This window comes from Vibrio sp. Isolate22 (genome assembly GCF_022398115.1).
Taxonomy (GTDB): domain Bacteria; phylum Pseudomonadota; class Gammaproteobacteria; order Enterobacterales; family Vibrionaceae; genus Vibrio.
In genome coordinates, this window is record NZ_JAKEUW010000036.1 from 1 (window position 1) to 52,489 (window position 52,489).

The following is a 52,489-nucleotide window of genomic DNA, read 5'->3' on the forward strand; positions in this document are numbered from 1 at the left end:
AAGTTGCGCATCGGTGAACGTTAATGTGCCATCTTCATCAATGGTGTAGCTAACATCGCTCACCACTGTTGGGTCGCTCATCGGATTAACCGTTAGGTCTGCCGTTGCGGTCACCGTATCGGTACCGTCCGTTAGGTCGAAGGAGATATCAATGTCACCATTGAAATTCGCATCCGGYGTAATAGTGAAGCTGCCGTCATCGTTTGCCGTCACCGTCGCGTTACCGCCAACAGACAAGTTCGCTGCCGTTAGGTCATCGCCTTCCRCATCGGTCGCTTGTGCCAACAATTGCGCTTGGCTCAAGGTAATCGATGCGTCTTCATTGACCGTGTAAGCCAAATCACCGCTCACTGGCGCATCATTAACGGCCTTCACATCCACTTCGGCCGTCGTCGATACTTTCTCACCATCTTCATCGGCAACCACAACCGTTAAGCTCACACCACCGTTGAAGTTCTCATTCGGTGCAAAGCTGTAGGTGCCGTCGKCATTCGCCGTTAAGATGCCGTCAGTGCCCGTGTACGTTACACTGTCTAGGCTGACATCGCCTTCCACATCACTCGATTGAGCCAGTAACTGCGCTTCAGTGAAGTTAATCACTTCATCTTCATTCACAGAGTAACTGGTTGGACCCGCAACCGGTGGATCGTTCACTTCTGTAACGGTAATATTAACATTAGCAGAAACTGGCTCCGTTCCATCCGTGACCGTAAAGTCGAGGCTTACATCGCCATTGAAGTTCTCATTCGGTGCAAAGGAGTAAGTACCATCACCATTGTTCGTAAATACACCATCCGTTCCCGAGTATGTCACCTCACCGATAGATAGGTCGTCGCCATCAATGTCGGTCGCACCCACTAGTAAATCAGCATTAGTAAATGTTAATGTGCCATCTTCTTCAACATCGAGTTCTAAATTAGCCACTTCGGCTGCATCGTTTTCTGCGTCAATTTTAATTTGGAACGTTTCGGTTACCGTTTCAGAACCAAAGCCGTCTTCTACTTCGCTGATAGTCTCTTCATCAGAAGCTTGAACATCAACCGCAAATGTCTTTTCTACTGTTTGTGAATCGAGATCATCAACGCCTTGTTGCTCCTCTGATTCAGAAGATGTCGCATTTGATACTGTAGACGTAGTCGCGGCCTGCTCCTGCTCTTCATTACCTTCTGCGCTTGCTCCGCCATCTGAAGCTTCTGTGCTTTCACCACCTACCGCTTGGGCACCAACTTCTTCTACACCACTATCAGCTGTGACATCATTTTCGTTTGTATCTGTTACTGCACCATCAACCACGTTAGATTGAGCAACATCAGAATCACTACCGCTTTCTGTCGTTTCTTCTTGAACAGCCGCACCAGAAGCCGATTCATCATCATCAACACCTGCACTAGTCGGGTTATCCTCCAAAGCCTGGTCAAATTCGTCGACTGCATCAGTATCTTCAGCTCCTGTCGCAATTGTCGACGTAATCGTATTCTGTTGATTTTGTTGCTCCTGCTCCTGAGTGGAAGTACCAACATCATTCGTGTCTGTTTGTTCTACTGCATCATTGAGAGTTTCATCTTGATTAACTTGGTCTGCCATTACAGCCTCCGTTGCTACTAGCTAACTGATCGTGTTTACAGTCATTAAAGGACACTATTTTTAGAAAACCAAATTTTTATACAACATTTGTCATGATTTTTTTTTACAAATAAAGTAAAAAAAAATTGAAATCCTCCTTTAAAGATCCTTAATTATTGTCATCAAAGCAATTAAGGCGGTGGAATAATGATAGACATGACAAATTTGTTGCGTTCATTCGACAACAACCACAAACGTCTTCAATTAGTGTTGGAAGATTTTTACAAGGACTTTTATGGCGCAGCGACAAACATCGAGCAGCTTTATCAAGGTAATCGTTTCGATGAGCTTAACCACTACTCGAGAAAGTTGAAGACAATCTTAGCCCTGCTATGCGACCAAGATTTGCCGCCTAAGATGGCGAAGCTGGAACATTTAAGTAAACACGAATTCCCTGCTCCAGAAGATTTTTTAAAGGATGTACAAGCTGAATTGCTAAACGTTAATCGACAAATAAATCATTTATTATCGCTAGAAGCCGTTCCAGATAACAAGGTATCGAGGTAGGTCATGAGCAATAATCAAATTGAGCATCACCTTAGAAAGGCCCTTGTTTCTAATACAGAAGTCACTAAGGTCACAGCAGACGACACAATAGTGCTAGCCAGTGCAATGACTAGTGTTCACAAAACACTGCTTATTATATTCATGCTGGCACTGGTTGCAGTTGCTGTGGCATCGCAAGCACGCATAGACATTGTTGTTTCTGTTCGTGGTGAACTGCTTTTGGAATCTGATGTAGAAAAGGTTCAACACCTAGAAGGTGGGATTCTAGAAGAGTTACTCGTAAGGAAAGGTGAAGTCGTTTATGAAGGGCAACCCATCGCTCGACTACGTTCACTCGACCGCAATACTCAGCTCGATACGGTGAATACAGAGATAATCCAACTTGAACTAGACAAGATTCGCTATAAAAGCTTACGAGATATGGTAGAGCCCGACTTCACCGCTTTCATTGAGCAGTATCCTGAACAAGTGCAAACCAACATGAACACTTGGCGACAAGAGTTCTCTAAAAATCGCTCAAATGAAGAGCTCATCACTCATGATATAAAGCACAAAAACTCCCTTATCAGCTCAATGCTAAAGCGCCGTAAAAGTTCAGAGAATCAGCTTTCTTTGATTCGTAAACAGCTCAATATCAAAAACACCCTCTATAAAGAAGAGATGGCTTCTTACGTAGATGTTCTCAATATGCAGGTTCAAGAGTCCAATATGGTGCGTGAAATTGAGAATCTGGGTGAGTCTGTAATGAACGAGCGATTCCAACTCGACAAATTAGAAAAGCAACATCGTGATTTAGTTGAGAATCGAAATTCAGAGTATCAAGCACAAATCATTCAAGCGAACAAAGATCTCAAACTGAAACGAATCCTACAACCTCAGCACTCAGACAAGGTTGACCGCCTAGTCGTTTATTCACCCGTTGATGGAGTGGTCGACAAATTGCATTTTAACTTCCGCTCGGCGGTTATTCCTCCAGGCGAAAGTATCGCTGATATCGCACCGATCAATAACTCCCTTCACGGCGAAGCCAAAATCCCTCGTAAAGACATGGGGTTTGTGGAGATCGGCCAAGCAGTAAAAGTGAAAATGGATACGTATAACTTTGCCAAGTATGGCTTTGTAGAGGGAACCATAGCCTCTATCAGTCGCTCGTCTTACGAAGAAGAAGACGCGGAGTTCTATTTGGCGGAGATTGAGATAAGTCAAAATTTTCTTGAGCGAGGAGGCACACAATACAAACTATCCCCTTATATGGAATTTACTGCCGATGTCAAAACAGGCTCGCGCCGAGTCATCGAATATGCAGCCAAGCCTGTAATGTCAGCCATCGAAGATGCATTCGATGAGAGGTAGTGAAATGAGCAGAAAGCCGTCATACAATATATCGGTCCCAGCGCTGCGCCTAAGCATACTGTTTAGCCTGGTGTTGGCTTCACTCGCTTTTTATTTGTATTTATCTTGGTCAAAAGTCGACTCTGTTTCGCAAGTGCAAAATGCCCCACTCCTTACTAAGGCCCAAGAGCTAAACCAAGCCATTGAATTAGGCATACAAACCTTACAGCACTGTTTAAAGGCAGACAGTTTTAGCGAGAGTGATCTAAGCCTATCCAACCTGAAGAGCGAGATTGACGAGTTTCGTTCTTTGGCTTCCCTGAATAAAACTGAATTTAGTTTGGTTGGTGCGACCGAATATACACAACTTGAATTGGCGATTAACCGCTTTTCTGACAGCCCAAAAGCTCGTAATGACTTACTCGACTTGTACCTTTCACTGACCAACAACTACCTACAGATGGACGATAACTATCGCACCATGTTTAACAACCATGCAAGTGACCTAATGGCTGAGAAAAATGAGTTTTTCGTATGGCTATTTATGGTGGTGGCTGTGTTGGCTGTAATTAGCGTATTATCCAATTTGGTGGCGATATTTAAGCTTAAGAAGTCCAGCTTAAATGAACGAGTGATCGATTATGAATTTGATGCGTTATACCAAGAGTTAAAGCAGCTTGATTCACAAAGACTTGAAGAGGTTCTCAACGACGTGAGCATCAACGCTAAACAGCGACAAATATACTCTCACCTCAAGTTGATCTTCAGTAAATTAGAAGATCAAAAACGCAATAACGACCTTTATAAACAACTGTATGCGCTCATCGGTTATGAAATTCGGGGGATTACCAACACCATCAACGGCGGCGTCCAGTATCTAGTTCAAGAAACGGATGAAAGTGGCGTGTTAATGGCGAAGGACATTACCTCCGCTTCCAATACCCTTTCAGAGCTGGCTGAAAACTACAACCGTCTGATCTCTCAAGGGACAGAAAGTAAATCGAAAGATTTTTCGCTATTGAATGTACTGTCTGAGTTGATGATACATATCAGCGCAAAAGTTCAGCGTAATGAGGGACAACTCGACTGCTTCATTTCCGACAATTTACCCAATCGCGTTGAAGGACAGTCCACCAGCTTGTTCTGGATTCTGTTTCTACAGCTTTCAAACGCCATTCAACTTAAATCAAACAAGAAGTTATTTGTGACCATTGAATCTGGTGCAGCGTCCGATATGGAAAACACGCGAGTCACGATTAACCTCAACTTCCTTTCTACCCTAGATGTCTCGGTGGCAAAGTTAAACAAACTCCACTGGAGTGCTCATAAAGACCACACAACCAACACCGATGACTTGGCTAAGAGCGTGCTAAAAGACTATGGCTATTACGAAAGCCATTGGTTCCAATCTGGAATACAAGAGCGCTTTCAGATTAAACTCGACATCAAGGCGAAAAGCTTCCATACCGAGAAAACTCGCTTTGATGGCAAGCGCTTATTGTTATGTGCTAACACTCAAGTTCGTATTGATGTAATGAGTAAGATGCTCGTAAATTTAGGGCTGGATATCACCGAAGTTCGCACCGCAAACGAACTGTTCTCAGCAGCTAAAACCTTTGGTGAGTATGACGCAATCATGCTGACTGACACCTTTGAACCTAACAAGCTGCCTTCATTAAGCAAAACGGTGAAATCTCAACTCAAGAACCACCCAAATACTAAACTTCTGCTCTCCGTGACCAGTACGCAACATGCACAAGAGTGTCATAGCTTTGTCGATAAGATCATCAACTCACCAGCAATCCCATATGAGTTTATCCCGAACCTACTTGCCATCATGGAAGCTGAAGCCTCAGAAGAACAGATGGAAAATAGCTCATTCCTAATCGTGGAGGATGATCGAGTTCAGCAAATTCTACTCAAACGAATTCTCACAAAACAAGAGTACGAACCAGATACCGTTGGCGATGGTGCCGATGCAGTTAAGCACTTCATGAACAAGCGTTCTGACATCATTTTCATGGACTGCATTATGCCAGGCATGGGCGGTATTGAAGCAACCAAACGCATTCGTCAATTTGAACAAGAAAACGAGAAAAACCCTTGTACCATCATTGGTGCAACCGCATTGACCAGCAGTAATGAACATCAAGCGTGTATAGAAGCAGGGATGGATTACGTGATCAGCAAACCTTACAAGAGCGATGAAATTATCAAGGTGATCAACAAGTATGTGGCGGTACAAAAACTTAACTAGCGGCATTATTGCTGCACTTGCAATCAGCACGACTCCTTCAGCAATGGCAACTACCCTGCTTGAGGCGGTAGATCTCGGCCTGCAAAACAGTCTTTCCCTAAGAGCCAGTGATAAAGGCGTAGAAGAGAACGAATACAATATTGGTATTAGTCGTTCTAAGTTTCTCCCTTCGTTAAACGGTGCCGCCGATACCACATGGAATGAAAATGAGACCTTGTTATCAGGAGCTCCTGATGAAACCTCTAGCTATAACTCCAACAGTTATAGCCTTTCTCTTTCTCAATCGATATTTAACCTTGGTGACATTTTCAAATACGGCACCGCAAAGCTCGATTTCAATATCGAAGAGATTAAGCATGAAAACAAAATCCAAAGCACCATTTCAGAGATTGGCTCTCAGTATTTTGAATACCTAAAAAACAATGCGCAAATCAAAGCGACCCTAGTTGAACTTAAATCATCTGAGACTCGAGAGCATCAAATGCGACGTAACGTCGAGCTAGGCAACACCGCGGCCAGTGAGCTATATGAGGTTATTGCGCAAAAAGAAGGGGTCGCTAACCGATTAAGAACACTACAAAAAGACCGACGTGTCATTCTTAACGGGTTATCGATTCAAATTCAGTACCCTATTACTCCGTCACAAGACATCTACGAAAGTGTTCCATTAAAAGAGATAAGTGAGACAGAGCAACGCTCAATTATGGACCAAGCGCTGAAGCTCAATAACGATCTGCTGGTCGCTAAGAAAAACGTCGAACGCAGCCGTCGCAGCTTAAAAGAAAGTGGGTCCAACTTTTTACCAACCGTTTCTCTTTCTGCCAGTTACCGCCATGACGATGCCAATAACTACGACAAAACAGACGTAACTGCCACTGGAGAAAGTAACTCAACCAGTGTTGGGCTAAACCTAGCCGTACCTATCCTATCGGGTGGCTCGGACTACTATGGTTATCAAAAATCATCGACGGCCATCGAGCGCACAGAGTTGCTTTACCAAGACTCGCTGTACACCACTCGTAATAGCGTAAACACATCAGTTCTTAACATCAACGACTTTTCTCAGTCGATCAGCAGTTATGAAAACATCATTCGTGCTAACTACGCCTCTTACAAAGGGATTCAACGCGCATACCAACTGGGCACTCGTACTATCACCGATTTACTCGCCGCAGAAAGCAAACTGTTTAGTGCGTTGCGAGACTATGAAAGTGCACGGTACGACTACATCATTGAGACAATCAAGCTTGAGCAAATTAAAGGCGTACTGTCGATTCAGTCTATTGATAGCATTATGCAGTTAATGAGCGACATCGAAGGACGTGACAACCAAGATTTAGTGCCGAAACACCTTCTCTCAACCGAGTCGCTAAAGAAAGGAGGTCGCAATGCAAACTGAGCAATTTTCTCAGAAAATCAACATGGCTGATAAGTGCTACCTCACTTTCTCTACCATTATTTCAACGCTATTTGGTTTAGTACTGCCCTTCTCGATTCTGATCATTTTTGACCGAGTGCTGCCGAACCAAGCGCAAGACACCCTTTTCTTGCTGTTCGCGATTATTTTGATTTCGATATTTCTCGACTACCACCTAAAAAACCAGGAGGAGAAAATTTCCTCCGTGATCATGAGGCAGTTTGAGACAAACCTAACCAACAAGGTATTCCAATCCATCTGTTTGGCTGAGATATCAAAATTTCGTCGCCTTGAGCCAGGGGAATATCTAGAACGCATCGCCACTATCCCCGAACTAAAAACCTTCTTTGGCGGGGAATCGGTTAGAGCGCTTATCAACCTTGCGGTAAGTGTACTGACAATTCTTATCATAGGATTAATCAACATATGGGCAGGTATCACCCTTCTCATTGCCTCGCTGATCTTGGCTATATTCGCCTGGAGTCTTTCTAAACAGAAAATTGGCAGCCTGCAAAACAAGTCGGACATCGAAGGCTTAACCACATCTAAAATCATTGAAATCATATCAAGCCCGCTGGATATCAAAGCGCGAAATATGGAGTATCGAGTAGAGAGCTTAATGACGCAGATGGTCGAAGAACGTGAAGTTGAGAACATCAAATACGAACAGATTGAATCTAACTTCAGTTTGATATTAGCGTTAATTCAACAGCTATCAATCGCGTGTGTGGTGGTCGTTTTGGCGACAGCCGTAATCAACATGGAATCAAGCCAAGGCATCATGGCAGCAATCATCATGCTGACTAACCGTTACTTCGCCCCCTACCAACAGGTGATGCGTACTGCGAGCCGCTGGGAGCTCAACAAGCTCCATATTCAGCGTATTGCAGAACTGCTTGAGCTCGCCGCCTCTGTTGAACAGCAGCATGAGACGACAGAAGTTGAGCGGATATCGGTTAAATACTCAGACAAACAGCGTATCGAGTTTGAGCGCGGTCAAGCGTATTTACTGACAGGGAAAAGTGGCGCCGGTAAAACGCACTTAGCGAACTGTATCACTCGGCAAAACAGTGACAGCAAATTAGAGATAATGATCAACGACACACCGTTAGATGAGTTGAACTACAACGTTTGGCGTAACAGCGTATTGATGGTTGATAAGACCAGCTCCTTCGTAGAAGGCACCATTATCGATAACCTCACCTGTTTCCGCCCAAGCTTGAATAACACAGCCTTTGCTTTGTGTGAAACCATGAATATTAAGTCACAAATCGATGGACTGCCTGCTGGCTTTTATACTGAACTCAAGGGCCACATGAGAAATCCGTTCTCACGCCAAGTAGGATACGCCCTATTGTTGGTTCGTGCGTTATTGGCAAGCAAGCGTGTCTTAATATTTGATGACATCGATTGTGTCTACGACGATGAGTTCGCCCACTTAGTGCTCACCAGCACCGCTTACCGTGCCAACGATAAGATCCTCATTATTGCCAGCAACAAAATGGACAAACTGAATCACCGCCTCAAGCGCGTCAAACTTACAGGAGGTGACCAATGAGTATCCTAGTTGATTTCAACAATGTTCCGCAGCGAGTACTCGATTTTGAAGCCAGTGGTTATGACGAGCGTTATGGTCAATCACCTCTAATTCGGGGCTTGGCCTACACCTTAATAGCCCTCGAATGGGAAGGCACGCCAGCGACACTCAGCGATGCATTCATTCCAAAGCCAAAAGACACCGACAGTTTTACTGCGACTATCGAACGCCTTGGTTACCGCTGCGATGTCACCAAGTTAAAAACACTCGAGAACATCGATAAACACCCACATCCATGTTTTATCGAGATTGAAAACCTTAGCGCGATCTTTCTTGGTACCAAAGATGGCAAGTTAATGCTGTTTGATTACACAAACAACAACACCATCGAATATCCGATGTGTAAAAAACCTTGCTTGCTGATTTCCATCAGTGAGTACTCTCGCCTATTCCGAGAGCCACCACCAGAATCACAAGACAGAAGTAACTGGATCAAATACGCGTTCTATCGATACAACAATGAACTCAAGAGCCTAATCATATTGAGCTTTGTGATCAGTATTTTAGGTGCACTTCAACCCTTCTTCATCATGAGTGTGTATAATTTCGCTTTGACGTCTAGCTCTGAAGCTACCCTCTATTGGTTGACCCTCTTTGCCGTGATTGTTGGATTCTCTGAATACTTCTTCAAGAAGATGCGGGTCAACATCATCGCCACTTCCGGTAAAGATCTCGCGGTTCATATATCGCAAGCCGTGATATCTAAGCTGCTATGGTTGCCCTACGCGATGACCTCAACCGCCGGTGTGTCATCTCAGCTTGCTCGTTTAAAAGATATCGATACGTTTAGACGCTTGGTAACCGCAGAATCCACACTCAGCTACTTTGATATGCCGTTTATCATTGTGTTTATCATTGCTATTGCTCTGATGTCTGGTACTGCTGCACTCGTGGTAATGGGCGGTTTGATCTTGATGTTGGTGTTCTGTGTGTACTCGCGTTATATCTATTCTCAAGCAACGTCCAAAAGCTCTCGGGCTAACGCTATGGTTTCCTATCAATGGAACGAGATACTTCGTGGTATCAAAACCATTCAAGGGTTGCCACTTCTACGTGTGGTTCAATCTCGCTTTAGTGCTTCTCACTTACAAAGTACCAGTGATGCCGAAAACGTCGCGGTAACAAATAGTAAAATTCAAGCCGCTGGCGGTAGCTTGATTCAGGTGATTGGTACAGCCAGTATTGTAACCGCCGTAATAGGTGTGATGGAAGGTACCTCAGATGCCGGAGCAATGCTCGCGACCGTGATTCTGGTTTGGAAAGCCTTAGGTCCAATCATGGGCATCTACAACTCAATTTCTAAGTTTCAATCGATCAAAGCATCATCAGCACAAATCAACAATCTGATGTCGATGAATGATGACAAGTTAACACTAGAAAAAAGCCCGCCGATTCGCCGATTCCAAGGCAGTATTGTGGGAAGTGGCGTGAGTCACCGGTACGTCGGCGCAGCAACAGGGCTAACCAACCTTGGTTTCAAAATCCCACCCGCAGCAAAAGTAGTGATATGTGGGCCTACCGGATGCGGAAAAACGACTTTAATTTCAATCATTGCCGGTTTAGAAGACCGCTATCAAGGTGCTGTATCTGTCGATGGTTATAACATTAAGCAGTTCAACAGCTATCGCTACCGAACCTCGATTAACTACATTCCTTTTAACCTACATATTTTTGAAGGCTCATTAGAGACTAACTTCATTCTGCACAATGGCCTTATTCCTACCGAGAAGATGCAAGAGATGGTTAGCTTTTTCGAGCTAGATGAATGGCTACCAGACGGGTTAGCAACACAGCTCAGTGTAGACAAATGTAAAAGCCTGCCTAATGGGATTCAGCAAAAACTTCGCCTCGCACTTGGCCTCGGCAACTGTGAGCAATCTCTGATAATCATCGATGAACCATTCAATGGCGCTGAGCAAGAAAACGCACAATATTTTAACCGCTTATTTACTGATAAACTTCTGAATAAGAGCGTAATTTTCTCAACCAATGATCCGGGATTAATCGCGACATCGAACATGAGTCTAGTGTTAGAACCAGACGGAAACCTGAAGTATTTTGGTTTAACAGACAAATACTTAAATAGCTTAAGTTAAAAGTTCAACACACATACACAATTCATTTACTCGCTCAATGAATGCCATTGACATAAAGGTGAACCAAAGGGATGATTCGCTGCAAAAACCCATAGAACAAGGAATCAGATGTACACTTTCGTTGCAGACAAGCTTGATGTCACTTACTTATCCGCAATTCCTGAAAACCATCAACTTCAGGAATGTGATGTGCCTGAAGAGGAGCTCGAACTCAGAGAGATCGTTGAGATCTGGTATGAGAGCGCATTCCTGCCCGCGTTCAACCTGCAACACGTAGAAATCGCCCAAAAAGCAGAGCTTACTATCGTACAGACTCACGTATTGAGCAACGACACCCAAACACTCGCATTTCTTCTTAAAAATAGGGTGTATCGTGCCGCACTTAACCGAATCTTAGGTGTTTGGATTTTGGAGCCTTCTGCAAAAACGATTCTAGAGCACCTTCTATTGGCGGCGAATCGAAGCAAATCTCGAACTCACTGATTCATCTTTTGAGTTATTCATCAGTAAGCACAAGAAACAACCTGCTATCAATCGCTAGAAGTTAGTAGGAATTATTCATTCAATCAAAATAAGCATCGGAATCATTAGAAATTATACTCCTCCCACACTTCCGAAAAATTAACTCGTACAAAGTTTCCATATCGCTATTTTTATTCTACTGTTCTTATATAAAAACAGTTGGATGGATCCTTATATGGCGATTACGGTCTGGAATAACCTTTCAGTCAAACATAAACTCTTTGGCTTAGCTCTACTTCCCATTTCACTTTTACTCTTCCTAGCAGGCAGACAAGCGTATATTTTGACGACACAGTTAACTGATTTTGAGCGCACCAATCAGTTATCTGTCTACCTTCAAGATATTTCCGTCTTGTATAGAAGCACCTTAGCATCGAGCCCTGAAGAGTTTACTGCACAAAGTGAACAAGTTAAGTCGGAACTCAAAACCTTATCTCCTATTATCTTTCTAGGGGCTTCTGATGAAATGAATCAGTTAGTCGCGGATTTTAACGAAGCTACCCTATCAACCATGGAAGCAACGGATACTTACGATAAATTGGATGCCCAGGAGTGGCAGAGTGATTTATACAAGCAGTTGTTGCTAGAGATAGAAAAAGTACCGTTCGAAAATACCAAGCGAGAAATCCAACAGCACCTTACCGCCTTACAACAACTCGAATGGTTGATGTTCTGGTCGAACGAAGAATTTAAATTAGGTACCTCACTAATTGAGATATTCCAAAGTAGCCAAGAATACGATCCCGAACTAGCAGAACAAATTGAAACCCTAAGTGAAAGGCAACAACTGTTTTTGGAACGCTTCGTGTCATTGAATGCCAATGAAAACCAGGTTTCACTGATGGTTGAAGTGTTCAGAAATGATGTGTTTGCTCAAAGCCAAGAAATAAGAAACGCTCTACTCGACCTCAACGCACTTAGTCAGCTAACACCTCAAGAGATTTCTGTCGGCTTAGAAGCAATGCGCGCGCGACTAAACCTATTACAGAGTTTAGGGAACGTCATCAAACAAGAGTTCCAAGTTGAAGTTGAACAAGCAATCTCAGCGGCTCAAGTACAAAGAACACTATTTATCTCTTTAGTCGCCCTACTCGCAACGATTGTTATGGGCTTAACGCTGAGCTTAGCGAGACAGGTAACCAATAATCTTAGCTTAATTCTGAAGTTCTTAAAGAGTGAAAATGATGAAACTCGCCCTTCATTAGAAAAACTCATTCAAGGAAAAGATGAACTCAGTTTATTCGCTCAACAAGTCGAGCGTTTAACTATTGAAAGAGAGCACGCTAAAGAAAAGCTTACGCTAGCGAAAGAAGACGCAGAGCGAGCTAAAGAGGACGCGGAAGAAGCGAAAGATCACGCAATACAAGCAAGTAAGGCGAAAAGTAGTTTCCTAGCCAACATGTCACACGAGATCCGTACCCCGTTAAATGGCGTTATCGGTATCTCAGAGATCCTTGCTGATACGCCATTAACCCCGACGCAGCGTGATTATGTAGATACCATAGAAACCTCTTCTCAACTCTTACTCAGCTTAATCAATGACATTTTGGACTTCTCGAAAATCGAATCGGGTATGTTGCTGATCAGCCCACATTCTGCGTCTATCCGCGAATCTATTTATGATATTGCGTCGATTGTTGCGCCAAAAGCCAAAGAGCAAAAAATATCAGTCAACGTTGATATCAGCCCGGATACTCCAGCCCGAGTGATGATCGATGACCACCGTCTAAGACAAGTGCTGATGAACTTTATGTCGAATGCTGTGAAGTTCACAGCTGAAGGCGGCGTGACCCTCTCAATCAACACTCTCCAACAATCCGACGACAAGGTTACAGTTCGCTTTGCAGTGCGAGATACGGGTATTGGTATCGATAAGCAGCAACAAAAACAGATATTCGAACCTTTTGCACAAGAAGACGACTCAACGACTCGTCAGTTTGGGGGTACCGGCCTAGGACTTGCCATCAGTACTCAGCTCGTAGAACTAATGGGCGGACAAATACAGTTAGATTCAGTGAAAGGCGAAGGTAGCTGTTTCTATTTCGACCTAGAATTAGCAGTTGATCTAATGCTACCGAAGCCAAGCTCTGCTTCCGCAGACATTTATATTCTTGGACATGCTAATTTGCTTTCAGAGCGTATCGAAAACGACCTAAAACTCTATGGGTTAGAAGTCGCGCAAACCACCGATAATACGAGCGAGATTAGTGACAAAATTGCCAACAAACAACACACAAAACCGACTACGGTTATCTTTGCAGAAATCGATGAATTCCAAGCCAGTGATTATGCCGTTCAACTAAATACGCTTCATAACAATGGCGCGACTATTTGTTTAATTCGTTCCTTCCTCAGCGACCCTACCGACATCGGAGAATGTATCGCGGCACAAGTCTCACAACCCCTACTCGGCCTTCGCTTAATAAAAGCGGTCGAACTTTGCGATACACAAGGCTTAGCTGATCTATCGAGTGCAAGCCAGTCCGAGCTTCAGGTTCAACATAAGATCTTGATTGTCGAAGATAACAAGATAAATCAAAAAATAGCCGGTCTACAAGTCGGAAAAAGTGGGTTCGAATTTGAGTTCGCTAACAACGGGCAAGAGGCCGTGGATATGTTTACAGCGAACCCTCTTTACGCAGCAATCTTGATGGATTGTATGATGCCTGTCATGGATGGCTTTGAGGCAACGGGTCACATTCGACGTATCGAGAAAGACGCAGAAGCAACCCGCCGCATCCCTATCATTGCGTTGACTGCCAGTGTTATCGATGACGACATACAAAAGTGTTTCGATGTGGGTATGGATGATTACGTAGCTAAGCCGTTCAAGTTCGAGATGTTAAAAGAGAAATTGCTAACGGCTGTCGAAGCAATGCCGCTTCCAGCAACACACAATACAGCGCCAACGCACAACTCAACCGTTACCCCTATTCACAATACCATTCCTACAACTCAAGCAGCGAAAACCACGCTGCCGGACGAGCCTCAAGAAGAATCTGTACCAAGTAAGTCTGAAAAGATTCTGTTGGTCGAAGACAATCGTGTAAACCAAAAAGTGGCGTCGGTCATGCTTAAGAAAGCAGGTTATACCTTTGAAATTGCGGACAACGGACAGATTGCTGTTGATATGTATCTGAACGACAGCAGCTTCGACATTATTTTAATGGACTGCATGATGCCGGTGATGGATGGATTCACCGCAACCAGGGAGATAAGAGAACACGAGAAAAACCTAGGCTTAACAAAGACACCTATCATCGCGTTAACCGCCAGCGTTATCGACGATGATATTCAAAAGTGCTTTGATTCGGGTATGGATGGTTACGTCGCGAAACCCGTAAGAAAAGATAAACTATTCCATCAAATTGAAAGCGCGACTTGCTAGGAGAAACCAATGGATTGGAAGAAAACAATAAAAACATTCCAGTGCAGAGCTGCGTTCATCGCGGTACTAGGGCTATTAGGAAGTCTACTTCTTATTAGCCCAGCTCATGCATCGGAAGACTACGCCATATTCTCTTTAGACACAGAGTTTGAAGCGATTTCTATTAACAAAGCAAGAAAGCTATATCGAGGAAAAACCAAACGTCTTAACGGCAAACGTATAGAACTATCAGATTGGCCTGAAAACAGCGCCGAAAGAGAGGAATTTTATCAACTTTTACTAGGAAAGAACGCCGCTCAAATGAACGCTCACTGGGCCGGATTATCTTTCTCGGGTAAAGCGCGTTATCCAAGAGAAATCAAAGCGGCGTCGACAGACAGCTTAGTGGATTGGCTCAACGAAAAACCTAACCGTATTGGTTATGCCCCACTCTCTTCGATTTCTCAAAATGCCAACGTTCTCTACGTTATAAGCTCGGAGAAATAACATGAAAAAAATAATTACGTCAGTGCTATGTGCTTCAATTGCCTCTCCGGCTTTCGCGATCATCGAGCTCACCGATAACTTGTCTCTGAGCGGCTTTGGTTCAACGTCTTGGGCGACATCAGACAACGACAACCCTTTAATCATCAATCGTGGTTTTACCGATGAGAGTTGTTACGACTGTGATACCACTTTTGGTGTTCAACTCGATTATTTCTACGACTCATTCAAAGCCTCTGTGCAAGTTGTTAAAGCTCCTCAGTACGATTGGAGTGACCCGCAATTAGAATGGGCTTACCTTGGTTATGACTTCAATGATTTTGATGTCAATATCGGGCGATTGAGACTGCCTCTCTTCCTTGCATCTGAGTACTACTATGTTGGGCAAGCCTACATGACAGCAAGGCCACCTACAGAAGTATATAACGCCGTATTAGGTATAACCGCATTTAACGGGATTAAAGTCAGCTGGACTCATGATGTGAGTGATGAGGCAACGCTGTTATTCTCCCCTTTCTTTGGCGTAAAAGACAAAAACGAAGTTGATTTTAATTCTAGTACAGAGCTGGAATTTGAAACCAATCGCATGTTTGGTGTCAACCTTCAGTTAAGCGGAGAGAACTATCGTTGGAATTTGTCATTCCTCGACTCCAACTTTGATCAGACTGTTAAGATTAAAAACGTTGGTGCGTTACCCACTGCAGACAACCAACACATCCAGCTTTGGTCTTTGGGTGCTGAGTATGAATTTGGTCAAGCGGTGCTATCAAGTGAAGGACAAATCAGTGACTTCTCTTCATCGATGTATGCAAGTCTAGGCTACAGATTGAATTCGTTTACGCCTTATGTCGTTTATGGTGCTGAGTTTGACTCCAACGAACACCTCACAGGCAACAGCTATTTGATTGGTATCGATTACGACGTATTGCCGAACGTTTCCCTCAATGGTGAGGTACAATACTTTGAAGCTCGTAAGACAAACGGCGCCTTTGTTGAAGACTTCAATCCACTGACGGGCTTTGATGATAAAGACGCAGTGCTCTATACCATTATGCTGAGTTTCGTGTTCTAAAATCTACCGAGAAAACACATAACCAGTGAAACGAAAAGCCAGCATTCGACTGGCTTTTCAATAACTCACTTTATTTTATCGATCAACGCAACTACTAAGAACTTGGCGCTACTCGCTTCTCTTTCAACTGTTCAATCACATAGTCAGGTGCGACTTTACCAAGCTCAGTCAAACATTCATCCGTTTTTTCATTACCGTAACGAACGTAAATATCACATACAGCATAGAGTTGCTCTGGAGCGCCAGAAATCAAATACGCCTTTTCAAATGATTTTGTCGACTTGTCGATATCGAGATCTTCTTGCAATACACCGTTGAGATACCAGTAATAGCTGTTGTCTTTCGCTAACTCAGCAGCCACTTCGATCTCTTTTGCTGCGGCGCCCTTCTCTTCTAATCGAACTAAGGTCAACGATTTTGAGTAATGCAAAGCCGCATTGTCCGGTACATTCGCTAAACCGCGATCTAACACTTCAACCGCTTGTTGGTCTTTCTTCTGAGCTCGGAAGTTGTCTGCGTAGCTCAACCATACTTGAGGATCATTTTGATGCGTTTTGATCAGCTCTAAATAAACCGCTTCTGCCTTTTCCCACTCATTGTGCCAACGTAGGACATCTGCAAACAGTAACTGAAACTTCTCTGATTCTTGTGTTTCCAAGAAAGTGATCAGCTCTTTTACCGCAGGTTCAATTTCCGCTTTTTGCACTTCATCTAGGGTATTGAAATCACGAACTAAATTCGATGTTGCTGTGTGGCGAACCATGGTATCGCTGTCTTTAAGCAAAGGGGAAACCAATGCCCAGCGATGCTCCAATTGATATGGTTCAGAGCCAATAACCGCAGCTTCGCGCACTTCAGGGTCTTGGTCTTTCAAGCCTCTTGCAACGGCCACCAGCGCGTTTTGGCTTGGGTATGAAGCCAATTCTTGCAAAGCTCCTGTGCGGTTTTCAATAGACTGATTCTTATCTTGTGCCATGTAAGACAACTGCTGAATGCGTGTTTGAGTGTCTGTCATTTCAAGCACTTGATTAATGTTCTGTGCAGGTGCGTCAACTGTGGCTTGGACGCTGTTAGCTGCCATTGCAGATGTTGATAGCAATGCGGACGTTGAAATAACTAAAGCAACCGCTGTCGCTAAACTCTTCTTGATCATAGTGGTACCTTAAACTTGAGAATTTAGCCTGTCCCTAGACTCATATCTGATTGATTGTCGTTAAGATTGATAGACCTTGAATTAGAACTTGGTCTCGAACGTCGCTTGTTTGGCCATCTCGGCACGACGCGCCATCATTACAGAATCGCTGTATTTCCCGTGTGCCACCGGGTGTCTCATAGCACGAGCGATGTACGCCATTGATTTATCAACATGAGAAAAGAACTTGTGCCAACCCGCACATAAGTAATTCAAACCCGGCTCACCTGAACGAGTTTTAATAAAGCGGTTTTTAGGACACTCACCATGACAAGCAAACTTATAATCACATTGCTGACATTGGCTGGTTAATGTGCGTGATTTAGCAAAGCCAAACTTCTGTTGTGAAGCGCTGTACGCCAGATCATCCAACTTCTCGTGATGGATATTCCCGATTTTGTATTCTGGATAAACATAGTGGTCACATGAGAAAACGTCACCATTAGACTCCATAGCAAGGCCTTTTCCGCAAATCTCGTTCAAGGTACAAAGTGGATTAGGACGACCAATCCACGTTTCTAAACTTGCTTCGAAATATTGCACGAACACTTTGCCAATATCGTTTTTCGCCCACTCATCAAACACGGTAATCAGGAAGTTACCCCACGCCAGATCTGATACACACCATGACTCCATAATGGAATCTTTATGACCCGGGATCAGGCGCTTGTCACCCTGCTTCAATTGCTCGCTCACTTGAGAAGTTTGCGGTGCAACCGTTCTAAAGGTTTTTTGCTCAACGATTGGGATAAATTGCATTTGTGGCGACTTCACCACATCACGTAAGAATCGGTACACTTCTAGTGCATTTTGACTGGTCAGGTTGTTCACGCAGGTTAACGTCGCGAATTTCACATGGTGTTTGTGCAACAGTTCAACCGCAGCCATTACTTGATTGAACGTACCACGACCGGCTCGGTTAGTACGGTAGGCGTTATGCAGCATCTCTGGGCCATCAATACTTAAGCCTACCAGGAAGTTATTCTCTGCTAAGAATTGCCCCCAATCGTCATTCAGTAATGTGCCATTGGTTTGTAGGTCATTGGAAATCAATACACCTTCAGGTTGATACTTCTTCTGTAGTTCAACCACACGTTCAAAATAAGCCAAACCAAGCATGGTAGGTTCACCACCTTGCCATGAAAAGATGATCTCAGGTGTATTTTGACCTTCGATGTATTGTCGGATGTAGGTCTCTAATGTTTCATCATCCATTCTTGGAGAACTGCCTTTCTTGTACTCCAACAAATCTTGCTTACTAAGGTAATAACAATATTTACAGTCAATGTTACATGCTGCGCCAATTGGCTTCGCCATAACATGTAAGCGTTTAGACGCTTTGCCATTATATTGAGGACCTTGAGTAATGTGCATGATTTACCTACCTATCTTAGTGTCTTGTTCCCATAATAATTCCGAATGAAGTCAGTGGCATGTTATACCCTTTATAACCAATTGGAATGAACGAAAACGTTAGAATTGACCTCTATTTCGAACATTTGAGGCACGTGATGAAATTTATCAATTACAAACATTTAGCAGCAGTTAGTGGCGTCACCATGACTATTCTTCTTAGCGGCTGTTCAAGCGTGCCAACGCACCCTATCGCCCAACAAATTGATCAAGATATGGTGTTGGTTGAAGGTGGGACATTCACCATGGGCTCAAACAGCCCAGAAGCAAGTAAAGCCGAGCGTCCAGCACGTAGTGTTACTGTAGATAGTTTCTACATCGCGAAGTTTGAGGTGACTCAAGAATTATTCGAATCAGTAATGGGCTCATCTCTCAGTTACTTCCCAAATCCGCAAGTTCCAGTCAATAACCTGAGCTGGCAACAAGCAAACTATTTCGTAGAGCAACTCAATAAGTTAACGGGTGAAGAGTACCGTTTGCCAACAGAAGCCGAATGGGAATTTGCAGCCAAAGGTGGCAACAAGAGCAAAGGCTATACTTACAGTGGTTCCAACAACTTAGATGATGTTGCGTGGTACTCAGCAAATTCGAAAAATAGCGCACACCCAGTCGGGCTAAAGAAGCCAAATGAACTAGGCTTATATGACATGACAGGTAATGTTGGCGAATTCGTTATCGATGCCTTCGATGACACCTTCTACCGATTTGGTCCGACAGACAATCCAAACAACGCTAAACACAGTGACGTAGGCTTATCACATAAGTCTGTTCGCGGTGGCAGTTTTGCTTATGACGAAAATGAATCGGAAAGTTACCGTCGTGATTTCGCAAGCCAATCCATCACCATGTCTGACATGGGACTGCGCCTAGTTAAAGACGCAGACTAAGCGCATCGCGGAATAAGTTTATCGCGTCGTTTATAACGCTAAACAGAACTCATGCGACACAAACGTTTTCACGCTACGGCAATACTGAATAAGGACACTCTATGCAATACACCAAGCTTTCAGGTCTTACACTTGCTCTACTCTGTGCTTTACCCGCAACAGCTGCAGAGAAACCAGATTTGGTTCTTCAAATCACGGTTGATGGTCTGCGTGCCGATCTTATAGAGCGCTATAAGCATAACTTTGGTGAGGGTGGCTTTCGGTATTTGATGGATGATGGCACGTATTACACCAATGCCAATTATCAGCATGGCAACACGGAAACAATTGTAGGACACGTCTCTCTGGCTACGGGTGCTCCACCTAGCGTTCACGGCATGGTGGGTAATGTTTGGTACGACCGTAGTGAAGAGCGTTTAGTGTATAACGTAGAGCATGGCAACTACACCATGCTCACTTCTGGCGCAGGTGTCGACAAAGCGACAGAAATCGATCCGACACAAAAAGCAGCACAAGGCGATGGCCGTTCTCCCGAGCCAATCCTGTCGACCACGTTTGGTGACGAGCTGATGATCTCAAATAGCGGAAAATCTAAGGTTTTTGGTGTTTCAGTTAAAGATCGTGGTGCAATCTCTTTAGCGGGACACAGTGGCAAAGCCTTCTGGTTCTCTAAAGCACAATCTGAATTTGTCACGAGTGATTACTATTATGATGAATACCCAGATTGGGTATCTCGTTGGAATGAAAAGAAAGTTGCAGCGCAATACTCGAAACAGAAATGGGAACTCTCGTTACCACGTGAACAATATACCCTTCAAGAGCACGGTACCGATTACAAGGTTAAGCTAGGTGATTTCCAACGCACCTTCCCTCACCCTTATGGCCCAGCGAGTTATAAATACTACAGCACCACGTTAACCGTGAGCCCTGCTGGTGATGAAATTACTGAAAACTTTGCCAGCACACTATTAATGCAAGAAAAACTTGGGCAAGGCGATGCCACCGACTACCTATCGGTTAGCTTCTCATCGAACGATTATGTGGTTCACCTCTACGGCCCAGAAAGCTTAGAAACGGAAGACAACCTAATTCGACTTGATAAGACCATTGCGAAACTTTTAAAAACCGTCGATGACCAAGTGGGCTTAGAAAACACACTCATTGTTCTGTCCGCCGACCATGGCGTACCTGAAGCGTCGCCTGCGGCAAAAGCGCTTGGTTTTAGTCAGGCACAATACTTCGACAAAGATGCTCTGCTTTCAAGCGGTGTCGAGAAGCGATTGAAAGATGAATTCGGCTTATCTAAAGACGCAATTCGCCTGTATGCACAGCCTTACATTTATCTGAATCATGAACTTATCGCTGAGAAGAAACTTGACCTAGCAAAAGTGCAAGAAGCGATGGCTGATGAGATTGCCAAAATAAAAGGCGTAGCGTTTGCTGTTTCAAGTAGTGACATCGCGAAGAACAGATTACCTGACACACATGTGATGCAGCTCGTCAAAAACAACTATCACCCTGCTCGTTCTGGTGACGTTTATGTTGTATTTGCACCGCGCAGCTACATCAACGACATGGAAGGTCTTCAGATCGCGTCGAAACATGGTTCGCCATGGAAATACGACACTCACGTACCGGTTATCTTCGCAGGTTATGATGTTGAAGCTAAAAAGGTATCACGAGCAGTTACACCTTATGATATAGCACCGACCCTCTCTAATAAGCTAGGCATCACACAGCCAAGTGGTTCGATTGGTGAGGTATTGAAAGAAATCGTCGACTAAACGCATTGACACTAAACCAGGTTAAACCTGTGCATTACGAACGATAATAAAGCCGCTTACCTAATACAGGTAAGGGGCTTTTTCACTGCTGTAGTGCCGGGAACGTTCAGTGCACTAGTTTTTGCCCGAATAACGGAAAGCTTCTCGAGTTAACTGGCTCAACTCTTCATCATCCATCTTGTTGTGCACCACGGTGATTCTGCCTAGATAAATCAACGGCACTTCTGTTTGTCGACCTTCCAAGTGAAACTTGATGGCTTCTGCAGTGGCAACCCCCAGATCGTCACTCATTCGCATTGGTGTTGCATCAAGCTCGTCAGATCGAATTTTCTCTATCTCTTTTGCGGTTCCACCCCAACCTGTCACATATATCTCAGACAGCTTGTCTGCTTCGCCTAGCGCGTCCACAGCACCCATCGTCATTGCCGTGTTCGCATTATGAACCATGGTCACTTCTGGAAAGTTACCCAAAACCAAACGGATCCCATCAGCACCACCAATTTTTTGATACTGCCCAAAATGCTCATAAATCGTTAACCAATCACCCTTCTCTTCAACACAATCAATAAACCCTTGAGAGCGTTGTGTATCTGTAATACCTGGAATACCTCGGTTAGCGGAAAACTCCACGTCGTTACCCAGCTCTTTGACCACGTGGTCACACAACACCTCGGCTCCCATTTCGCTGGAAAAATCAAACCAACTATCAGGTTGGTGAGTCCACTGTTCGTTTGGCGTGTGAAATGCCCAAATGAAGGTTTTAAAGTCAGAGGAAGCCGCCAGTTTTTGGATATTACCGGCTTGTATATCCAACTCTGATGGTCCAAAAATGACAAAGTCGTATGGTTTTTCAAAGCTAAGAACTTGCTCGGTGTATTGAGTTTGAAGTGAGTGTTCGATCTGCCTAGATATAAATTCATCAATCTCAAATTTAAGCTGTAAGGCAATCAATCTTTCCTTCAACGCGATGAAATTACGTATCCAGAAATCAGAAATATCTGCACTTGGATAAATTAAAGCGATCCTTACGGGCTTTTCAGAAGATTTCGTTGCTAAAGAAATGGGCTCTCCGCTTACAGTCTCTTGAAATTTTTCAAGTTTTTCAAAATCACCGTCAGGCCTTTCCCCATCAGCGCTCACAGGCTGTGAAACCATAAAACAAGTAGTTAGGAGCAGAGGTAAAAGGATTTTATAATTTTGACCCAGCATAAATGTTACCAAGTGTTTGAATGTTTATTAACAATATTATAAATATAGCGAGATAATAATTTAAAGACTTTTATAGAGCTGATGAATAGAACATTTCACTTTGCGAGTTTATTGCTTGCTATCACTTGCAGCTCAACGAGTTTTGCAGGTTATCCAGAGGACGTATTTTTCAAATACGCAGAAAACAAAGTCACACGTGCTGTATCAAACCAAGTCACATGGGGAGGCCCGACGGAAGGTCCAGCCGTACGCCATGAAAAGAACATTATTTTTGTAGCGTCAGATCTGCGCAACGGCGGTGTTTATGGCGTAGGTAAAGGTTTATCGGAAGCCATATCCAACATTGATTGGCACCTTCGTTTTATCGACGGTCTAGGCTCTGAAGTTCGCCAAGGGGCGGCAATAAGAAAAGCGATAGGTTTTCATCCAGATGCAATCGTACTTGGTGGAATTGATGCTGTCCGCCACCAAAAGATCTTAAAACAAGCTCAAGATTTAGGAATTACTATCATTGGCTGGCACGCCACGGAGCTAGCGGGTGGAAACCCTGATATTGGTCTCTTCACAAATATCACGACCGACCCATTAGATGTCGCTGAAGTTGCGGCCTTGCTTGCGATTGTTGACTCCAACGAACAAGCAAAAATTGTGGTGTTTACAGACCCAAACTACGAAATTGCGATGATTAAAGCTAACGCTATGGTCGACACCATCAAGCAATGTCGTAACTGTGATGTTCTGGAGCTTATCTACCTACCACTCGATCAAATTGACCAAAAGATGCCTGCTACCTTGAAGATGCTGGATAAAAAACACGGCGACAATATCACTCATATTTTGGCGATAAACGACCTGTATATCGACTATGCCATTCCCTCTTTGGAATCTAACCTAGAAGAAAACAAACTGATTCCAAACAATATTTCTGCGGGAGATGGTAGCAAAGCCGCCTACAAGCGAATCAACAGAGATCAGTTCCAATCCGCGACTGTTCCAGAGCCTTTATACCTACAAGGTTGGCAAATCGTTGACGAACTCAACCGAGCATTCAACAGCATGCCACCAAGTGGTTATTCTGCGCCTGTTCACCTCGTGACTCCAAACAACGTCGCAGAGCTGATTAACAACGAAGCGACTGGTATTTATGACCCTAAAAATGGTTACCGTGAAGCGTATTTGAATATTTGGAAGCCGCAATGAAACTGAATCAAATAAACATTACCCAGCGTTTCATCATCTCCAACTTCATTTCGCTACTTATCGTCAGCCTTGCTGTGATCATGGTGATTCGCTCTTTATATTATGTTGAGTCGACACTTAAAAACGAAACCTCAACACATGTATCTGAGTTGATTGTGAATTCAGAAATCAGCCGCCGAGTTTTCACGCTTACCTCTCGAGTGAAACTGCTCGAACAAACCTTTTTGTTCAGTGAAAACACCTTGTCGGAAGAAGCATTTAACGTTGACTACCAACTTCAAAAGCTCAGAGATCTATCGACCAATGAAGGGTTTTCACAGAAGATCGATGCGTTCATCGATAACTTCCATCGTTTCTTGGGTAGCTCGCTAGCACTCAATCGAATACTCAAGCAAACCAATCAAATTGATGCAACCCTAGCGGCACAATTGAACCAACTAGAGTTTGCGATTGCCGACAGCAAGCTCAAGCACCTCAACCAACATGACTTTATTCGTTATAACAACGAGCTCGATCTCATGAACATGTTGAGAGAGTCCTTTCTTACTTCAGGAAAAATGGTCGGTGATATCCATAGCCGCATTACGCCAGAAACAGAAAAAGTGCTTTTGATTAAAGTCGAAAAAGAGCTCGACATATTCTTGCTGCACTTAGAAAACGTTGATATTGAAACTGCGGCAGTTATTGAACAGAAGAAGCGTATTCAAAAAACAGTTAAACGCTATAACGCAGCGTTGAAACGAATTCGAGCCAACCTTGAGCAACGCTGGCTTGTGATGGCTTCGCTTTTAGATGCGCAAAGCGACTTACTCGAAATGGTCGAGAACACAGAATCACGCGTTCAAAATCAAGCATTAGCGCTTACCGCTCAATTGGAAGAAGAGATCGGCGAATCAAGACTTAACGCCATTATGATCAGTTTCTCTGCCGTTATCTTGTCTCTACTGCTACTTAACTATGTGGTAAGGAACCACATTCAAAAACCATTGAATGCACTCAAGCACGGTTTTGACCGCTTAGAATCTGGCAGCTTGAGAGAGCCTATTGCACTTGGCAGAAACGATGAGTGGTCTCATTTGGAGAAAGCCTACAATGATATGGCAGGAAGGTTGTCTGAAGCTTATCTAGAGCTAACTGAGGAGAAAAAGAACTTCGACTTTCTCGCCCACCACGACCCATTAACAGGGTTGGCGAACCGACTGTTAGCCACAAAAAAACTGGATGAAGAGATCAAACGTTCACGCGAACAAGATTCCTGTTTCTTGCTCTTTTATTTAGATATCGACGAGTTTAAAACCATCAATGACTCTCTCGGTCATGGACAAGGTGACAACCTACTTATCAATGTATCGAATATTCTAACCACCCTAGTTGGCCATAACGGTTTTGTTGCACGAATGGGCGGTGATGAGTTTATGGTCGTGTTCTCTAACATCAGCTTGAGCGAAGGCGAACAGCTAGCAGAGCGTTTAAACCAATCACTTCGCAAGCCTTACTATACCGAAGACAACTCAATATTTGTTGCGGCCAGTATCGGCGTATGTGAATACCCCACTCATGGGGCTAACGGTGAAACTTTAATTCGAAATGCCGACACCGCCATGTATCACGCGAAGCGCAATGGCAGAGACCAATATCGTGTTTATGCCGATAAGATGACCCACGAAGTGAACGATCTCATCGAAACCAATATGGGTCTGCATCAAGCGGTTGCTAACGATGAACTAGAAGTGTTTTTCCAACCAAAAGTCGATTTAGATTCGCAAGCGATCATTGGGGCAGAAGCACTTGTTCGTTGGCGACACCCAAAGCTTGGTCTACTTTCACCAGTGGATTTTCTGGAAGTGGCAGAAAAGAGTGACCTGATTATCGACATCGATAAATGGGTATTTAAGAAAGTGGCGAACCTGATTACTGAATGGCAACGTTCTGGAATCAATTTAGAGGGAGTGACTTTCTCTATCAACTTCTCTGCGCGAATGTTTTACATGACCGATCTTGCAGAACAACTGCAAGTCATACTCGATGAAACCGACTGCAAACCGCATCAGTTACTACTTGAGATAACAGAAAGAGACATGATGCGAGATTTCGAAACCTGTTCGAGAACCATAGAAGTGCTTCATTCTAAGGGTTATAAGATCGCAATTGATGATTTTGGTACCGGCTATTCATCTCTTTCGGTACTAAAAAACCTCTCCGCTGACTGCGTCAAATTAGACCGTAGTTTTATCGAAGACATCAACTCATCCAAGGTCGATTACGAGATCACATGTGCGGTATTGAAACTAGCTCAGATCCTTGATTTTTCAGTCATAGCAGAAGGACTTGAAACACAAAGCCATGTCAAAACCTTACGTCAGATAGGCTGTAAATACGCGCAAGGCTATTTCTTTGCTCGACCTCTACCTATCGATGACTGGGTCTCTTATTTTGTTGGCAATGCGGAGCAAGCATCACAAGCATCACAAGCATCACAAGCATCAGTATAAGCTGTCGCTTCAAACTCAGTGGAATCAGTCGTTTTTGACCTACTCCAGACGTAATAAAAGCGTCTGGAGTGGGTGTACGAAACCACCACTAAACAGACGGATGCGCTAAGCCGAGACCTCTTTTGCTGCGGCTTTGATCTTGTCACGTAACCACTTGTGGCTTGGTTCGTTAGTGCGGCTTGGATGCCAAATCATACACATATCGAGGTTGTCCAACTCGAATGGTAGAGGGAGTGTTTTAACCTTGTACTTTTCGGAGAAACAACGCACCGATGACATAGGTAGCATTCCGATATAATCAGAACTCTCAATCACTGGCAGCATCTCAACGACCCCTGCTGCTCGGTACACTACTCTACGCTTTTCTAAGTCTCTAAAATGATCAGAGCTCAATAAGCTTCGGCGTGCGTGCCATTTTGATACCACAACATGCTCAAGTGATAAAAACTGCTCCATATCGATGGTATCACCGATTGACGGGTGATCTTCTCGGCATACAACCACCAGCTCTTCAGTGGAAACGACCTCATGCTTGAGCGTCGTTCGGCCTCTTGGCGTCATATCGATGATCACATCGTGTCTTTGCAGCCTCAGGTCAGACTCGTAGTCTTCAGTAAACAGTGGGTGAATTTCCAGCGCAATACCCGGTGCTACCTGGCTGATCAGTTGCATCACCTTAGGCATCATTTCATAGCTGGCCGCCGATACACAGGCGATAGAAAAAACGCGACCAGAGGTTTTAGGGTCAAAGTCTCTTGATGCAGACAATGTCGACGTGAAGTTCTTCAGTGCCGCCGCCATCGCTGGGTAGATGTCCATTGCGAAAGTGGTTGGCTCAACACCTGAAGTGGTACGGTGAAACAGTGGCTCATCATAGATATCTCTCAACCTCGCAAGTGCTTTACTCACAGCTGGCTGGCTGATATCCATGCGGCTAGCAGCTCTAGACAAGTTCTGCTCTTCATAGATAGCGACAAATATTGGAATTAAATTTAGCTCGGTACTTTTCATACAGTTCCATATTAAAGAAGCAGGTTCCCTATAGTAGAGAACCTGCCGATTATGTTCGATGCGAATTGCTAAAAGTTGTGCGTAATGCCTCGATAAACCCCGAATTTTTATGGGTATTTCAATTGAACCAGTGCATTACGTGCCTACTTAATTTTGTCTTTTAAGTCTGGCAAGGCTTTAGGAATTTTCAAGCGACCTGCGATTGAGCGAGATACATGAGAGTTAGTCCGGTGATTGGCGAGTTTTTTTAACCCTTTCCACAAACGTTTAAACACGCTCTTATCTTCATGTCCTTGCTGAAGAGCAGTGCTATCATCAAGCCATGACTTTTCGGTGCTGGCTTTCGATAACTCTAACTCCGTCGTTTGGTATCGTAATTGAGTGTAAACAAACGTACGTAATGCAGCCCAGTCGCCCTGCTTAACTAGGCGTCTCATCACTAACCACGTCGGTGTTGGTCGAGCCGCGTAATAACGCTTACCAACAACAAACAGCAAAACACATGCTAACGACACTAAACCAATCGTGATGAATACCGACATATAGGCTTTAACAAAGGACTGTAATGTGTGCTTGGCTTCAAACACTTCGCCTTTAATTACGACATTTTCTAAACGTTGTTTGTCGCTATTCCACCATTGGAACTCAAATTCAGGGAGTGTCAGTTCACCACCTTGTTGAATCACATAGACTGATTCTTCAATTCGGCTTGAACGATAGTCCCCTCGCTCTTGGGTATCATCAAGACGATTCGGTTGTGGATAGGCTTGATACTGCTGTGTAGATTCGTTCGTTAGTACGTTAGGTAACAACACAGATAAGCTGTCTTTTGCCTTAATGGTCACTGTTCGAGTGATCGCATCGCCAACTTTCAGCTCATCACTAGAGCGTTGCCACTTTTGCTCAACCTCAACATCCGTTGCTGCGAACCAAGGCGTGTCTTCGCTCAATAATCCAGAAGGTAACGAAGCTTCAAACTTAATCGGTTGTGTGTAAAGTGTACCAGTCACGTTAGAACCGTCGGGAGCTGATACCTTTATAGTCACAGGCAAGGTAGGAATAACAAAAGCACCCGATGCCATCGGATAAAGAGTGATTTCCCAGCGCTGGCGAGACCAAGTAGTACCGCCTACTCTCTCTGTGTAATTCGTTGCAAGCTGATTACGCTGCTTTGCAATCACGTTTGGGATTTCAATGCTACCGATACGTGTGCCACCCGTAAACCAACGTGGGGTCGCGACTTCGATATTCAAAATCACTTGCTCATTAACGCTTACCTTAGCCGGCGTTATTTTATCACCCGGTTTCGGTTTTTCTCCGACCCATGCAATAAGCTCAACATCACCACTGCGCTGAAGGTCATAAATATCACGAGCGTAGGCTGAAGAGGAACACAAGGTGATAAGCAGAGCCATCAACATAACAACGAAACCATGCTGTACATGACTTAACGGCTTAACTGAGTTCGAATCTCTAGAGTAACTGAGAGCCAAAAACTGACAATAACTCATTACTTTTGCTCCTCGCTAGATACTGGCGATGGTTCACGCAATTGGATTTGAAACTTAGCTCGAAGGAAATACTTAGGATCCGCTTCCACTCGCTTTAACCACTTATCGGCGAGTTCTTGACTACCAAGAATCTCATTCGCATTGAGCGTTTCTTTTAGCATGAGCTCGGCAACCGTCTCCTCTTCTGCACCATCGCCCGTACGTGGCTTGTCCTCGTCTAGTTCAAACGATTCTTCAGGGCCATCTGTTGTTCCTGCTTGGCTTTCACTGGTTCGGTTAACCTCTTCAACAATGCCATTAACCACGGCTAAGTTGTGCTGTACGTCAGGCTTTAAATTAGGGTCAAGGTCCGGCTTATCATTTAAGCTTTTCAGTAAATCTCGTGCAGCCAAATACTCTCGTTGCCTTGCTAGAGCACTGGCCGCGTTGTACAAACCAAAATCACTGTCGACTTGTAAGAACGCGCTATGGGCAAGCTTAAACTCTCGTGCGTAGTAGTAAGCAGCACCTTTCCTAAGTGGATCCTCAAAGTGTTTCGCCGCTTCTAAATACTGTTGTTGGTTTAACAATCGCTGACCCTGTTGGTCTGGTGTCAGCCATAAATCCCACCACCATTGGGCAGTTTTATCCCAAGCCGATAACGTTTCCACTTCAACAGGCCTGTCCGCCGTCAGTTTGACCGTTTCTGCCATTGAGTTCGGCGCATAAAAAGCACCTGTCGTCACAACACCAATTAGACACCATTGCACGAGCCAACCTTTGCGGAACCAAAGCAACATAATGAAGGCAATTGGGAACAACAATCCGTAGCCCATATCTTTCCAAGGCATCGAAGATTCGCCGTTTAGCTGCATGTTACGTTCTACCGCACTGTTAAGCGCTTTGATGTCAGAATCGTCTACTGTCACTTCAATCAAGCGACCACCGGTAGCCTTGGCTAACGTGTTCAATGAATCAAGGTCTACTGGGTTATTACTCACAATTTGGCTATTACCCGCGGCCAAGATCAACAGTTGGTAACTGTTTTCATTAAAGAATTTTTCGTACGCCTTAATGGTTGTAGGATTCACACCATCAGATACTAGCAACACGGTTGAGCCAGGCTCACCAGACAATTGTTGTTGAACCAAAGGCAGGGCTTTCTCAGCAGCTTTACCATCAACAGGCATTATTTCAGGAGTGATTGCCGCCAAAAACGGCTCAAAAACTTTGCTATCTTGAGTAACCGGCATCGCGACATGAGCACTTCCCGCATACACAACTAAGCCAGTGTTACCGCCTTTACGCGCCGCCAATAAATCTCGAATTTTTTGTTTCGATCGCTCTAAACGACTAGGGGGTAAATCCTTTTCTAGCATGGATTCGCTGTTATCAAGTACCACCAACATCGAAGCTTTGTCTTCACCAAATGGCGATGCTTCACGCTGCCATGTAGGCCCTGAGCAAATAATGATCGCAATAGTCACGATAACCATCAGCAGCTTGAGTGGTAGCTGTTTACGCCACCCGGTCTCACCTATCGTCAACGCATTTCGTAAATGCTCTGGCAGAATGTCTTTCCAGCTCGGTTTGGTCTCTTCTCGCCAACGTAGCCAAAGTAAGAAAAACATCGGAATGAATGCTAAGAGCCAAAGTGGACGAATAAAATGAAACTGGGTAAAAAACTGTTGAACTGCGAGAGAATCAAACATCACTCTCTCCTTTCGTTTCAAGGTTCGACAAACGAACGGCACGGCGACGTCTTACCGTTGCAAGGCTAAATGCTGTGAGATACATGAGTACAACGACTGCCATTAAATAGTGGTGTAAGCTCTGCTTAGGTCGATACGTTGTGCTTTCGTATAACTGAGGCTCAAGTTGACCGATTTGCTCGTAGGCGGTACTGAGTTCATCACGGTTTAGCGCTTCAAATGCCTCACCGCCAGATTCAGAGGCGATACGCTTGATGGTCTCCATGTCCAAGGCTACTTCACCCACAGTCTGAGGGTCACCCATCGCAATCACGTGAATACGAACCCCTTTCGCCTTAGCCACTTTTGCAGCGTCAATTGGCTCTACAAAACTGCCCGTATCATTACCATCAGTTAGTACAATCACCACCTTCTCACGTTCGATATCGTTTTGGGCTTGTTCGGCAGACATCTGCTTGCCGCTCTGCTCGAACACTTTTATCGCTAAGCCAATCGCATCACCCAAGTGAGTGCTCTGCCCTGCCATAGCGACATCCGTTTGATTTAAGAGTTCTAGCCATACATCTTGGTCGGCAGTGAAAGGTGTTTGTACAAACGCAGCATCACCAAACAGGATTAAACCTAAGCGGTCGCCTTTTCTGGTTTTCGCAAAGTCCGCCAACACCTCTTTCGTTGCTTCCAAGCGAGAGATTTTCTTGCCTTGCTTAGATGTGAAGTCTTGTTCTGCCATTGATCCAGATAAATCAACAACCACCATGACATCTCGACCTAATTGTTCACGCACTTGAGGTTCACCAAGAATGGTCGGTTTAGCCAAGGCACAAACAACCAAAACCCAAGTAATAATGAGTGTGGTGCGTTGCCACCAGCTTGGCGTCAATTGACTTGCCCCTTCAGAAGGAGCTTCCCCAATCGCTTTCACCAATTCGTGGAAGAACGGCACTTTAATAGCCATTTGTTTGGTGCGATATGCAGGCACCGCTATGTAGACCAACAGAGGCAAAGGCAGTGCAACGAACCACAAAGGATGTGCAAATTCAAAGCTAGAAGAGAAGAGATTAATCATTTGCTTGCCCCTCAACCACCACTTGAACATCAGGCTTATGGAGCTTTAGCCACACCATAGAGGTTTGAATCACTTCCGAGCGCTGTTCAAAGGTCAAGCGTACCTTTTGATCAATGAGGCTTTGCATCCATATTTCTGAGATTTCCTCAGTAAAGAATGCGTTGTTATACTCTGTTTGGCCGTTCACAGGAAGGTGCGCATTCAAACGTTTCACATAAGCTTGCCCAAACAGCTTTGCATTGCTGCTGTCTAGATAACGCAGTACAACCTTAAGCACTTTAAAAGCCTGCTCAGGGGAGTTTTTGTCTCTCGCATCCAATAACATCAATTCATTAAGTGCTTCTTTTCGATAGCGATTATTCCACCATCTTAGAGCCAAACGATAGGCCAGATAGAGAGCCGCTAATAACAAGATAACGCCAAGGATCTTCCAACCAATGGTTTGTGGGGCCCAGCTAACACTATTAGGTACCGCCACATCGTGAAGTTCACGCAGGATATAAGTACTAGGGGGCGCATGTTCGACTGTCATTTAGCGCCCTCCCACTAACTTTTGTAACTGGGAAATATGATTGCCAGAGGTGTCTAATTCGATATATGGAAGGTTTTTCATCGCCATTAATTTAGCTAGAGATTGTTTTTGAAGTGCTGCTTTCTGAGCTAGGCTCTCGCTTGCAAGGCTTACCTTAGATTGGCTATCTAGGCTCAATTGAAAACGACCATCACCCACCACCCAGTTTGCGCTTGCAAGATCTCTTGGCAGTGAGCGCTCTAATGGGTCAGTGACCATGATGGCAAGGATATCGTTATGCTGTTGAAGTTGTTTCAAACGATCTAAGTGGTGCTCTTGGCAATCACGCCAATCGCTAATGAAGATTAGCGTCGACTGTTTTAACCTCATCCGCTTAATCAATTCGATCCATTGAGTAAATCCGACTCCTTCATTGTCACTCACATTCACTCCCAAACTTTGGTTCGCTTTAGCAAGGTGTTTGAGTTGGGAGAGCAAGTCAGACTGAGAACGCTGCGCTTTTGTGTGAAATAGCTTTTGGTGTGACGCCAAAACAAAACCGACGCGGTCTCCATCCTTAAGAACCCGCCAACCACACAATGCCGCCACTTCAGCGGCAACGACGGACTTCATGGTGTCTTGAGAGGCAAAAAACATGGAGCTGCGTTGGTCTACACAGATCATCACATTACGGTCTTTCTCTTCGGTGTAGCTACGAACATGTGGTTTCCCAGTTCGCATGGTAACTTTCCAATCGAGGTTACGGATATCATCACCGAGTTGGTAATGCCGTAACTCTTCAAAGTTCAAACCACGACCACGAAACAACGAATTGTGTCTTCCCGAAAGGACACCGCCCGCTTTTAGGTGAGGCAACAGAGAAAACGACTCAGCTTGCGCCTGTATTCGCACTAACTTTGAGTAATCACAGTACAGCCTTGGATCAAGGCCTTGCGATTTGGGAGCTTGTGTTGGCTTCGCCATGACGCCCCCTTATTATCCGATCTCTACGTTATCAAGTAGCTCTTCAACGACTCTCTGATGGTCAACACCGTCAGCAAGTGCGTCATAAGACAGCGAGAATCGGTGTCCCAATACGGTTGGTAACATAGCACGAACGTCATCCAACGTGACGTGGTCACGCCCTTGTAACCAAGCATAAGCGCGAGCACACTTATCTAGAGCGATAGAAGCACGTGGACTGGAGCCAATTTCAATCCATTTGGACAAGTTAGATTCTGGGTAACGTTCCGGCTTTCGAGTCGCCATAACTAACGCCACGATATAGTTTTCAACTAAATCAGATACCGCGATTTCTGGAAGCTGACGGCGTGCCTCAAGCACTAATTCAGGTTCAATATGTTGCGGAGTCACTAGCTCGGAACTGGTCTCATTGCCTAGCTCTTCGCTGCGAACCAAACGAATGATGTCGCGCTCTGCTTCGTCTTCTGGATAGTCGACCGTCACTTTCATAATAAAACGGTCCATTTGCGCCTCAGGTAGCGGGTATGTCCCTTCTTGCTCAACTGGGTTTTGAGTAGCGAGTACCATGAATAAATCAGGAAGGATGTGAGTTTGACCACCTACTGTGATCGTACCCTCAGCCATCGCCTCAAGCAGTGCCGCTTGTACTTTAGCTGGCGCACGGTTCACTTCATCGGCTAGGACAATACTGTTGAAGATAGGCCCCGGTTGGAAGTGCAGTTGAGGTTTCCCGCCTAGCTCTTGATACACCTCTGTACCCGTCACATCTGATGGCAATAGGTCTGGTGTGAACTGAATTCGACCAAAACTGGTATTTAATAAGTTGGCAAGCGACTTTACTGAACGCGTTTTCGCTGTGCCCGGAAGCCCTTCTAAAAGCACATGCCCATTGGTCAATAACCCTATCACCAGAGCCCGAACGACGTGACTCTGTCCGATAACACTTTTTTCTGTTTGTTCAATCAGTTGGTTTATTGCTTGTTGCGCATGGTTCATAGGTCTTCCTTTATTCAAACTGGCTGCGTACATCCTACTCACAAGCTCGATAACTATTGGTTATAAACGCAATAAGTGGTTATGGTGTAAAACGTTACAAACACCATAACCAAGGTCACTTCATCGTTTTATTTGAGCCTAGCCTTCAACTGGTTAATTGCCTCCGGTGGTGCCACTTTGCTCAATGATGAAATACACTGTTCAAATGCTTTTGGCACACCCGGTATATGGCTATTTCGCGCCAACACTTCACACTGTGCGTACAAATGTTGAGGGTTTCGGCTAAATTGATAAGCCTTGTGTAATGACTGGCTCGCCGCAAGCACATCCGATTTTTCCAATGCCAAGCCATACACATACCAATATTGCGGGTCAGTTTGTGCCGTTTCTGCCGCTTGTTTTAGATAACGCGTCGCTTGGTCGTAGTCTTTCACTCGCAGCAGCGACAGCCCTGTACTGTATGGCAATACACTCGATTTTGGCTGAGCTTGAATGCCTTGCTTCAAGGTTGCTAGTGCTTTAGGTTCATCCCCCAAAGCCCGATACAAATCAGCCAAGTTGGCGTAACTGTTCTCGAAATATGGTTCGATTTCGATAGCGCCTAAGTAGTACTCAATGGCTTGTTCGTGCTTACCTAAATCTCGGTAAACATTACCCAGATTGGTTCTTCCAAAACCTCTGTCACCATTAAAGCGCTGTATCTCAATGTACTCTTCCAATGCAGGCTTGATTTGGTCTTTCTGTAGCGGATTCATTTCTCCCCAATAACGGACTAGCGCGCCAGCTGTTTCTGAACGAATAGACAATACTGGGTCAGTAAGCAGTGGTTCTAGAATCTGCCAACGGTCGTAAAACGGGAAACCAGATGAGCCTTGTACAACGCCTAGACGGATCATCTCATCGTCATGTTTTACTGCCCTTGCTAATGAAATAAGAGTGTTCTTACCCGTATTACCAGACAAGCGCTCCAAGCTTGATGCTCGAATAATATTACTTAAGCTAGAATCCTGAGCCGAATACGCCAGTGCATCCTCCGCGCCTCTATGCCCTATTGAATCGGCATAAAAAGCCACAGCGAAATGCTGTTGGTTTCGATATTTAGAATCAGGGAACCATTGACCAATTTGCTTATCGGCCCATTGATCGGTTTTGTCTTCATGACAACTGGTGCACACGTTCGGCGTTTTAATATGTTGGCTAATATCCGGTCGCGGAACATGCCAGCTATGATCACGTCTCGGATCGACCTCCATATACGTCGTTTCAGGCATGTGGCAAGTGGTACATTTTGAAGCTTCTGTGTTTGCCTCATGGAAGGTGTGTTTTTCTGGTGTGTATTCGGATGCAATATGGCACTGGCTACATACCGCTTCTTCCGCAATTTTCAGCTCTGCGGTATGGGGATCGTGACAGTTAGTGCAAGTGACACCTTTCTCAGCCATCGCTGACTGCAAGAATGAACCGTAAACGTAGTCTTCATCATAGATTTGACCATCGTGATGATAGAGTTCCGGACTAATTAGGCTAAGACGATATTTATCGAAGAACGATCCCTTCACATGATCAGCAGTCTCATTCAGTTGTGTACGTCGGCTATGGCACTGAGCACAGGTCTGGACTTGGTTGGTATGAATGATGTCTTTCGGTTGAAGTGTTGAATTACCCTCTTGGTAAACCCACTCTTTGACTGACTTAGACAAATCACGGTCAAAACCATAATGCGCCGTGAGTTGAGCGCTTTTACCACTGTTGGCTTTGGCAGAATGGGCAGCTTGTTTTGCTTGTTCAACGTGCTCACTTGCAGGGCCATGACACGCCTCACAACCCACATTGATTTCAGACCAAGTTGTACTGTAGGTGTTGCTTGCCATGTCGTAGTTCTTTTCTAGGTTTGTTGAATGGCAATCAGCACACATGAAGTTCCAATTTTGGCCGCTATTGGTCCAATAAAATTCATCGGTGTTGGTTGTATCTGGGTAGAGGTGAAACCAGCGTTGCCCTCCCTCACTCTTGGTGCGAGAGTCCCAAGCAAAAGGAATCAGCTGAACACGGCCGTCTTCAAACTCAACCATATATTGCTGAAGTGGTTCAAAGGCAAAGGTATAACTGATTTTGTAATTTTTGAATTGACCATCTGGCCCTTCAATGTTGACCCAGAACTCATCACCTTTGCGAAAAAAACGATTTGGCTTGCCTTGATGCATGATGGTTTGGTTATCAAAATTACCTAAAACGGAATCATCTGTGGCGTGCTTCATCGCCATGTCATGATGAGAGCCCTGCCAAGCTTCTACTTCTGCGCTGTGGCAATCAATACAAGCCTCTGAGCCTATGTACGTGGCTGACGAACCACTTTCCGTAGATTTAGACACGGATTTAGTAGCTTTATCACTGACAGGCGACGCTTGTTCGCTCGCGCAAACATTGAAGCTCAATATCGTGAAAATCGCGGATAATACTGCAACTCGCTGGTGTTTCAATCCGTTCACTAGTGAGCACGACAATGCAGACATAACATTCCTTGTTTTATACATCCTTATGCTTAATAAGGTAGACGCAAAAACAACTAATTTACAATTATTTAGTAACCATAAGCTCGATTGTTGTGATTCATATTCAGGACATGTGGCTGCTCACTATTGCGCTCATAAAAAAGAGCTCCGAAGAGCTCTTTTCATACAGTTGGTATACCCAAGTAGTCGATTACTTGTTATGAGACTCCTGAAGTTTCTCCATAACCTGATCCAAACTAAAGCTCGCCGCTTTTTGACGTGGTGGATATTCAGCGAATGTTTCTAGGAACTTGCCAACATACGCTTGTGCTGGAACGAACATATACGCGTGGTCAAGCAGCCAGTCGTAGTATGTGTTCGAGGTGATATCAGCATTTTCGTATGGGTCCATTCTAAGGTTGAACAACTTAGGAAGACGCAGGGTCACAAACGGTTCAGCCCAAATTTGCATAGTACCCGTAGCTCGTTGCTCCATGAATACCGCTTTCCATTGGTTATAACGAAGCGCCGCTAAATCACCATCATCCGTGAAGTAGAAGATCTCATGACGACGACCTTTTTCTTCTTCACCCGTTAGGTAAGGAAGGAAGTTGTAGCCATCTAGGTGAAGCTTAAAGGTTTTATCACCCGCGGTATGACCTTTGAGTAGCTTCTCTTTGATCTGATCATCACCCGCTGCAGCAAGGAATGTTGGCATCCAGTCCATGTGATGCATGATTTCGTTAGAGACAGTTCCAGGTTCAATTTTACCCGGCCAACGAACCATGGCTGGCACACGGTATGCCCCTTCCCAGTTGGTGTTTTTCTCACCACGGAATGGCGTTGTACCTGCATCTGGCCACGAGTTCATATGTGGACCATTATCCGTAGAGTAGAAAACAATGGTGTTGTCTTTAATGCCTAAATCATCCACTTGTTTTATTAGCTGACCAACGTGTCTATCGTGCTCAACCATACCATCGGCATAGTTACTAATGCCGGTTACACCTTTACTGTCTGGCTGAACGTGTGTTCTAAAGTGCATACGCGTGGCGTTCCACCAAACAAAGAATGGTTTGTCGGCTTTAACTGCGCGATCCATAAAGTCGAGTGCCGCGTCTAGTGTTTCTTCATCTACCGTTTCCATACGCTTACGCGTTAAAGGACCAGTATCTTCAATCTTACCGTCAGCGAACGACTTGATAACGCCACGTGGCCCAAACTTCTTACGAAACTCTGGGTCTTTGGGGTAATCTTCATTCTCTGGTTCTTCCTCAGCATTTAGGTGGTAAAGGTTGCCAAAAAATTCGTCAAACCCGTGTGCTGTCGGAAGGAATTCGTCTTTGTCGCCCAAGTGGTTTTTACCAAATTGGCCTGTCATGTAACCCATAGGTTTGAGTAGCTCTGCAATCGTAGCATCTTCTGCTTGAAGACCAATATCCGCACCTGGTAAGCCTACTTTACTTAAGCCTGTTCGTAATACACTTTGACCAGTAATGAACGTAGAGCGACCTGCGGTACACGACTGCTCTGCGTAGTAATCGGTAAACATCATGCCTTCTTTAGCGATGCTATCAATATTCGGTGTTTGATAGCCCATTAAGCCAAAGGTGTAAGCACTAACATTAGATTGACCAATGTCATCACCCCAAATGACGAGAATATTTGGTTTTTCGGCGGCGAATGTGGTTGTGGAAGCCGCCATCATCGCTATCACCAAAATCGCTAATCGACGCTTGACGCCATATTTCGCTGTCATAGAAACCTCTTCGTAAGTTATTTGCATCCTGCCCTACAACGTATAGTTCATTTTTTACGCATGCGCGAGATTCCGTAAGCTATTAATCTTTTTGTCATTTTTATTGAGACACGGATACAAAACTTATTGGTTTAATTTGCATCGACAAACTTGATAGGGATCACACATGCAAACTAAGGGTTTATTAGAACCATAAACTTAAACTCCAATTAATCAATAAGTTAACCCTACATCATAACGATTGGTTATAAACACTATAAAAGGACGGAACACGGTTTTGGGAATAACATTTGTCCATCGATGTGTTGTTCTAACGCATTAATCTTAAAAGTGAATCGGAGTCCTTATGGGTACTAAAATTAATAAACTAGCATTAGGTGTTGGCTTATTAGCAGCTTCTTCAGCAGCGACAGCAGCAGAAAAACCAAATATTCTTGCTATCTGGGGTGATGACATTGGTGTATTCAACATCAGTGCATATAACAACGGTATGATGGGTTACGAAACACCTAACATCGACCGTATTGCTAACGAAGGCGCACTATTTACTGACCACTACGGTCAACAATCGTGTACAGCTGGTCGTGCTGCATTCCTAACAGGTCAAGAACCTTTCCGTACAGGCCTACTTACCATTGGTATGCCAGGTTCTGATCACGGTATCCCAGACTGGGCTCCAACTATCGCCGACCTTCTTAAAGAACAGGGCTACATGACAGCTCAGTTCGGTAAGAACCACATGGGTGACCAAGACAAACACCTTCCTACGAACCACGGTTTTGATGAGTTCTTCGGTAACCTTTACCACCTGAATGCAGAAGAAGAGCCAGAGACATACTACTACCCTAAAGATCCTGAGTTCCGTAAGAACTTCGGTCCACGTGGTGTAATTAAGTCTACTGCTGACGGTAAGATCGAAGATACAGGTCCTATGACGCGTAAGCGTATGGAGCACGCGGATGAAGAGTTCCTAGAAGAATCTCTAGCGTTTATGGAAAAAGCAGTCAAAGCTGACAAACCATTCTTTATCTGGCACAACACAACACGTATGCACGTGTGGACTCGTCTACAAGAAAAATACCAAGGTAAATCTGGTATCAGCATCTACGCTGACGGCATGCTAGAGCACGATGACCAAGTTGGTATCCTTCTAGACAAACTTGATGAGCTGAAGATCGCAGACAACACTATCGTAATTTACTCTACCGATAACGGTGCAGAGACAGTATCTTGGCCTGACGGCGGTGCGACTTACTTCCACGGTGAGAAAGGTACAACTTACGAAGGTGGTATGCGTGTTCCTCAGCTAGTTCGCTGGCCTGGCGTAATCAAACCGGGTAGCAAGATCAACGACATCATGGCGCACCAAGACTGGATCCCTACTCTACTAGCAGCAGCTGGTGATGACAAAGTGGTTGAGAAGCTGGCGTCTGACAAAGGTGCGACTTACAACGGTAAAAACTGGCGTGTACACCTAGACGGTTACAACTTCCTGCCTTACTTCGAAGGTAAAGAAGAGAAAGGCCCTCGTGACAGCCTACTTTACTTCTCAGCGAACGCAGAGCTAAACGCGGTACGTTGGAATGACTTCAAGATCTCATTCGCAGTTATGGACGGTAACATCACAGATGCAGTACGTTTCCAACCAAACTGGCCACAAGTAGTACATCTACGTGCTGACCCATTCGAAAAAGCACCACACGAATCTGGCATGTACCTACGCTGGATGGCAGACAACATGTGGTTATTCGTACCAGTTGGCGGCAAAGTACAAGAGTTCATGCAAACGCTACCTGATTACCCAATGCAGAACAGCCAAGTATTGAACCCAGGCAACTTCAACCAAAACGCTTACATGCTGCAAGGCAAACTTAAGCAACTTGAAGCGGCAGCTGCTCAAGCTAAATAAGCAAACCTGAACCATGTATTTTGAGTTGAACAACTAAATTAAATACATAGTCAAATACAAAGCCGTGGTGACTCAACGTAGTTTCCACGGCTTTTCTGTATCTACCAGCCAATGTTCCTATCCCTGCTCCTTATCTTGCAACATTAGATTTATGAAGCTAGATTTATAAAAGAACCCTTATGATTCGCAAGGTAAATAAGGGGTAATTCAGACGGATCCTGAATTGATTTAATGGATTAAATTTAGATGGAACTGAGCTATGAAGACATCCTATTTGGCTGGAATAAGCATAACTGTTATTTGTGTTTCGATCGCTATACTGGTTTATGATGGTGCATCTTCAAACTCTCACTCTTCCTTTGAACGCAAAGACCATCACCCTGCTGATTCTTCTCACTCGGATTCGCACGCAAGCGACACGCATAAAACCCGTCAACTCACGCCCTCTAATATCAAAGTCTTTCCAATTCCTAACACCACTGAAATCGATCACGATCTGGCAAGAATTGGCTGGGTACTCTTCAAAGACCCAAATCTTTCCTCTAATCGCAGTGTCAGTTGCGAAACCTGCCACAGCCTTCAAACCAACGGTGCTGAGGTGATTCCTGTATCAATAGGGGTAAATGGTGCCGGAATGCGTAACTCTCTTACGGTCTTCAACGCAGTTTTCAATTACCGATTCTTTTGGGACGGCAGGGTAAACAACCTTTCAGATCAGATAGACGGACCAGTACATAATGTGGACGAAATGGACTCGAACTGGGCACTTATCACCGATTATGTATCTAAGTCACCCACCTACATTGACCTATTTAAAAGCCAACAAATGGTGATTGATACCGCCTCCGTCAAAGCTGCACTCATTGAGTTTATGCGCGGTTTAACCACACCCGACTCCCCTTTTGATCGATATTTACGTGGTGATACTGCTGCACTTTCCGCTGCTGAAAAACGTGGTTGGGAAACATTTCAAGAAGAAGGTTGTATTCGTTGTCACCAAGGCACCAATATTGGTGGAGGCATGGTGATGCGTTTTGGTTACTTCGGATTATCAAAAACAGGCTCTGAGCGAAGTGAAGACCAAGGTCGCTTTATGTTTACTCAGCAACCACAAGACAAGCATCTGTTTCGTGTCGCGAGCTTAAGAAACGTCGCGATTACGGCGCCTTATTTCCATGATGGTCAAACCGAAACCCTAGAAGAGGCGATAAAAATAATGGGTGAAAGTCAACTTGGTAAAACGTTTGAAGAACAAACAATCAATGACATCAAGGTGTTTCTTGAGACGCTAACTGGGCAACGTCCTCAAATGCTAGTGGAGTTTGAAAATGAATAAGATCAGGCTCATCTTTTTATTGTTCATCTCGCTTTTTATAGGCTTAATGAGCTTCATTATGCTTACCTATTTTGAACATGAAAAAGTCGCAAAATATGGCGAATCAGTTCGAGAATTGAGTCATGAAGTCCTAGAGATGCGTGATCAGATAACGAACAGCGCCCTCACCGGAATTTCAAATCCTTATCAGCTATCAGAGAACTTGGTAACGCTAGAAAGGGAACTACAAGAACTCAATTTGAGCTATCAAGGAAAGAACATACATTCTACGTTTTTCCAAAGTCTACAAACTCGCCAGCTTTTAGAGCATTTCCACAACGCATCCATGTCTAATGTCGACACGCTAGACAACTTGGTGGGGTTAAGTGTTGCTCGTCAGTTTATCCTACAGTCCCTTACCCTTTTACTCACCAACACAGAGTCTGCGAGCTCTGATTTTTCCTCCAATTCGCAGCTAAGTATCCAGAGTGAAATGCTCACGAGCATCCTATTCGCAGGGGCGTCTATCCCAGCTGAAAGCAATTCTGAATTAGCCAAGCTGTCTCAGACATTTACCGAATTAAACCAGCAGCAAAGCCAACTCTTATCCCAAGTACTCTCTGTGCATAGCATGGAGTATATTGAACAAATCGAGCATCAGCTTACGGATAGCCAAGACGAGTTAAAGGGTCTAACCGTCAAGTTAATCATCGCACTTGCACTGCTTACGTTTGCATTCTCATTAATTCTGTTCATTCACCGACTCTTTGAACTGAAACGTAACAACCTCTCTTATCAAGAAGCGGCGGATAAGGCACAAAAAGCGAGTGAGGCAAAATCATTGTTCCTAGCGACAATGAGTCACGAACTAAGAACCCCTATGAACGGCGTATTAGGTATTGCACAAATCATCAAAGAAGATTCTCAAAGTGCCGATACTCGGAAACAGGCACAAATCATTATCGACTCAGGGCAGCACCTTGTCACCATTCTGAATGACATTCTCGATTTTTCTAAAGTTGAGCAAGGAAAAATGGAGCTTGAACTGAGTCCGTTTTCTGTGACCGACGTTGTTACACACCTAGACAAAACGCTAACGCCGCTCGCCACCGATAAAGGAATATCTTTTGTTATTAAGGATAATATCCCAACCAATATTCAACTGATTGGCGACTCAGCACGAACGCGCCAAATCTTATTTAATCTAGCCGGAAATGCCGTCAAATTTACCGAGTCAGGTAAGGTCGAAGTCGAGTTCGAGATCGCCCCTACTACCCCACCATCGGTCAACATTATGGTCTCCGACACGGGCATAGGTATTGCTGAAGACAAGGTTGACCACATCTTCACAGCGTTCGAGCAAGCAGAACTATCTACAACGCGTAAGTTTGGCGGAACGGGTTTAGGGTTATCAATAGTCAAACAGCTGGTTGAATTGATGGGGGGAACCATTGATGTCTCCAGCCAACTGAATGTCGGTACTCGGTTTACTATTTCCTTGCCATTAGAAATGCACGAACTAGAAAAACCAACTACTGAACAAGTGTCCACCAGCATTAATAAAACGCTCAATGACTTCACTGTGCTGCTCGTAGAAGACAATAAAATCAACGCCATGGTTATCAAGAAGTTCTGTGAGTCTATAAACATGACTGTTGAAAATGCCTATGACGGGCTGCAGGCACTCGATAAATTGGCTACAAACCAATATGACTTAATCATTATGGATAATCACATGCCGAACATGAGTGGTATCGAGGCGATTCAAAAGATCCGCAATGAACTTAAGTTAACCACGGTTATTTTTGCTTGTACTGCTGATGTATTTAAAGAGGCTCATGACGAGTTTCTTGTGTCAGGGGCGAACTTTGTCCTTACGAAACCATTGCAAAAAAACAGCTTACAAAATGCCATTAATGAGTTTCATCATCAGTTTGAGATAAACAGACACCAATCTGTTCATTCTCGCCAATCAACAGAAACGAGTAATAGCAATGTCACCATGCTGACTCGTCCACCTAAGAACAAACTGCCTCTTACAGAAGAAGAAATATCTCGTAGCCCCTTACTCGAAGGCGAGAAGCTAGAAGGCAATGAAAAACTGAAGTGTTTAAACAACTTAGTTGATGAATTAGAAAATGAAATTGATGAGCTAATAGCCCTCTTCTCGGATGATAAACCCGATGATTTATCGAGAACGTTAAAAGCCGTCATCGCCATTGCATCTAAGCACGAGATGTATGAGGTGCTTGAACTCGCTATATCTGCAGCGCAAACCACAGAGCAGCACATCATGCCTGAAGCCGAACTGCTGCAACAGCTCATCAATCGACTCATGGTAAACAGCCATCAAGCAACACGCTTAATACACAAACTCAACCAACAACGTAAAACGGGTTAACTGGGGTGTCATATGAAATTGAACCTACCTAGTATTGGTCCACATCTACTGCTGGCGGCGGGCGCTACGCTCATTTTCGTCGTCGACTATCACGTGCCGTTAGGTATCGCGATGGCTGTACCTTACATTACGATGGTCCTGCTCGCATCAACCACTAAAGAGCCATTTTCAGCCATTATGTGGGCGATTGTCTGTACCTTACTTACTCTCGTTGGATACTACGTTTCCGAGTCCGGCAGTGAGGCATGGTTTGTTATATTGAACCGAGTCATTACCATTTATGCGATTTGGGTATGTGCTTTTGTTCCTATCTACATCACGCTTCAGTCACCTACTGATACTGAGGTTTTTGATGATGACATCACCCCACCAGATGCACTAAACCATTCTTATGCGGATAAGAAACGTACAGGTAACACGCTCAATAATTAGGCTTAGGTTAAGTTTCGGTGAATTTTGCCAAATCGAGACAAGGTAACTTGAAATACTTCGTTCTGCGTGAGATTGTAAAATATCTCACACCAATAACTGTATGATTATGAAAACATTACAATCCATTGCGCTGCTTTCCACAATTATCGCAGCACCACAAGTGTTAGCTGATGTAAAAATTGAAGTTCCTTCTAGCGCAGATGCTCTAGTTGAAGTCTTGGCGGTTAATGAGGCTAAACCTGATCTTGAGGGTGGTTTTTTCTCTTCAAGCAAAACGATCACCGTGCCAGACGGTGTAAACCAAATCGTTTTCCAATATCAGCTTGCTTTTAGTCAAGGTAACGACCGTGAGTTTGTTGATAGTGACGCAATTATTGCTACTTTTGACGCGACAGACACAACAGTAACGTTCGACATGCCGAAGTTCCGCAACGCTAACGAAGCGAGAAAAGGCTTTCAGAACCTAGATTGGAAATTGGTTGATGAGAACCAAAATGCAATCAGTGTTAAGCAAGACAAATTAACCAAAGATGGCATGCAGATTGGCCGTAAATACCCTCAAGAAGCGAAAGAATACAACCGCACAGGTGGTATTGCCGCATTAACGACAGGCGCTACAGCCGCAGCAGTTGTTCAGCCAATAACACTACCAGCAAAAATTGATGGCAACGCGTCTAACACGGCCGAAGAAATGCTGTACTTTTGGTATGAAAAAGCCGACGCTGAAACCAAGCAAAAATTCAAAGAGTTCGTGAACAAGTAAACGCTATTTGTTGATCGTCTTAATAAAAAAGCTGGCATTCAATCGCCAGCTTTTTTTGTATCAACTTTAGGGTAACTACCTTTCCGTATTCGCCTTATTGGCGCGCGTTTGCACTATGCGTTCTCAGCAGAAAACACTTCTCCGTCGATTTTGATTGGCCATCCCATCAATTCATATTCAGCAGCAAGTAAGTACGCGCAGCGGCTTGATATTCTCGTTTTTATCCACTCACCTATCCCGCACACTTTGTATTCCAACACGGCCATTTTCATAACAACACCATTTACTCAAAATTAAATTTATAAATATCAGGTAGAAGTTATCTGTCCAAAGACCTTATGTATGTTCCCAAAAGAACACAAGCCTGCAGTTTACCTATAAAGTTGTAGGTATTTTGTTTTCAATCATTTAGCGTAAATCATACGCTACTGGGATTTTATCTCCGCAACTGGATCTCGCATCATTAGATTCATTGGCGAAATACGTTCGTAAAGCCCTTCAACATCTGAAATAAAGACTTTCCCCCTTTGAATCTTGACCAAACCGTCCTGCTCTATACCTTTCAGCACTTCATTCAAGCGTGAGCGAGAAATCCCAGTAATCGTACTCAACTGAGTTTGTGACACGTTAACACTCACGGTAGCTCCCGCTATATTATTTTGACGTGCAGCGAGTTCTAAAAGTACATAAATCGTTTTTTGTTCTTTTTCATGGATAGAGGAAAGGTAAGCCTGCATCCAAATCGATTGTGCTTTAGTGCCACAATGCAGCAGCCACTTAAATACCATGCACTGCTCTTCAGCCAACTCTAGTACCTTTTCCGATGGAAAAAGTACCATGGTGATCGGTTCAACTTCTTCAGCAACCGCAAAAAGATTGTATTCAGCATGGATCGACAATGCCCCCATCCAATCACCTTTACCGATCACTCCTCCTGATAAGCTCTTCATATTTTGAGTAGAAAAACAGATACCAGCAGAACCACTTAGAATATAAAAAACGCCAGGTAAGTTTTGAAACTTTTGTGTAATTTCCAAGCTATGAATACCGGTTTTAAATACGGCAATCTCAAGCAAGCTATCGATGAGACTTTGTGGCAAATCACATGGCCACTGTATTTGTTTACCAATGGTTGGATCTAACAATGATTTATTCCTCCTCCAACAATCTCACACATGAAAATGTATCATTACATCTCTTTTAAATGTAGTTCATCATTCCCAACACAGAAGGTTTTATTCAAATAAAATCTTATATCTTAGTAGTTTAAGTCACTTTGATAACGAACAGCGCGCGCTAAAAAGAAAATAACGACATTACAAGCTGCCAACATACTCAGCTCATTATGTTGGCGTTATCCAAAACTCGTCTATTAAACTTAGATATTTGACGGGCCTCTTTAGAAAGCTATTCACCTAGCGCTAATCACCACCATAGATCACCCTCGCTCTAACACTTAGGTACTAAATTCGGCTCAATACGAACGACATTCTCTACTTAGGTTGACACATTTTAGCTCTTGCCGTTATTTTTGTCTTAAACCACAACAGACGGTCAGTATGAAAGACAACCAATTCGATAGCTTTGAAGAGCTCTTAGGTCACCAAACCGACACCTTGACCGCATGTCAGCCAAAAGATTTTGATAAGACGTTTGTGTCACTCGCTCAGGAGGCTCTTGCTTGGTTTAAGCTAGATAGGCTTACTCTGTTTCCAAACTCGATGATTCTTTTGGATACAGGGAAAAGCATGTCTGTCTCTCAAGTCGGAATGCCCCCACTCGAGATGGAGCGCTTTCTAAAAGGCAACTACCTTGAATATCTTAAGCTTTTACGCTCTAAAGAGTGTTGGCAGCTATTTCCAGAGCAATCTCTCGCGAACCACACAATCGATCCGCTACGTGAACTCTATCAAGAAGGTGCTCATTGGCACGCTATCGTGAGCTTATCGCTATTTGGGCAACAATGGGGCGCTATCGGGTTCTCTAGGTTCAAGCGGTACGACACTCCTATTGAAGAGCGTGATTTGAAGCGAATCAAAATGCTGAGTGATGTTTGGCTCTGTTTTTGGCAACACTCAAAAATGACTCGTAGTGTGACCAGTGATGAAGCCAGTAATATCAATGAGAGTGAAAAACTCTTGTTACTTACAAAAAAACAATGCGCTGTACTTACGCAGCTGGCGCAAGGTTACACCGCTAAGCAATGTGCCGACATTCTGTTTTTAAGCCCAAGAACGATCGAATCACACAAATATCGAATGTTAGATATCCTCGAACTCGATAACCATACGGAGCTAATCCAGTTTGCGCTTCGTAATGGCTTCGGTATTGATAATCCATAAGTGCTTATTACCAAAAAACAGTGCTCGTGCTAGTTAGTCAACAAACCTCAACTCATAACAAAATCATAAAGCCCTCAAACTTCTGCGGTTTGAGGGCTTTATGCTTTATGGCTTTGTGGCGGTAATTTGATTCTTATTCAGATTATAAATTCAATCACCTAAAGCGAATTCAAGATGCTTGATATTCAGGCTTTATTCTCGACATCAGCAACATATCAATATATTTGCCATTTTTGAAGGTACTCAATCGCTTAGTCCCCTCTACCTGAAAGCCAGCGCGTTCGTACAACGCAATCGCAGCGTGGTTATCTGCATGAACCTCTAACTCTAGGCGAATTAGGTTTAGCCAATTATCCGCCTGATTGATGGCTTCTTGCATCAAGGCTTTACCAACCCCTTTTCCGTGAACATCCGGATGAATGGCAATCGCAAGCCCTGCGCAGTGTCGGTCCCTTACTTTGGTCGTCATAAACAAGGTGATGTGGCCTACGACTTTCTCGGACGATTCAGCGACCAAAGTAAAATGGTCTGAATGACCAAATAGCCGATCCACTTGGTCAGAACTAAGGTATGGCTTTTGCGACGTGTTTTTTGAAACCGAAGGGCGGCGATAAATATCGAATAAATCTTGGCTATCCGTTGCTTCTAAATGTCTAATTTGTATATCCAAATCGCTTCCTTAATAAGTTCCAATGTATCGTCTGGATTTCATATTACGGATAGCAGCGAGCGCCTACAACCATAAAAAGTGTAAGTGCCCGAAATAATGAAGTTAACTTAGAACTACACAGCTATGGTGGGGCTCTGCATTAAAATTTATAGTCGATGCCGACGCTTGCCAATACCTGTTCAGAGTTATAGAAATCGATATTGGAATCAATGGTTCTTAGACCAAGTAACGTAATAAACGACCAATCTTTGTAACCCAACAATCCACCAAATTCATACGCTAAAAAGGCACCATACTCGTTCTCTTCACGAGTTTTTCCATAGATTGGGTTAGCTTCATCGTACTGACGGTCATTCGCATCTAACGTAACAACAAAACCGTGACGCCCAATTCGCTTAGCGTAGTTCAACTCGATACCGTAGCTATCAAAGCTCAGAGCCCCCCCTTCCGCATCAGAATTGAAATACACCATAGAAGGTACTAACAAGCCGACCTGATTAGGCAGAATGAAGCGATAGCCTGCTTTAGCATATAAATAAGCTCTTTCTCTATCGAGGAGTGCGGCTTCTTGTGTAGAAAGACTTTGGGTACCTGACAGTTCATCATCAACATCAGACTCACCAATAGCAAAATCCGTTTGGAAAGCAGTGCCGCCGATGTTAGTCAGTTGTAGGCGCCCCACGTTACCCTTTACATCTGTTTCATTTCGATTCACACCAACTGCGTAAGGATCAGACCAAGCCTTGCCGGAGATAAGTGTCGGTAACACTGAAACATCTAATATGGTTCCGCCTGAGAGTTGGTGTCGATAACCGATTTCAAAAGCAATGGTACCGGTCGCAATATCTTCTCGGGTGGTACCGGCATAAACTTGGTGAGTAAGGGATTCACCAAAGGTATATTTAACAGTTCCAAGAAAACCAAGTAAACCTTGATTCTCACTATCACCTTCCATGGTATTGGTTGCTTGGTTTGAGTCTTGTTCAGTACTCAAATTACTGCTGTCAGAATAGAACCCAACCAAGACACTAAAGTTACCACTAAAGCCCTCACTAGGAGCTAGTCCACTGTACGCTGGCATAGAAACAGCCGCGGAAAGTACTACAGGTAAAACAGACCTCATATTCACATCCATTAGTTGAATAATCACCCATTAAATATATGTACAAATTTGGAATTACAACAAGTATCTAACCTTTCTACATCCCCACTTTGTTGAGTTTTCGTGATAGGACAATGTATCAAGCGTGACGTAGATATGATCTATCGTGCTTGGCTTTTCGTAACAAGCCTCGGAAATAAAGGAAAAACTGAAAGGAACCCAATATGTTTAAGAACTTATATAAAAGCCTGTCGCTCTTCGCTGCGTATTTCGGAGCATTCCGAACGGCCATTTCGGTATGACCCGAACACCTATTTCGGTTTAATCCGAACGCACATTCCGCGATTATCCGAACACTTTTAAGCGAACTCCGAAATCAGCGTTCGAAATAGCGAAAACCGCGTTCGGAGTGCCCGAAATTCTTCCTTTTTCTCTTTTAAATCAATAGCTCGCTATTCTTTACTTCTTAAACAAGAACGTAAGGAAGCGGCAATGGCTAAAAAGAGAACGCCCGAACACCTATTTCGGTTTAATCCGAACGCACATTCCGCGATTATCCGAACACTTTTAAGCGAACTCCGAAATCAGCGTTCGAAATAGCGAAAACCGCGTTCGGAGTGCCCGAAATTCTTCCTTTTTCTCTTTTAAATCAATAGCTCGCTATTCTTTACTTCTTAAACAAGAACGTAAGGAAGCGGCAATGGCTAAAAAGAGAACTCCAATGAACAAAATCAAAGAGATATTACGCCTTAAGTACGAGTGTGGGTTGTCCTACCGTAGTATTGCTAGTTGTCTCAATGTCAGCCTTGCAACAGTCTCAGAGCTTGTCGCTCGCTTTAAGCAAAGTCAGATAGGCTGGCCTCTCCCAGAAGGTTGCAGTGATACCGACCTTACCAAAGCCCTATATCATTCGAAGCAAGCCAGTYGAGACAAGGTTATGCCAGACTTCGCTCAGTACGCTGTCGAACTCAAGCGTAAAGGCATGACAAAGATGTTGTTGTGGCAGGAGTATCATGAGCAATATCAAGAGCAAGCTTACGCTTACACTCAGTTCTGTGAGCACTTCACTCGTTGGTTAAAAACCCAAAAGCGCAGTATGCGTCAGCTCCATGTTGCAGGTGATAAGCTGTTTATCGATTACTGTGGGCCTCGGCTTCAAGTGGTCAACCCTGATACAGGTGAAGTGCGCGAAGCAGAAGTGTTCGTGGCGACCTTAGGAGCATCCAATTACACCTATGTTGAAGCCTTCCCGAGTCAAGGTAAGTCTTACTGGTTAGAGGCGCATGCCAATGCGCTCGAACACTTCGGTGGTGTACCACGGCTCTTGGTTCCCGATAATCTACGCAGCGCGGTCAGCAAAGCTAACCGTTATGAACCGAGGCTTAATGAAAGCTATCAAAAACTGGCAAATCATTATCAAACTGCCGTGATGCCAGCTCGCCCCTACAAACCGAAAGACAAAGCCAAAGCAGAAAATGCAGTCCTCCTAGTGGAACGTTGGATCATGATGCGACTTCGCCATCAAACCTTCTATACCTTCAAAGAGCTGAACCTTGCCATCCGTGAGCTGATGAATGACTTAAACGAACGTGAGATGAAGCATTATGGTGCGAGCCGCAAAGCGCTGTTCGACAAACTCGATAAACCCGCGTTAAAGCCCCTTCCTAAGCAGCGATATCTATATACTGAAACCAAGCGAGCCAAGGTTGGGCCTGATTATCACATCRAATATCGCCGCCATTACTACTCGGTTCCCCATCAACTTGTTGGCCACCATGTCGAACTGGAAGCCTCCAACCGTCTGGTGCAAATCTACCATCAAGGTAACTTGGTCGCCCAGCACCCGCGTAGCCAAAGGGAGCGCGGAAACAGCACTCAACCTGAGCACATGCCGAGTAATCATCAATATCAAAAGTGGTCGCCTGGACGTTTACTCAACTGGGGAGCCAATATCGGCCCCGCAACACGGGAAGTCGTCAATAAAATGCTGAACTCTAAGCCTCATCCCGAGCAGTCGTATCGTTCCTGCCTTGGGCTGCTCAACCTGAGCAAAGCCCATGGCGAATTGCGCCTCGAGCAAGCCTGTAAAGATGCACTGATGCTAACAAAACCCAATTACACCTTCGTCAACAATCTACTCAAGAACAATCGTGAGGGGCAACTGAGTAAAGATAAAGCGAATACGCCGAACCTTGTTCACAGCAATGTTCGTGGCCCGAACTGTTATCACTAGGAGAAAGGATATGAACGCACTCAATGACCAACTAAGAACCCTGCGCTTGAGCCATGCGGCGAAAGCGTTAGAGCAKCAACAAGAGCAACTGACCACCTACGCAGAGCTGGACTTCGAGGAGCGGTTAAGCTTGCTCCTGGAGAGTGAAATCTTGAACCGTAATCAGAGCAAAATCCAACGCTTGAAGCGACAAGCAAAGCTGAGAGTGGATGCCCAGCCGAGCCAACTCATCTACAAAGAGGGACKAAATCTCAATCGTAAACAGATGAGCGAACTGCTAACAGGCAGTTATCTGCACAAGCATCAGAATATCTTGATCACAGGCCCAACAGGTGCTGGCAAAACCTATCTTGGTTGTGCTCTGGCAACCAGTGCCTGCGACCAACAGCAAACCGTCAGGTACTACCGATTAACTCGCTTGCTTGATGATCTGACCGCAGGTCGTCTGGATGGTAGCTATCAAAAACAACTTCAGTCGCTGGCTAAGAAAGGCTTACTACTCCTCGACGACTGGGGGATGGAAAAACTGACTCAAGAACATGCTGGTCACTTGTTAGAAGTGCTTGAAGACCGTTACCAAAACAGCAGCACAATCGTCATCAGCCAGTTACCAGTAAAAGAGTGGTACAACATGATCGGCAACGCTACTGTCGCTGACGCTCTAATGGATCGTCTAGTTCACAATAGTCATCGAATAGAACTGGGAGGTGAATCAATGAGAAAACTGGCGCAATCCGAACACTTAGAGTAAAAATAGGGAAAGAGAAAAAGTGCTGGTTCAGGTGTTCGGAATAAACCGAAACAAGCGTTCGCAATCACCGAAATACGCA

39 protein-coding genes are annotated in these 52,489 nt (G+C 44.3%); 22 read left to right on the forward strand and 17 right to left on the reverse strand.

Features of this window, described 5'->3' with window-relative positions:
- Window positions 1-1,584 (reverse strand): tandem-95 repeat protein (locus L1D55_RS18050; RefSeq protein ID WP_239918347.1); only part of this gene is annotated, 1,584 nt, incomplete at its 3' end.
- A 183-nt stretch (window positions 1,585-1,767) separates the two neighbouring features.
- Between L1D55_RS18050 and L1D55_RS18055 the strand changes: the two genes are divergently transcribed.
- From L1D55_RS18055 to L1D55_RS18100, 10 genes are all read left to right on the forward strand, one after another.
- The gene (locus L1D55_RS18055; RefSeq protein WP_239918380.1) at window positions 1,768-2,130 is read left to right on the forward strand and encodes a hypothetical protein; all 363 of its coding nucleotides are present in this window, start codon (window positions 1,768-1,770) and stop codon (window positions 2,128-2,130) included.
- Window positions 2,131-2,133: 3 nt separating this feature from the next.
- Entirely contained in the window at window positions 2,134-3,483 is a 1,350-nt protein-coding gene (locus tag L1D55_RS18060; RefSeq protein ID WP_239918348.1) for an HlyD family type I secretion periplasmic adaptor subunit, read from the forward strand.
- A 4-nt stretch (window positions 3,484-3,487) separates the two neighbouring features.
- Entirely contained in the window at window positions 3,488-5,719 is a 2,232-nt protein-coding gene (locus L1D55_RS18065) for a response regulator (protein WP_239918349.1), read from the forward strand.
- Window positions 5,694-7,118 (forward strand): TolC family protein, encoded by a 1,425-nt coding sequence (locus L1D55_RS18070; RefSeq protein ID WP_239918350.1) that lies wholly within the window; start codon window positions 5,694-5,696, stop codon window positions 7,116-7,118. The genes L1D55_RS18065 and L1D55_RS18070 overlap by 26 nt, the downstream gene beginning before the upstream one ends.
- Entirely contained in the window at window positions 7,108-8,694 is a 1,587-nt protein-coding gene (locus L1D55_RS18075) for an ATP-binding cassette domain-containing protein (protein WP_239918351.1), read from the forward strand. The genes L1D55_RS18070 and L1D55_RS18075 overlap by 11 nt, the downstream gene beginning before the upstream one ends.
- The gene (locus L1D55_RS18080; protein ID WP_239918352.1) at window positions 8,691-10,829 is read left to right on the forward strand and encodes an ATP-binding cassette domain-containing protein; all 2,139 of its coding nucleotides are present in this window, start codon (window positions 8,691-8,693) and stop codon (window positions 10,827-10,829) included. The genes L1D55_RS18075 and L1D55_RS18080 overlap by 4 nt, the downstream gene beginning before the upstream one ends.
- A 108-nt stretch (window positions 10,830-10,937) precedes the next feature.
- The gene (locus L1D55_RS18085) at window positions 10,938-11,312 is read left to right on the forward strand and encodes a hypothetical protein (RefSeq protein ID WP_239918353.1); all 375 of its coding nucleotides are present in this window, start codon (window positions 10,938-10,940) and stop codon (window positions 11,310-11,312) included.
- A gap of 214 nt (window positions 11,313-11,526) precedes the next feature.
- Window positions 11,527-14,739 (forward strand): response regulator, encoded by a 3,213-nt coding sequence (locus L1D55_RS18090; protein WP_239918354.1) that lies wholly within the window; start codon window positions 11,527-11,529, stop codon window positions 14,737-14,739.
- Between the two features lie 9 nt (window positions 14,740-14,748).
- Window positions 14,749-15,225 carry a hypothetical protein gene (locus L1D55_RS18095; protein ID WP_239918355.1) on the forward strand — a complete coding sequence of 159 codons (477 nt, stop codon included), beginning with the start codon at window positions 14,749-14,751 and terminating at the stop codon, window positions 15,223-15,225.
- Between the two features lies 1 nt (window position 15,226).
- Window positions 15,227-16,294, forward strand: coding sequence for a sulfate ABC transporter permease (locus L1D55_RS18100; protein WP_239918356.1), 1,068 nt, complete (start codon window positions 15,227-15,229; stop codon window positions 16,292-16,294).
- A 94-nt stretch (window positions 16,295-16,388) separates the two neighbouring features.
- Here the strand turns inward: L1D55_RS18100 and L1D55_RS18105 are convergent, their stop codons facing one another.
- Both L1D55_RS18105 and L1D55_RS18110 read right to left on the reverse strand, forming a co-directional pair.
- On the reverse strand, window positions 16,389-17,447 hold the full coding sequence (locus L1D55_RS18105) for a HEAT repeat domain-containing protein (RefSeq protein WP_239918357.1): 1,059 nt from the start codon (window positions 17,445-17,447) through the stop codon (window positions 16,389-16,391).
- Window positions 17,448-17,528: 81 nt separating this feature from the next.
- Window positions 17,529-18,860 (reverse strand): anaerobic sulfatase maturase, encoded by a 1,332-nt coding sequence (locus L1D55_RS18110; RefSeq protein WP_239918358.1) that lies wholly within the window; start codon window positions 18,858-18,860, stop codon window positions 17,529-17,531.
- A gap of 137 nt (window positions 18,861-18,997) precedes the next feature.
- Between L1D55_RS18110 and L1D55_RS18115 the strand changes: the two genes are divergently transcribed.
- Both L1D55_RS18115 and L1D55_RS18120 read left to right on the forward strand, forming a co-directional pair.
- The gene (locus L1D55_RS18115) at window positions 18,998-19,786 is read left to right on the forward strand and encodes an SUMF1/EgtB/PvdO family nonheme iron enzyme (RefSeq protein WP_128164119.1); all 789 of its coding nucleotides are present in this window, start codon (window positions 18,998-19,000) and stop codon (window positions 19,784-19,786) included.
- A 101-nt stretch (window positions 19,787-19,887) separates the two neighbouring features.
- Complete coding sequence (locus tag L1D55_RS18120) at window positions 19,888-21,570, forward strand: alkaline phosphatase family protein (RefSeq protein WP_239918359.1); 1,683 nt, start codon at window positions 19,888-19,890, stop codon at window positions 21,568-21,570.
- Between the two features lie 114 nt (window positions 21,571-21,684).
- Here the strand turns inward: L1D55_RS18120 and L1D55_RS18125 are convergent, their stop codons facing one another.
- The gene (locus tag L1D55_RS18125) at window positions 21,685-22,779 is read right to left on the reverse strand and encodes a substrate-binding domain-containing protein (RefSeq protein WP_239918381.1); all 1,095 of its coding nucleotides are present in this window, start codon (window positions 22,777-22,779) and stop codon (window positions 21,685-21,687) included.
- 81 nt (window positions 22,780-22,860) lie between these two features.
- On the opposite strand from L1D55_RS18125, the gene L1D55_RS18130 reads away from it, so the two are divergent.
- Complete coding sequence (locus L1D55_RS18130; RefSeq protein ID WP_171366384.1) at window positions 22,861-23,979, forward strand: substrate-binding domain-containing protein; 1,119 nt, start codon at window positions 22,861-22,863, stop codon at window positions 23,977-23,979.
- Window positions 23,976-26,471: an EAL domain-containing protein gene (locus L1D55_RS18135; protein WP_239918360.1), complete on the forward strand. Its 2,496-nt coding sequence runs from the start codon at window positions 23,976-23,978 to the stop codon at window positions 26,469-26,471. The genes L1D55_RS18130 and L1D55_RS18135 overlap by 4 nt, the downstream gene beginning before the upstream one ends.
- 105 nt (window positions 26,472-26,576) lie before the next feature.
- Here L1D55_RS18135 and L1D55_RS18140 read toward each other — a convergent pair whose 3' ends face one another.
- The 9 genes from L1D55_RS18140 to L1D55_RS18180 all read right to left on the reverse strand — a co-directional run bounded on the left by L1D55_RS18140 (window position 26,577) and on the right by L1D55_RS18180 (window position 38,492).
- Entirely contained in the window at window positions 26,577-27,482 is a 906-nt protein-coding gene (locus L1D55_RS18140) for a LysR family transcriptional regulator (protein WP_239918361.1), read from the reverse strand.
- A 143-nt stretch (window positions 27,483-27,625) separates the two neighbouring features.
- Window positions 27,626-28,903 (reverse strand): BatD family protein, encoded by a 1,278-nt coding sequence (locus tag L1D55_RS18145; protein ID WP_239918382.1) that lies wholly within the window; start codon window positions 28,901-28,903, stop codon window positions 27,626-27,628.
- An 89-nt stretch (window positions 28,904-28,992) separates the two neighbouring features.
- Complete coding sequence (locus L1D55_RS18150; protein WP_239918362.1) at window positions 28,993-30,684, reverse strand: VWA domain-containing protein; 1,692 nt, start codon at window positions 30,682-30,684, stop codon at window positions 28,993-28,995.
- Window positions 30,677-31,750 carry a VWA domain-containing protein gene (locus L1D55_RS18155; RefSeq protein WP_239918363.1) on the reverse strand — a complete coding sequence of 358 codons (1,074 nt, stop codon included), beginning with the start codon at window positions 31,748-31,750 and terminating at the stop codon, window positions 30,677-30,679. Before L1D55_RS18155 ends, L1D55_RS18150 begins: the two co-directional genes overlap by 8 nt.
- A complete protein-coding gene (locus L1D55_RS18160) occupies window positions 31,743-32,282 on the reverse strand; it encodes a DUF4381 domain-containing protein (RefSeq protein ID WP_239918364.1) in 540 nt (179 codons plus the stop codon). The genes L1D55_RS18155 and L1D55_RS18160 overlap by 8 nt, the downstream gene beginning before the upstream one ends.
- A complete protein-coding gene (locus L1D55_RS18165; protein ID WP_239918365.1) occupies window positions 32,283-33,245 on the reverse strand; it encodes a DUF58 domain-containing protein in 963 nt (320 codons plus the stop codon).
- Window positions 33,246-33,257: 12 nt separating this feature from the next.
- Entirely contained in the window at window positions 33,258-34,241 is a 984-nt protein-coding gene (locus tag L1D55_RS18170) for a MoxR family ATPase (RefSeq protein WP_239918366.1), read from the reverse strand.
- A 128-nt stretch (window positions 34,242-34,369) separates the two neighbouring features.
- On the reverse strand, window positions 34,370-36,754 hold the full coding sequence (locus L1D55_RS18175) for a tetratricopeptide repeat protein (RefSeq protein ID WP_239918367.1): 2,385 nt from the start codon (window positions 36,752-36,754) through the stop codon (window positions 34,370-34,372).
- Between the two features lie 190 nt (window positions 36,755-36,944).
- On the reverse strand, window positions 36,945-38,492 hold the full coding sequence (locus L1D55_RS18180) for an arylsulfatase (protein ID WP_239918368.1): 1,548 nt from the start codon (window positions 38,490-38,492) through the stop codon (window positions 36,945-36,947).
- 346 nt (window positions 38,493-38,838) lie between these two features.
- Here L1D55_RS18180 and L1D55_RS18185 point away from each other — a divergent pair, with 346 nt between their 5' ends.
- From L1D55_RS18185 to L1D55_RS18205, 5 genes are all read left to right on the forward strand, one after another.
- Entirely contained in the window at window positions 38,839-40,401 is a 1,563-nt protein-coding gene (locus L1D55_RS18185; protein WP_239918369.1) for an arylsulfatase, read from the forward strand.
- 259 nt (window positions 40,402-40,660) lie between these two features.
- Window positions 40,661-41,737 carry a cytochrome c peroxidase gene (locus L1D55_RS18190; protein WP_239918370.1) on the forward strand — a complete coding sequence of 359 codons (1,077 nt, stop codon included), beginning with the start codon at window positions 40,661-40,663 and terminating at the stop codon, window positions 41,735-41,737.
- Entirely contained in the window at window positions 41,730-44,117 is a 2,388-nt protein-coding gene (locus L1D55_RS18195; RefSeq protein ID WP_239918371.1) for an ATP-binding protein, read from the forward strand. The genes L1D55_RS18190 and L1D55_RS18195 overlap by 8 nt, the downstream gene beginning before the upstream one ends.
- 12 nt (window positions 44,118-44,129) lie before the next feature.
- Entirely contained in the window at window positions 44,130-44,549 is a 420-nt protein-coding gene (locus tag L1D55_RS18200; protein WP_239918372.1) for a hypothetical protein, read from the forward strand.
- Between the two features lie 106 nt (window positions 44,550-44,655).
- A complete protein-coding gene (locus tag L1D55_RS18205; protein WP_239918373.1) occupies window positions 44,656-45,312 on the forward strand; it encodes a DUF2057 family protein in 657 nt (218 codons plus the stop codon).
- Window positions 45,313-45,425: 113 nt separating this feature from the next.
- Here the strand turns inward: L1D55_RS18205 and L1D55_RS18210 are convergent, their stop codons facing one another.
- The gene (locus tag L1D55_RS18210; protein WP_162884300.1) at window positions 45,426-45,584 is read right to left on the reverse strand and encodes a hypothetical protein; all 159 of its coding nucleotides are present in this window, start codon (window positions 45,582-45,584) and stop codon (window positions 45,426-45,428) included.
- Between the two features lie 153 nt (window positions 45,585-45,737).
- Complete coding sequence (locus L1D55_RS18215; RefSeq protein WP_239918374.1) at window positions 45,738-46,457, reverse strand: Crp/Fnr family transcriptional regulator; 720 nt, start codon at window positions 46,455-46,457, stop codon at window positions 45,738-45,740.
- Window positions 46,458-46,871: 414 nt separating this feature from the next.
- On the opposite strand from L1D55_RS18215, the gene L1D55_RS18220 reads away from it, so the two are divergent.
- Window positions 46,872-47,654 carry a LuxR C-terminal-related transcriptional regulator gene (locus L1D55_RS18220; protein WP_239918375.1) on the forward strand — a complete coding sequence of 261 codons (783 nt, stop codon included), beginning with the start codon at window positions 46,872-46,874 and terminating at the stop codon, window positions 47,652-47,654.
- Between the two features lie 169 nt (window positions 47,655-47,823).
- On the opposite strand, the gene L1D55_RS18225 is transcribed toward L1D55_RS18220, so the two are convergent.
- Together L1D55_RS18225 and L1D55_RS18230 are read right to left on the reverse strand one after the other, a co-directional pair.
- Window positions 47,824-48,324, reverse strand: coding sequence for a GNAT family N-acetyltransferase (locus tag L1D55_RS18225; protein ID WP_239918376.1), 501 nt, complete (start codon window positions 48,322-48,324; stop codon window positions 47,824-47,826).
- A 139-nt stretch (window positions 48,325-48,463) separates the two neighbouring features.
- Window positions 48,464-49,447, reverse strand: a complete 984-nt coding sequence (locus tag L1D55_RS18230) for a DUF2860 family protein (RefSeq protein ID WP_239918377.1) — start codon at window positions 49,445-49,447, stop codon at window positions 48,464-48,466.
- A gap of 679 nt (window positions 49,448-50,126) precedes the next feature.
- On the opposite strand from L1D55_RS18230, the gene istA reads away from it, so the two are divergent.
- Window positions 50,127-51,659 carry an IS21 family transposase gene (gene istA, locus L1D55_RS18235; protein ID WP_239918378.1) on the forward strand — a complete coding sequence of 511 codons (1,533 nt, stop codon included), beginning with the start codon at window positions 50,127-50,129 and terminating at the stop codon, window positions 51,657-51,659.
- A 10-nt stretch (window positions 51,660-51,669) separates the two neighbouring features.
- Complete coding sequence (istB, locus tag L1D55_RS18240) at window positions 51,670-52,410, forward strand: IS21-like element ISVch3 family helper ATPase IstB (protein ID WP_239918379.1); 741 nt, start codon at window positions 51,670-51,672, stop codon at window positions 52,408-52,410.
- Window positions 52,411-52,489: the final 79 nt, after the last annotated feature.

Coding starts and splice junctions, on each gene's coding strand:
- L1D55_RS18060 (WP_239918348.1), top strand. CDS start 2,134: ATGAGCAATAATCAAATTGAGCATCACCTTAGAAAGGCCCTTGTTTCT.
- L1D55_RS18065 (WP_239918349.1), top strand. CDS start 3,488: ATGAGCAGAAAGCCGTCATACAATATATCGGTCCCAGCGCTGCGCCTA.
- L1D55_RS18070 (WP_239918350.1), top strand. CDS start 5,694: ATGTGGCGGTACAAAAACTTAACTAGCGGCATTATTGCTGCACTTGCA.
- L1D55_RS18075 (WP_239918351.1), top strand. CDS start 7,108: ATGCAAACTGAGCAATTTTCTCAGAAAATCAACATGGCTGATAAGTGC.
- L1D55_RS18080 (WP_239918352.1), top strand. CDS start 8,691: ATGAGTATCCTAGTTGATTTCAACAATGTTCCGCAGCGAGTACTCGAT.
- L1D55_RS18085 (WP_239918353.1), top strand. CDS start 10,938: ATGTACACTTTCGTTGCAGACAAGCTTGATGTCACTTACTTATCCGCA.
- L1D55_RS18090 (WP_239918354.1), top strand. CDS start 11,527: ATGGCGATTACGGTCTGGAATAACCTTTCAGTCAAACATAAACTCTTT.
- L1D55_RS18095 (WP_239918355.1), top strand. CDS start 14,749: ATGGATTGGAAGAAAACAATAAAAACATTCCAGTGCAGAGCTGCGTTC.
- L1D55_RS18100 (WP_239918356.1), top strand. CDS start 15,227: ATGAAAAAAATAATTACGTCAGTGCTATGTGCTTCAATTGCCTCTCCG.
- L1D55_RS18105 (WP_239918357.1), bottom strand. CDS start 17,447: ATGATCAAGAAGAGTTTAGCGACAGCGGTTGCTTTAGTTATTTCAACG.
- L1D55_RS18110 (WP_239918358.1), bottom strand. CDS start 18,860: ATGCACATTACTCAAGGTCCTCAATATAATGGCAAAGCGTCTAAACGC.
- L1D55_RS18115 (WP_128164119.1), top strand. CDS start 18,998: ATGAAATTTATCAATTACAAACATTTAGCAGCAGTTAGTGGCGTCACC.
- L1D55_RS18120 (WP_239918359.1), top strand. CDS start 19,888: ATGCAATACACCAAGCTTTCAGGTCTTACACTTGCTCTACTCTGTGCT.
- L1D55_RS18125 (WP_239918381.1), bottom strand. CDS start 22,779: ATGCTGGGTCAAAATTATAAAATCCTTTTACCTCTGCTCCTAACTACT.
- L1D55_RS18130 (WP_171366384.1), top strand. CDS start 22,861: ATGAATAGAACATTTCACTTTGCGAGTTTATTGCTTGCTATCACTTGC.
- L1D55_RS18135 (WP_239918360.1), top strand. CDS start 23,976: ATGAAACTGAATCAAATAAACATTACCCAGCGTTTCATCATCTCCAAC.
- L1D55_RS18140 (WP_239918361.1), bottom strand. CDS start 27,482: ATGAAAAGTACCGAGCTAAATTTAATTCCAATATTTGTCGCTATCTAT.
- L1D55_RS18145 (WP_239918382.1), bottom strand. CDS start 28,903: ATGTTGATGGCTCTGCTTATCACCTTGTGTTCCTCTTCAGCCTACGCT.
- L1D55_RS18150 (WP_239918362.1), bottom strand. CDS start 30,684: ATGTTTGATTCTCTCGCAGTTCAACAGTTTTTTACCCAGTTTCATTTT.
- L1D55_RS18155 (WP_239918363.1), bottom strand. CDS start 31,750: ATGATTAATCTCTTCTCTTCTAGCTTTGAATTTGCACATCCTTTGTGG.
- L1D55_RS18160 (WP_239918364.1), bottom strand. CDS start 32,282: ATGACAGTCGAACATGCGCCCCCTAGTACTTATATCCTGCGTGAACTT.
- L1D55_RS18165 (WP_239918365.1), bottom strand. CDS start 33,245: ATGGCGAAGCCAACACAAGCTCCCAAATCGCAAGGCCTTGATCCAAGG.
- L1D55_RS18170 (WP_239918366.1), bottom strand. CDS start 34,241: ATGAACCATGCGCAACAAGCAATAAACCAACTGATTGAACAAACAGAA.
- L1D55_RS18175 (WP_239918367.1), bottom strand. CDS start 36,754: ATGTCTGCATTGTCGTGCTCACTAGTGAACGGATTGAAACACCAGCGA.
- L1D55_RS18180 (WP_239918368.1), bottom strand. CDS start 38,492: ATGACAGCGAAATATGGCGTCAAGCGTCGATTAGCGATTTTGGTGATA.
- L1D55_RS18185 (WP_239918369.1), top strand. CDS start 38,839: ATGGGTACTAAAATTAATAAACTAGCATTAGGTGTTGGCTTATTAGCA.
- L1D55_RS18190 (WP_239918370.1), top strand. CDS start 40,661: ATGAAGACATCCTATTTGGCTGGAATAAGCATAACTGTTATTTGTGTT.
- L1D55_RS18195 (WP_239918371.1), top strand. CDS start 41,730: ATGAATAAGATCAGGCTCATCTTTTTATTGTTCATCTCGCTTTTTATA.
- L1D55_RS18200 (WP_239918372.1), top strand. CDS start 44,130: ATGAAATTGAACCTACCTAGTATTGGTCCACATCTACTGCTGGCGGCG.
- L1D55_RS18205 (WP_239918373.1), top strand. CDS start 44,656: ATGAAAACATTACAATCCATTGCGCTGCTTTCCACAATTATCGCAGCA.
- L1D55_RS18210 (WP_162884300.1), bottom strand. CDS start 45,584: ATGAAAATGGCCGTGTTGGAATACAAAGTGTGCGGGATAGGTGAGTGG.
- L1D55_RS18220 (WP_239918375.1), top strand. CDS start 46,872: ATGAAAGACAACCAATTCGATAGCTTTGAAGAGCTCTTAGGTCACCAA.
- L1D55_RS18230 (WP_239918377.1), bottom strand. CDS start 49,447: ATGAGGTCTGTTTTACCTGTAGTACTTTCCGCGGCTGTTTCTATGCCA.